The organism is Saliniferula longa, from assembly GCF_050789285.1.
Lineage (GTDB): Bacteria > Pseudomonadota > Alphaproteobacteria > Rhodobacterales > Rhodobacteraceae > CAVPWP01.
The window spans coordinates 55,837-110,670 of record NZ_JBOUVX010000003.1; the positions used below are offsets into that span (position 1 = coordinate 55,837).

Here is a 54,834-nt window from a genome sequence, read left to right on the forward strand (position 1 = left end):
CGGGGGGGACGCTGCTTGCGATCATGGAGACGATCGCCGATTACGGGACCGTGTCCTATTTCGCGGTGCCGACCTTCGCCACCGGCATCTACACCAGTTGGTTCTCGATGGCCGACCGGGCGGCGGCGGCGCAGCTGGCGCTGGGGCTTCTGGCCTTCGCCCTTCTGATCGCCATGCTCGAGCGGATGCAGCGCGGCCGGGCGCGCCACCACATGACCGGCTCGCGGCAGGAGCGGATCGAACCCGCCGCGCTGACCGGTGCGGCGCGCTGGGGCGCGGTGCTGCTGTGCGGGCTGCCGGTTCTTCTGGGCTTCGCGCTGCCGGTCGTGCTGCTTCTGGGCATGGCGATCGGGTCCGGGCAGGACCTGCTTGGCCCGCGCTACCTGGGGTTCCTCAGGAACTCGCTGATCCTTGCCGGAACCGCGGCCGCGGTGACGGTGACGGCCGCGGTGATGATCGGGTTCTACCGGCGGGTCGAACCCGGGCGGCTGTCGCGCGCGGCCGCGCAGGTCGCGCGGATCGGCTATGCCGTTCCGGGCGGCGTGATCGCGGTGGGGCTTCTGGTGCCCTTCGCCGCCTTCGACAACGCGCTTGACGCCGTCATGCGGGCGCGCTTCGGCGTCTCGACCGGGCTGCTGCTGACCGGGTCGATCTGGCTGCTGGTCATGGCCTACATGGTGCGCTTCATGGCCGCGGCCCTGTCGGCCTATGACAGCGGGCAGGAAACGATCCATTCCACCATGGACGCGGTCGCGCGCACGCTGGGCCACAGCCCGGCAGGGATGCTGCGGCGCGTGCACCTGCCGATCCTGCGGCCCTCGGTTCTGACCGCGCTTCTGATCGTTTTCGTCGACGTGATGAAGGAACTGCCCGCGACACTGATCATGCGGCCCTTCAACTTCGACACGCTGGCGGTGCAGGCGCACCGGCTGGCCGCCGACGAGCGGCTGGATGGCGCGGCGGTGCCGAGCCTCGTCATCGTCGCCGTCGGCCTGCTGCCGGTGATCCTGGTCTGCCGGGGCCTCGGGGCCCGGCGATCGCCCGGCGCGGGCTGACGGCCGTGCGCGGGCTTCTTGCCGGCGTCACCGCCCGCGACCTGCGCATCGGGACCGTGGCCCTTGGCCTTGTCGTCGTCGCCTTCTTCGCCATCGGCTATGCCATCGGGGAACTCACAAGCCCCAAGCGCATCACCGCAACCTCGCCCTCGCTTGAATTCGAGCCCGCACGCACCCAGGCGGAAGAACCCGACGTCCTTGGCCGGACCGGCTCCCGCGTGCCGGGCTGGCAGGATCTTTATGTCAACGATTACGACGACCTGCTGACGCCCGAGGCCGAATCCGACCTCCGCGCCGCGCTGGAAGGGGTGTGGCAGCGCACCGGCATCGAGATGACGCTGCTCACGATCCCCGGCATCGACACCTACGGCCACCCCGGCCCGATCGAGCCCTTCGCGACCGAGCTGTTCAACGCCTGGGGCATTGGCGATGCCGACCGCAACGACGGCGTGCTGATCCTGGTCGCGCGCCAGGACCGCGCCATGCGGATCGAGATCGGCGCGGGCTATGGCCCGGAATGGGACGCGGTGATGCAGCGGGTGGTCGACGCCGCGTTCCTGCCCGCCTTCCGCGAGGACCGCTATCAGGACGGCATCCGCGACGGCGTGGACGAGACGATCCATGCCGTCTCGGGCAGCTATCCCGGCGAATGGGACAGCCCGGTCTGGGCGCAGGGCTGGTCGTGGATCGGGCGCAGGCTGGGCGATCTGGGGCTGTGGCTTCTGGGCCTGCTCGCCCTGCCCGTGGCCGGCGTCGCCGTCGCCGTCCGCCGCTACCTGCGCGCCCGTCCCCGCCCCTGCGAACGCTGCGGCACGTTGATGGAACGCGCCGGGGAAGAGGCGGACGACGCCCACCTCGACGGCGGACAGCGGCTTGAGGAATACCTCAGGTCGGTCGACTACGACGTCTGGCACTGCCCGAACCAGAGCTGCGGGCACATGAAGATCATCCGCTATCCATCCTGGATTACCTCGCATTCCGCCTGTCCCGCATGCGGCTACCGGACGCTGTCGACCACCGCGACCGTCCTGACGCAGGCCACGCGCAGCGCGACGGGAACCAAGCGCCTCGACTACGACTGCCAGAACTGCGGCCATCGCGACAGCGAAACGCGGACGATCCCCAAGATCAGCGACAGCGGGTCCGGATCGTCGCGGTCGTCCTTCGGGGGTGGCTCGTCCTCGGGCGGGGGCGCCAGCGGGCGGTGGTAGATTTTCTTGAACTTCCGCTGACAAGGCCCTGACCCAAAATGAAAAGGCCCGGGCGCAAAGGCCCGGGCCAGGTGAAGCCTGGGGATGGTCGTCCCGATGGGCGGCTACTTCCAGCCGACCTCGTTGAAGATCTGCACCGCGGTGTCGAGGTTCGCGGCCACGTCCGACAAGGCGATCGCGTCCGAGCGGAACAGCCCCAGTTCGGCCACCGAGGGCGACAGGCCCACACCGGGCACCGCCGGATATTCGTCGTTGCCGGCCGAGAAGTGTTCCTGCGCGGCGTCGCCGGCCAGATACTCAAGGAAGAGAATCGCGTTGTCGCGATTTGGTGCGTTGGCCGCGACGCCGGCACCCGAAATGTTGACGTGTGTGCCGTTGCCGCCTTGGTCGGGGAAGACCCAGCCGAACATCCCAAGGTGGTCGGACAGACCGTCCACCGAGGTGCGGATCGCGCGGGCGAAGTAATAGGTGTTCGACACCGCGATGTCGCATTCGCCTGAGACGATGGCCTTCAGCTGGTCGGTATCGCCGCCCTGAGGTTCGCGCGCCATGTTGTCCACCACGCCCTGCGCCCAGGCGCGCGCGGCCTCTTCGCCCGCATGTGCGATGATCGAGGCAAGAAGGGTCTGGTTGTAGGTGTTGGTCGACGACCGGATGCAGATCTGGCCCTTGAAGCGCGGATCGGCGAGGTCGGCATAGGTCCGCGGCGGATCGGCAAGCTCGGTCTTGTCGTAGAAGAAGATGCGGGCGCGCTGCGAGAAGCCGAACCACTGGTTGTCGCTGTCCTGCAGATAGGCGGGAATGCGGGCCTCGAGCACGGCCGAATCGACCGGCTGGAAGATCCCGCGATCCTTGGCGCGCACCAGGCGCGAGGTATCGACGGTGATGAACACGTCGACCGGGCTGTTCGCGCCCTCGGCCTCGATCCGGGCGAGAAGCTCGTCGTCGTTGCCCTCGATCCGGTTCACGGTGATGCCGGTGGCAGCGGTGAAGTCCGCGTACAGCGCTTCGTCCGTGTCGTAGTGGCGCGAGGAATACAGGTTGATCTCGCCCTGCGCGAAGGCGGGCGCCGCGATCACGGCGGCCAGTGCGCCAAGCATCAGACGGGCCTTGGAACTGGACATGTCGGTCTCCTCATTCTGTCCGCGGTGTCATTTCCGAGCAGATCACTCGGGTATTTCACCGCCGCCGTCAAGACATTTCCGACTGAAAAAGTCAGGTTATGCCTGGCGCCCCTCGTCTCGGGTCACGTCATGCCCGTATAGCCAGTCGAAGCGCCGAAGCGCCTGCGCCGGCGCAAGCGCCGCGCCAAGGCGCAGGACGCCATGCGCCACGCCGCGCACCAGGGGATTGGACAGGTGGTAGTTGCGCGCATTCGCCGTGGCCGCGTCGATCACGCGGGTGGCGCGGGGACGCCGCGCGGCCTCGTAGGCGGCCAGCGCCTTGGCCTGGGGCATGCGGTCCAGGCAGTCGGCCAGCACCCAGGCGTCCTCGAGCGCCAGGTTGGCCCCCTGCGCGAGGAAAGGCAGCGTCGGGTGCGCGGCGTCGCCCAAAATCGCCCGCGCGCCGTCCTGCCAGCGCGCGGCGACCGGGTGGCGGAACAGCCCCCAGAGGTGCACCTCGTCCACCCGCGCAAGCCAGCCCGGCACCGGCCCGCCGAAGCGCGCGAAGGCGCGCCGCAGATTGTCGGGATCATCGCGGTGATGCCAGCCCTCTTCGGTCCAGTCGCGTCGTTCCTCGACCGCGACGATGTTGCGCAGCCCGCCGGCCAGCGGATAGCTGACCAGATGGCGGCGCGGGCCCATGAAGACCTGCGCCTCACGCGGCGCGGCGGGGCCCTCGGCGATCAGCGCGCGCCAGGCGACCTGCCCGGTGAAGTGTGGAGAGGCGGCGCCGTTCAGGCCCGCGCGCAGACCCGAATGCAGGCCGTCGGCGCCGATCGTCAGGTCGGCGGGCAGCGCGCCGCCGACGATCCGCGCGCCCAGGCGGATGGTCACGCCCGCCTCGCGCGCCCCGGCTGCGAGGATCGCGATCAGGCGGGCGCGGTGAACGAAGAGATAGTCGCCCGCCGCACCCTCGCGCCGCAGATCCAGCCGCAGCACCTGGGCCCCCTTGCGGAAGTCGCGCAGCACCACCGCATCGCCCCCCAGCGCCGCCGAACGCAGCGCCGCGCCGAGGCCAAGCGCGTCGATCACGCGCAGGCCATTGGGACTGACCTGAAGGCCCGCGCCGACCTCGGCGATGGCCGGGGCCTGCTCGAACAGCGTCACCCGCGCGCCCCTGAGCGCCAGCGCCCGCGCGACGGCAAGGCCGGCCACGCCGCCCCCGATCACCCCGATCTGCCGCCCGCCAAGATGTCCGTCCGCCGCCATGCGCACCCCCTGAACGAAAGAAGCGCCGGATCATCGCTGATCCGGCGCCCCTCCTCCTCCCTGGATTTCCAGGCGCGCCGCCGGTTATCCGGCTGGCGCGTAAACGGCGCGGACGCAGGTCGCCCGCGCCGGATTCAGTCGTCCCTGTGAACCTTCTCGCGGCGCTCGTGGCGTTCCTGCGCCTCGAGGCTGAGGGTCGCGATCGGACGCGCGTCGAGGCGCTTGAGCGAAATCGGCTCGCCGGTTTCCTCGCAATAGCCGTATTCGCCCTCTTCGATCCGGCGCAGCGCGGCGTCGATCTTGGCGACAAGCTTGCGCTGGCGGTCGCGGGTGCGCAGCTCAAGCGCGCGGTCGGTTTCCTCGCTGGCGCGGTCTGCGATGTCGGGGATGTTGCGGGTGCTGTCCTGCAGGCCGACGATCGTGGACTTGCTTTCGTCCATCAGGTCGGCCTTCCAGTTGAGCAGCTTTCTGCGAAAGTACTCGAGCTGGCGCTCGTTCATGAAGGGTTCGTCTTCGGCCGGACGGTAGTCGTCGGGAAGGAAAACCTCGGCTTTCATTCGTGTTCCCTTGTCTTGTCCGGATGCTTCGGCGGAAGTCGTTTCATCCATCCGTGCGCTCCTTTTGCCGGGGTCATATCGCAAGCCTGCGGCATTGTCACTATGCGTTGAGCACTTCTTGAAGCCGCGGGCCGCGCGGGCTATCGTAAGTACAATCATCGCAGGCAGGCTGTTGAATTTTCCATGAAATTTACGGGCACCGACTCCTACGTCGCCACCGACGATCTGACTGTTGCCGTGAACGCGACAGTCGCGCTGGAGCGCCCGCTTCTGGTGAAGGGCGAACCCGGCACGGGCAAGACCGAGCTTGCCCGCCAGGTGGCCGAGTCGCTGGGCCTCGAGCTGATCGAGTGGCATGTGAAATCGACCACGCGCGCCGCTCAGGGCCTTTACGAATACGACGCCGTCAGCCGGCTGCGCGACAGCCAGCTTGGCGACGAACGCGTGCATGACGTGCGCAACTACATCCGCAAGGGCAAGCTCTGGCAGGCCTTCGATTCCGACCGAAAGGTCGTCCTGCTGATCGACGAGATCGACAAGGCCGACATCGAGTTTCCCAACGACCTGCTTCAGGAACTCGACCGCATGGAGTTCCACGTCTACGAGACGGGCGAGACGATCCGCGCCCGTCACCGCCCCGTGGTCATCATCACCTCGAACAACGAAAAGGAGCTGCCCGACGCCTTCCTGCGCCGCTGCTTCTTCCACTACATCCGGTTCCCGGACATGGAGACGATGAAACGCATCGTCGACGTGCACTTTCCCGGCATCAAGCCCGCGCTGCTGACCGAGGCGCTGACCCGGTTCTTCGAGCTGCGCGAGACGCCGGGCCTGAAGAAGAAGCCCTCGACCTCGGAAGTGCTCGACTGGCTGAAGCTTCTGCTGGCCGAGGACCTGTCGCCCGAGGACCTGCGGCGCGACGCCAGGGACGCCCTGCCCCGGCTGCACGGCGCGCTTCTGAAGAACGAACAGGACGTGCAGCTATTCGAACGGCTGGCGTTCCTTGCGCGGAGGGAAAGATGAGCCCGGTCATCCGCCCCCTCAGACGCGACGACGCGGCCGACTGGCGCAGGCTGTGGCGGGCCTACCTTGCCTTTTACGAAACCGAATTGCCCGAGGCGATCTACGACACCCAGTTCGAGCGGCTTCTGGGCGACGATCCCCACGACTACCACGGCCTCGTGGCCGAGCTTGACGGGCGGCCCGTGGGGCTGGCGCATTACCTTTTTCACCGCCACGGCTGGAAGGTCGAGAACGTCTGCTACCTGCAGGACCTCTACGCCGACCCCGCGGTGCGCGGGACGGGCGTGGGCCGGGCGCTCATCGAAGGCGTCTATGCCGCCGCCGATGCCGCCGGCGCGCCAGCCGTCTACTGGATGACACAGGAGTTCAACGCCACCGCCCGCCGGCTTTACGACCGGATCGGCGAGGTGACGCCCTTCATCAAATACGCGCGGCCCCTTCCGTGATCCGCGCGCTGGCCTTCGCGCTGATGGCGCTGGCGCTGGCGGCCTGCGCGGCGGCGCCGGCGGTCGAGGTGCCCGAACGGCGCGCCAACCTTCCCACCACGCTGCCGCCGATGCTGACCTTCTCGGGGCCTTATGTCACGCCGCCCCAACGGTCGAACGAGGCGATGGCCCGCGATATCCTCGACCTGACGTTCCAGCTGGAAAGCGGGCGCGCGCTGCCGGTGCTGACCCGCTTCGAGGGGCCGATCACGGTGCGTGTGACGGGGACCGAACCGCCCACGCTCGCGGCCGACCTCGAGCGGCTTCTGGTTCGCTTCCGCACCGAGGCGGGCATCGACATCCGCCGGGTGCCGGCCGAGGCGCCGGCCTCGATCACGGTCGAGGTCATCACCCGGGCGGAGCTGTCGCGCACGGTCCCGCAGGCCGCCTGTTTCGTGGTGCCGCGCGTGTCGTCCTGGGACGAGTTCCGCCGCAACCGCCGCAGCCCCCGGCTCGACTGGGTGTCGCTGGGCACGCGCGAGACGATGGCCGTCTTCCTGCCGGGCGACGTCAGCCCGCAGGAGATCCGCGACTGCCTGCACGAGGAACTGGCGCAGGCCATCGGGCCGCTCAACGACCTTTACCGCCTGCCCGACTCGGTCTTCAACGACGACAATTTCCACACCGTGCTGACCGGGTTCGACATGCTGGTGCTGCGCACGATCTACGATCCCGCGCTGCGCTCGGGCATGACGCGCGAGGCGGTGGCCGACCGGCTGCCGGCGATCCTTGACCGGCTGAACCCGGCCGGCCGCGCGCCACGCGGCGACGTGCTGGGTCCGACCCCACGCGACTGGATCGACGCGATCGAGACCGCGCTGGGGCCGCGGGTGTCGGATTCGCGCCGGATCGAGGCCGCCCGCGCGGCGGTGCGCATCGCACAGGCCGAGGGATGGCGTGACGGGCGCTATGCCTTCAGCCTGTTCGTGCTGGGCCGCCTGACGCTGGGGGTCGAGCCCGAGGTCGCGCTGTCGGCCTTTCTTCAGGCGGGCAGCTTCTATTCCTCGACCCCGGGGATGGAGATCCAGGCGGCGCATGTCGCGATGCAACTTTCGGCCTTCGCCCTTTCGGCCGGGCAGGCCGATGCCGCGATCGACATCGTCAACGCCCATCTGCGCGACGTGGCGCGGGCCGAGAACGCGGCCCTTCTGGCCACGCTTCTGTTCGTGAAGGCCGAGGCGCTGGAGCTTGAGAACCGGCCGGCCGAGGCACGGGAGGTGCTGCTCGACAGTCTGGGCTGGGCCCGGTATGGCTTCGGCCCCGAGGCCGAGGTGCGGCAGCGCGCGGGCGAGATCGCCGCGCTGAGCCCGCGGTCGCGGCAGGTGGCGACGGGACCGACGGTGGTGCCGGTTGAGACGGGGTCGGGATCATGATCGTGCTGGCGGGCTTTCTGGGCGGGGCGCTTTACGGGGCCCTGCTGGCGCGCAAGCGCGAGGGCACGCGCCTTGACATGGCGCAGTACGCAGCCGGCTTCGCGATCGCCTTCGGGCTGCTGGGGCTGTTCCTGACCATCTTCCTCGAGCGCATGGCCTGACGCGGCGGGGTTCAGGGGGCTCTGCCCCCGCCGCGCCTTGGCGGCGCGACCCCCCCGGGATACTTTGACCAAGAAGAACCCCCGTCCGGGAGACCTCCGAAAGGGCCGATCCGTGTTCCTGCCATTCTTCGAAGCCCTGAGGTCCGAGGGCGTGCCGGTGTCGCTGCGCGAGTTCCTCGACTTTCTCGGCGCGCTGCGCGCCAGGGTGGCGAACGACGACACCGAGGGCTTCTATCACCTGGCGCGGGCGGCGATGGTGAAGGACGAGCGCCACCTCGACCGGTTCGACCGCGCCTTCGCGAAAAGCTTCGGCGGGCTCGAGGCGGTGTCGCTGTCCGCGCTGATCGAGGCGGCCGATCTGCCGGCGGATTGGCTGCGCAAACTGGCCGAGCGCCACCTGACCGACGCGGAGAAGGCCGCCGTCGAAGCTGCGGGCGGCTTCGAGGCGCTGATGGAGCGGCTGCGCGCCCGTCTGCGCGAGCAGGAGGGCCGCCACCAGGGCGGGTCGAAATGGATCGGGACCGCCGGCACCTCGCCCTTCGGGGCCTATGGCTACAACCCCGAGGGCGTGCGGATCGGGCAGGACGAAAGCCGCCACCGGCGCGCGGTCAAGGTCTGGGACCGGCGCGAGTTCCGCAACCTTGACGACACGGTCGAGCTGGGCACGCGCAACATCAAGGTGGCGATGAAGCGCCTGCGCCGGTGGGCGCGCGACGGCGCGGTGGAAGAGCTTGACCTTGACGGCACGATCCGGGCGACGGCGCACCAGGGCTGGCTGGACGTCCGGACCCGGCCGGAACGGCGCAACGCGGTCAAGGTGCTGCTGTTTCTCGACGTGGGCGGGTCGATGGACGCCCATGTGAAGGTGGTCGAGGAGCTGTTCTCGGCCGCGCGGGGCGAGTTCCGGCATCTGGAGCATTTCTATTTCCACAACTGCCTTTACGAGGGTGTCTGGCGCGACAACCGCCGCCGCTGGGACCGGCAGACGCCGACCTGGGAGGTGCTGCGCACCTATGGCGCGGACTGGAAGTGCATCTTCGTGGGCGATGCCGCGATGTCGCCTTACGAGATCGCCATGCCCGGGGGCGCGAACGAGCACTGGAACGCCGAGGCGGGCGAGGTCTGGCTGCGGCGCGCGCGCGACCAGTGGCCGGCGCATCTGTGGATCAACCCGGTGCCAGAGGCGACCTGGCGCTGGAGCCAGTCGACGGACATGATCCGCGCGATCTTCGGGCCCGAGCGCATGGTGCCGATGACACTTCAGGGGCTTGACCGGGGCATGCGGGTGCTGGGCCGATGATCGGGCATCTGTGGGCGCGCCACCGCTGGCTGCTTCTGGGCTTTCTGGTCGCGAGCGCGCTTGCGCTGGTCTTCACCGCGCGCGCCCTGGTCCTCGCGGCCTACTGGAGCGAACACCGCGACGAGGCGATCGCCGGCTGGATGACGCCGGGCTATGTCGGACACAGCTGGAACGTGCCGCCCGAGGTGGTGGGCGCGGCGCTTGGGCTGCGCCGCGAAGACGGCGCGCGGCGCCTGACCCTGACCGAGATCGCGGCGGCGCAGGGGGTTCCGGTGGCGGACCTGGCCCGGGACCTCGAGACCGCGATCGCCGCCTTCCGGGGCGCGCCATGACCGAGCTTTTCTTCTCGCTCGTGTCGACCTACGGCGCGCTGGTGATCGGCGTCACGACCTTCCTGTCCTGCCTCGCGCTGCCGATCCCGTCGTCCTTCGTGATGCTGGCCGGCGGGGCCTTCGTCGCCTCGGGCGACCTGACGCTGCTGGCGGTCGTGGGGGCGGCCTATGCCGGGGCGGTGATCGGCGACCAGGCGGGCTATCGCGCGGGGCGCTACGGCGGGCAACGGCTTGAGACGCGGATCGCGCAGGTGCCGGCGCGGGCGGCGCTTGTGGCGCGCGCGCGCGCCTTCGTTGCGCGCTGGGGGGCGGCGGGGGTCTTCTTCTCGACCTGGCTGGTGGCGCCGCTTGGACCGTGGGTCAACGTGGCGGCAGGGGCCACCGGCATGGGCGCGGTGCGCTTCACCTTCTGGGACGCGCTGGGCGAGGCGATCTGGGTCGCGATCTACGTGGGCCTTGGCTATGCCTTCGCGGCCAACATCGACGCGCTGGCGGGGCTTCTGGGCAATGCCGTGGCCGCGATCACGGCGGCGGCCGTGGCGGCGGGTCTGGGCCTCCTGCTGCTGCGCGCGGCGCGGACCCGTCCGTGAGGTCCCTCTCTGCCGCGTCGCCATTGCCGGCGGGCCGGTTCCGCCCCATATCCCGCAGATGCTGAAGTTCACGCCGATCCTTCTTGCGATCCTCTACGCGCTGGCGATGTACCGCCTGTCGGCCTGGCGCACCGCGCGCGAGCTTGACGCGCGCTCGACCGAGCTGGCCGACCCGGTGCTGAAGTCGCTGACCGACCGGATGGCGGCGGCGCTCGACCTCAAGCGGATCAAGGTCCACATCTACGAGGTCGATCCGGTGAACGGGCTGGCCGCGCCGGATGGGCGCATTTTCATCACCCGGGGCTTCTATCGCAAATACCGCAACGGCGAGGTCACGGCCGAGGAACTGGCCAGCGTGATCGCGCATGAACTGGGGCATGTGGCACTGGGCCATTCGCGGCGGCGGATGATCGACTTTTCGGGCCAGAACGCCCTGCGCACCGCGCTGGCGATGGCGCTTGCGAAGGTCCTGCCGGGGTTCGGCATCCTGATCGCCAACTCGATCGCCGCCCTTCTGGCCGCGCGCCTGTCACGCGCGGACGAATACGAGGCCGACGCCTATGCCTCGGCGCTGCTGGTCAAGGCCGGGATCGGGACGGCGCCGCAGAAATCGCTGTTCACCAAGCTCGAGGCGTTGACCCAGACGCGCGCGGGGTCGGTGCCGGCCTGGATGATGAGCCACCCCAAGACCGACGAGCGTATCCGGGCGATCGAGGCGCTTGAAGCGCGCTGGACGCCGGTTCCGAAGACCTAGCCGGCAAGCGCCTTGCCCAAGCGCGGCAGGCGCGCCTTCTTCAAAAGCCGCCGCGTGGGCCAATCCTCGCCCGACAGCCGTTCGGCCTCGAGCCGGACGTCGTCCACGACGCGGGCGACGGTGTCGGGGGCCTCGGACCAGAGCCGCCAGAGAAACGCGTCCGCGTCGGTGCGCGCGAGGCCTTCGAAGGTCAGAAGCCCGCGCGGAAAATCGGCGCGGTTCTGCGTGACGAGGACATCCGCCGACCCGGCAATGGCGGCGGCCAGGACGTGGACGTCGGCCGCGTCGGGCAGGTGCAGGCGCGCCTCGTCGGCGGCCCTGGGCCGGACCAGGGCGCGGGGAAACCGCGCGCCCAGACGCGCGATCTCGCCCTCGGCCAGGGCCAGATCGGCCGGACCGCCGCGCGCGGCGACATGGCGCCATTCGTCCAGGATGCGGGGCGACCAGAGCGGCTGGTAAAGGCCGGCCGCCGCGCAGCCCAGAAGGATCTCGCGCATCACCGTGGGGTAAAGCACGTTGGTGTCGAGAAGCGCCTTCACCCGTCCAGCCGGAACGCCAGCGCCTTGAGATAGCCCGACTCGGCCAGTTGCGGCAGCTGCGGGTGATCGGGGCCGGCGAAGCCCGTGTGCAGAAGTTGCGCCTGGCGCCCTGCCCGACCGATCCCGCGGGTGCAGGCGGTGCGGAACTTCGCAAGGTCGGCGGCGTGCGAACACGAACACAGCACCAGATAGCCCCCGGGCGCGACCAGCGCCGCGGCCAGCCGGGCCACCCGTTCGTAGGCGCGCAGACCTGCGTCAAGCGCCTTGCGCGATGGCGCGAAGGCGGGCGGGTCGCAGACCACAAGATCGAAAAGGGCCGCCTCCTGCCCCAGTGCCTCGAGCGTGGCGAAGGCGTCGCCCGGGCGTGTCTCGAAACGGTCGGACAGGCCCATGCGGCTGGCGCCTTCGCGGGCCAGGGCCAGCGCGGGGTCCGAGGAATCGACCGCCAGCGCGCGATCGGCCCCACCCGCCAATGCGGCCAGCGCGAAGCCGCCCACATGCGAGAAGACGTCCAGAACGCGCGCGCCGCGGGCCAGACCGGCCGCGAAGGCGTGGTTCGGGCGCTGGTCGTAGAAAAGGCCCGTCTTCTGACCGCCCAGAAGGTCGGCCATGTAGATCGCCCCGTTCATCGGAACCGGCACGGGGCCGTCGAGCGCGCCGCACAGGATCTTCGTCTCGGCGTCGAGCCCCTCGAGCGTCCGCGCCCGCCCGCCGGCGTTCTTGACGACCGTGGCGGCGCCGGTCTCGGCCCGCAGCGCCTCGACCAGCGCATCGAGGCGCACCTCGGCCCAGGCGGCGTTCGGCTGCACCACGAGCGCGTCGCCGAAACGGTCGACGACGACGCCGGGAAGACCGTCGGCCTCGGCGTGGATCAGGCGGTAGAAGGGCGCGTCGAAGAGGCGCGCACGCAGGGCCAGCGCGCGGGCGACGCGGGTTCGGAACCAGTCCGCGTCGATCTGCGCGGCGGTGTCGCGGTCGAGCATCCGCGCGAAGAGCTTCGAGGCGGGGTTGACCGCGACAAGGCCCATGTCGTTGCGCGCGTCGTCCTGAAGCACGGCGATCGTGCCCGGCGCAAGCGCCCGGGTCCGCCGGTCGGCGACGACCTCGTTGTCATAGACCCAGGGAAAGCCGTGGCGGATGGCCTGCGCCGCGGCCTTGGGGTTCAGCCGGACGACCGGCAGATCGGATGCTGTCATGGCCGCGCTTTAGCGCGTTGCCCGTGCCGAGGGAAGGGCGGTGGATGCGCCGCCCCCTGCCCTTGCCGGGCGCCTGTGGACTAGCGCCCCGCCGCCGTCGGCGAGGGATCGCGCAGTTCGGCCACGATGACGCGGGCCAGATGATCCACCACCGTGACCCGCTCGGTCTGCCCGGCGCGGTCGGCGGCAAGTGCCTGAGACCCGCCAAGCGCCGGGGCATCGGCGCTGACCAGGCGCGGGCCTTCGATGACCGCGCCGGTGCGGGGGTCGGTCACGGTCAGCACGAAGCGGATCGAATGCACGCCGCCCACGCTGTAGCGCGCCTTCTCGGTCAGCGAATGGAAGCGCCGCACCTCGACCTGTACCCGCACGTCGCGGCTGCCGGTCAGGGTGGCCACGCCGCGCCCCATCCCCTCTTCGAAGATGCGCTGGACCTGCTGGAAGCGGTCGCCGTAGGGCTCGCCCCGCCAGACGATGTCGGCGCGGGGGTAATAGGCGTTCTCCTCCGAGACGGTCAGCGTGCGCGGCACCTCGACCGACAGGGCGACGACGTCATAATCGCGCACGGCCGGCGGCGCGATGCCGCCGATGTCACGGTCCTGAAACGGGGACGCGCAGGCCGCGAGAAGACACGCGGACGACAGGACGATCCCTCGCCGGGTGAACATGGAAAACGCTCCCGCCCCGAAAACCACACATGGCCGCGAAGCATCGGTCACGGAAGGGTCGCTGAAAAGCGAAAACCCGGCGCCGGGCCGGGTTTTCGTCGCGCTATGGCAGGGAAATCACGCCGTGTGGGCGTTCAGTCGGGGCGCACGGCGGCGCAGAAGACGGTCGCGCAGGCCGCGCATGGCCTGGCTGAAGGCCTCGGCGCGCAGGCGGCGCGCTTCGCGTTCGATCGCGTGGATGTCGATCGGCTGGTCGAATTGGTGTTTCATGCTCGTCACTCTCGAATTGGTCAGGGTCATCGTGCTACCCTCCCTTGACCGAGGACCTAGTCGCTGCAGCGCGGCATAACCAGCGCCGCATCGGCAAAGCCGCCATGCGCAGGGCGCAACGGCGCTGGCGGACCATCGGTAGCCTCGCGCCGCCGGGATGTTGTTAGCGCTAACAAACCGTGCTAGAGACGCCGCAACCGCATTTGGGAGATGACCGATGGCTCTGAACCCCACGATCGAACGCGTCACCGAGCGAATCATCGCCCGCAGCCGTGGCCCGCGCCAGCGCTACCTCGACCGCATGTCCGCGCAGGTCGAGGCGGGCGTGAAGCGCGCGCACCTGAGTTGCGGCAACCAGGCCCATGCCTATGCCGCGATGGGCGGCGACAAGGCCACCCTTGCCGGGGACCGCGCGCCGAACCTTGGCATCGTGACCGCCTACAACGACATGCTGTCGGCCCACCAGCCGTTCGAGACCTACCCCCAGCGCATCAAGGCCGCCGCGCGCGCGGTGGGCGCCACGGCGCAGGTCGCGGGCGGGGTTCCGGCGATGTGCGACGGGGTCACGCAGGGCCAGACGGGGATGGAGCTGAGCCTGTGGTCGCGCGACGTGATCGCGCTGGCCGCCGGCGTGGCGCTGTCGCACAACACCTTCGACGCGGCGGTCTATCTGGGCGTCTGCGACAAGATCGTGCCGGGCCTTGTCATCGCGGCGGCGACCTTCGGACATATCCCCTCGGTCTTCCTGCCGGCCGGGCCGATGACCAGCGGGCTGCCGAACGACGAGAAGGCGAAGGTGCGCCAGCAATTCGCCGCGGGCGAAGTGGGCCGCGACCGCCTGATGGAGGCCGAGATGGCGTCCTACCACGGGCCGGGCACCTGCACCTTCTACGGCACCGCGAACACCAACCAGATGCTGATGGAGTTCATGGGCCTCCACCTGCCCGGCGCCTCGTTCGTGAACCCGAACACGCCACTGCGCGACGCGCTGACCGATGCGGGCGCGAAGCGCGCACTGGAAATCACACACATGGGCAATGACTTCCGGCCCGTCTTCGACATTCTGGATGAACGTGCCTTCGTCAACGGGATCGTCGGACTGATGGCCACCGGCGGGTCGACCAACCTTGTCATCCACCTGCCCGCGATGGCGCGGGCGGCAGGGGTGATCCTTGACATCGAGGATTTCGCCGACCTCTCGGAGGCGACGCCGCTGATGGCCAAGGTCTATCCCAACGGGCTTGCGGACGTGAACCATTTCCACGCCGCGGGCGGACTTGGCTTCATGATCGGCGAACTGCTGGAGGCGGGCCTTTTGCATCCCGACACCAAGACCGTGGCGGGCGACGGCCTGGCGCTTTACACCGCCGAGCCACGGCTGAAGGACGGCGCCCTGACGTGGGAGCCCGGCGCGGGCGCCACGCTGAACGACCGCATCCTGCGCCCCGCGCACGACCCCTTCCAACCTTCGGGCGGGCTCAAGCGGCTGCAGGGCAACCTAGGGCTTGGAGTGATGAAGGCCTCGGCCGTGAAGCCCGAGCACCACGTGATCGAGGCGCGGGCCCGCGTCTTCCACGACCAGGACGCCGTGAAGGCCGCGTTCAAGGCGGGCGACTTCACCGAGGACACGGTGGTCGTGGTGCGCTTCCAGGGGCCGAAGGCCAACGGCATGCCCGAGCTTCATTCGCTGACGCCGACGCTGGCGGTGCTTCTTGACCGGGGGCTCAAGGTCGCGCTGGTGACCGACGGGCGCATGTCGGGGGCAAGCGGCAAGGTCCCGGCCGCGATCCACGTCTGCCCCGAGGCCGCCGAGGGCGGGCCGATCGCCCGGATCCGGGATGGCGACCTGGTGCGGGTCGATGCGGTGGCCGGCACGCTTGAGGTGCTCGAGCCCGGCTTCGCCGACCGCGCGCCGGTCACGGCCGACCTGTCGGCCAATGGCTTTGGACTTGGGCGCGAGTTGTTCGAGGTGTTCCGGGCGACCTGCTCGGGCACGGCCGAGGGCGCAAGCGTCGTCGTCAGGTGACGCGCGCCGCCGTCGGATGTATCCCACGCAGGACAGGATCAGGGAGAGACGCGATGACACCACGGGACGCAAGCCGGCAACTGGCCGAGGTCTGCGGACTGGCGCCGGTCATCCCGGTGCTGGTGGTCGAGCGCGCCGACATCGCCCGCGCGCTGGCGCAGGCGCTGGTTTCGGGCGGTCTGCCGGCGCTCGAGGTGACGCTGCGCACCCCGGCTGCCCTTGACGTGATCCGCGAGATGCGCGCCGTCCCCGGCGGCGTGGTGGGCGCGGGCACGCTTCTGACGCCGGGCGACATCGCGGCGGCGAAGGCGGCGGGCGCGCTGTTCGGCGTCTCGCCAGGGGCCACGCAGACGCTGGTGGACGCGGCTGAAGAGATCGGCCTGCCGCTGCTGCCCGGCGCAGCCACCGCCAGCGAGGCGATGTGGCTGCTGGAGCGCGGCTACAGCGTGCAGAAGTTCTTCCCGGCCGAGGCCGCGGGCGGGGCGAAGGCGCTGAAGGCCATCGGCGCGCCGATTCCGCAGGTCCGCTTCTGCCCCACGGGCGGCGTCACGCTGGCCAACGCCCCCGAGTACCTGAGCCTGTCGAACACGCTTTGCGTGGGCGGCAGTTGGGTCGCCCCGAAAGAGCTGGTCGAGGCCGGCGACTGGGACGGGATCGAGGCGCTGGCCGCCGAGGCGGCGCGGCTGGCGCGCTAGGGCGGGCCCGGGCCGCCGACGAACCGCTCCGCCAGATATCGAATCTGATCGACGCCGGCGACCTCAGCGACGCGCGGCTTGCGCCGCGTGTTGCACATCCCGCCGGTGCTGCGGGTCCTCGAGGTCCAGCCAAAGTCGGCCGTCGCGGTATCCGCCGCGCACCAGCACGCCCCGCTCGCGAAGATGCGGGTGCTGATCGACCCAGTCCCGGTAGCGGTCGTTCGTCACGACCCGCGCCTCCATGTCCCGCGAGGCCGCAAGGATGGTGGCGTCCGCCGGCGTTCCCTTGTCCACGACCATGACATGCTTCGCGGGAAGATCGAGCAGCCGCGCGAAATCACGGTCGTGAAGATAGCGGCCGGCAATCAGGTACCCGGCGTTCGCATCGAAAACGACGCCGGGGGCGAAACCCTGCGCGACGAGATACCGGACAACCTCGCGCACGGTTTCGATCCTGGGCGTGTCGTCTGCCCAGTACATGACGTTCGAGCCGTCGACCACGATGGCGTTCGGCGGGACGTCTCGCGCCGACGACGGCCGGGCGCGCCTGGCCCGAACCAGAAGATAGAGGCTTGCCACAAGGGCCGGGCCGGCAATCAGCAGAAGATCCGTCATTCCGGGAAGCACAAGCGCAACCGCCACGGCAGCCAGGGAAAGAAGACAAAGAACAGCCGGGACAATCATCATGCGAACCTGGTGCTGGCAAAGCCGTCCACCACGCTGGCCGGCGGCGACCTCCTTGGGCGGCGGGTGGTTGTGCATCATGCCGAATGGGCGCACCGCCGCAAGACACATCGCGCGCCCACCGGCCCGGCAATGCCGCGACGGCGGCAGGTCGTCGTGCGCGCCAGGTGGTCCTTGCGCCCGCCGACCAGGACGGGATCAAGGCGTTGACCGGCGACGCAGTCCCCGCCTGCCTTCTAGGACGCCGACACGGTCTCGGGGCCGTCCGGCCCGTGCCCGCCGGGCAGGCTTCGGTTCCGTGGCGCAGACCGCAGCACCCGCGACCAGTGCTTGTCGAGCGCGAAGGTCCAGTCGGACGGGGTCGCGCGAAGAAGCTCGGCAAGGCCGTCGACCCATTCCTGCGTCATGTCGACCAGGTCGTCCCGTGGCGGGACGGCCTGATGCAGCAGAAGGCTGATCCTGTCGGGCCCCTGCCCGACCATCGCCGGAAGAACGGGCACGCCCGCGCTGCGCGCAAGGCGTGCGGGCCAGGCCGCGGCGCCGACCGCCTCGCCGAAGGCCACGACCCGCACGAGGTCGGCGGCGGCGTCGACGGGACCTTCCGGCGCGCGGGAAATCCGGTCGACCACGCCCATGACGATCTTGCCGTCCTTCAGCGCGCGAAGGATCAGCCGCGTGACCGCGACCGGCGGCTCGTTCCGGGCGTCGATGATCGGGCAGCCCACCTGTTCGTACATCGCCCTCTGGGCGGCCGCGCGGGCCGGGTTCCGCGGCAACCGCACGATCGCGAGCATGGGATAGTGCTGCGCGAGGCCGCGCGCCATCGGGACCGAGGCATGGGCGTGCGGCAGCGCAAGAAGCACCCCGCCCGTCGCGAGAATCGCGTCGAGCCGCGCCCGGTCAGGGATGTCGAGCAGGCCGTCGATCTCGGCCGTGAAGCCGTGCCGCACCCGTTCGGCGCGATCGACGCCCAGCATCAGGTTCCGGACGAAGGTGCCGAACAGCGTCCCCGGCGCGCCGCACCCGGCCTGGCGTGCCAGCCCCGCGAAGGTCGGACGAACGGTGTTGCCGGGAAGCAGATAGGCGCCCCAGAGGATCGAGCCCATCAGCCGATAGACGACGGCCCGGACCGGCCGCGGCTGCCGCGCCAGCCATCCCGCGCCGCGGTCATAGACGGCGAATGCCCGATCCTTGGTTCTGGAAAACCCCATGCGCGCCCGCCCCCTCATCCCGCCTGTGCCCGGACCAGACACGCGGAAGACCGCCCCCAGATCGGTCCTTCCCCCAATGTGCGCCCGGCGTTCGGCCGCGCGGCACGAAACGCATCATCGGCGCCGTGCGCGGCCCCCGGCCGGCCCTAGTCGGTCACCCTGCCCCGCCGCCCGCCGCGACGCCCCGTGCGATCCCATTGCGCAAGGCCGTCGCGCAGCACGCGCGTCATCGGATGGTCCGGCGCGGCCGGGCCGTAGCGGTCGAGAAGGGTCGCGACGTGGGCGCGGGTATCCTCGCCCTGCGGCACGCCGATCGCCCAGTCGAGGAAGATCGACCGGCATTCGGGCTCGCTGATCCCCTCGATCACATAGGCCTCGCGGATCAGGCCGCGCGGGTCGATCGGGTCCTTGGGCGAAGCGGGCTGGGGCATGGCAGGGTCCAGGCAGGTTTTCCCGCACTTACTCCGGACCGGCCGCGCTGCCAAGCACGGCGTCGAGGATTGCCGCGGCGGCGTGACCCGCGTGCTCCATCCGGGCCGTCAGATCGTCAAGATCCTCGGCCCCCGCCGTCGCGGACAGGAAGCGCCGCGCCCCGTCGCCCAGCGTCTCGGGCGTGTTGGCGCCGGGGCCGATCAGACGCGCGGCCGACTGCACCTGCCAGAACAGCCGGTGCGCCGCCGTCAGCGTCTCGCGCGCGGCGGGGTCGATCCCCAGCGCACCGGCGCCCGCGCGCAGCTGCTCGCGCACCCGCCGCGCGGGACTGCCCGCCAGAAGCGCGCCGGCCTGGGCCAGAAGCGCGATGTCCTGCAGCCGGCCAGGCCCGAACTTGGGATCGAGCGGCCCCTGCGACGGTTTCGCGTTGGCCAGGCGGCGGCGCATGTCGGCCACATCCGCCAGCACCTTCGCGCGGTCGTGCGGGCGCGTCAGGATCTCGGTCCGCACGGCCTCGACCTCGTCGCCCAGGGCGCCATCGCCGGCGATGGCGCGGGCGCATGTCAGGGCCAGATGCTCCCAGGTCCAGGCCTCTTCGCTTTGATAGGTGCGAAAGGCGCTCAGTGCGGTCGCGACCGGGCCCTGCCGTCCCGAGGGGCGCAGCCGCATGTCGACCTCGTAAAGCCGTCCTTCGGGCAGTTGCGCGGTGATCGCGGTGACGAAGGCCTGGGTCAGGCGCGCGTAGTAGGTGCGCGCGGGCAGCGGGCGGCGGCCGTCCGAGGTCTCGACCTCCTGGGGGTCATAGATCGCGATCAGGTCGAGGTCCGAGGTGGCCGTCAGCCGCCCCGCCCCGAGCGAACCAAGGCCAAGGAAGGCCACGCCCCGGCCCGGGGGCGCGCCGTGCTTGCGCGCGAATTCGGCGATCACGGGCCCGGCCAGCGCCGACAGCACCGCCGCGGCCAGGTCGGCGTATTGCGCGCCCGCCGTCTCGGCGTCGATCAGCCCGCGCAGCAGGTGCACGCCCACCCGGAAGTGCCATTCGCGCCGCCAGATCCGTGCGAAGTCGAGCTGACGTTCGTAATCGTCGATCTCGGCCAGACGCCGCGCCAGGTCGGCCGCAAGCGCCGCCTGCCCCGGCCACGCCTCGAAGAAGGTGCCGCCGATGACCGCGTCGAAGACGCCCGAGTTCCGGGCGAGAAAGCGCGCCAGTTCGGGCGAGACATCGGCGATGTCGACGATCAGGTCGACAAGCTGCGGATTCGAATCGAATAGCGCAAAGAGCTGCACCCCGGCGGGCAGCCCGGCGAGGAAGCCGTCGATATGGGCCAGCGCCTCGTCGGGGTTGGTGACCTTGGACAGCCGCGCAAGCAGCGCCGGCCGGACCCGGCTGAACAGGTCGACCGCCCGACGCGACCGCAGCGCGGGATAGCTGGGCCAGCGGGCGACGATGGCCCTGGCGGTCTCGCTCAGTTCGGGCGCGGTCGCGCGCGGCTGGGCGGGCGCGAAGAAATCGTCGGTCAGGTCCGACACCCGCGCCAGCCGCTGGGCGATTTCGCCGCGCAGATCCTCGACCGTGCGGCCCATGAGGCAGGCGATGCGGGCGAAGCCCTCATCGTCCTTTGGCAGGCGCGCGGTCTGCTGGTCGTCGACCATCTGCACGCGATGCTCGACCTCGCGGTGGGCGCGATAGTCGGCGGTCAGCGTCACCGCCGCCTCGCCCTCGACCCAGCCCTTTTCGGCCAGTTTCGCCAGCGCCCCGACCGTGTCGCGCAGGCGCAACTCGGGGTCGCGCCCCCCGGCGATGAGCTGGCGGGTCTGGGTGAAGAACTCGATCTCGCGGATGCCGCCGGGACCAAGCTTCATGTCATAGCCGGGCAGGCCCGCTTTTCCCGACAGGCCCTTGTGCTCGCGAATGCGCATCCGCATGTCCTGCGTGTCCTGGATCGCCGCATAGTCGAGGTGCCGGCGCCAGACGAAGGGCGCGATTCGTTCGAGGTAGGCCTCGCCCCGCGCAACGTCGCCGGCGGCCGGCCGCGCCTTGATATGCGCCGCCCGTTCCCAGGTGCGCCCCATGCTTTCGTAATAGCGCTCGGCCGCCTCCATCGGCAGGCAGACCGGCGTCACCGAGGCGTCGGGACGCAGCCGCAGGTCGGTGCGGAAGACATAGCCGTCGGCCGTCAGGTCCGACAGCACCTGCGCCATGGTGCGGGTGGCGCGCACGAAGCCGGCGCGCGCGTCGAGATAGTCGGCCCGCGCATAGAGATCGGCGTCGAACAGGCAGATCAGGTCGATGTCCGACGAATAGTTCAGCTCGAACGCGCCCATCTTGCCCATGGCGATGGCTACCATGCCGCCCGCCCGCAGCCCGTCGCCGTTCTTCGGCGCGGGGATCTTCCCGCGCCGGATCAGCCCGCCCACAAGCGCGGTGATCGTGCGGTCGACGGCGGCATCGGCGAACGCGGTCAGCGCGCCCGTGACTTCTTCCAGCGACCAGACGCCCCCCAGATCGGCAAGCGCGGTCAGAAGCGCCAGACGCCGCCGCGCCAGGCGAAGCCCGGGCTTCAGGTCGCCTTCCTCGAGGGCCGCCACATCGGCCAGGATGCCCGCGCGCGCGGCCTCGGGGCTGGCGGCCAGCATGGGCGCCGCCCAGTCCCGCTCGCGCTGGAGCAGCCCCTTCAGGAAGGGGCTCGATCCCCCTGCCCCGGTCACAAGGTCCACAAGCCCCGGCGCCAGATCGCCATAGCCCTCGGCCGCCTCGCGGCCACGCGCGGCGTCGAACGCCACGGGCCCGCGCGTCAGTCGACCATCGAAGGAACCGGGGTCTTGCGTCATGGGCCAGGCTTCGTCATGTCAGAGTGAAGGCTAGAAAGGGCAAGGGCGATGAGCAAGAGCCTCAGACGAGTCGAGGCGGCACTGGCAGAGGCGGGCCTTGCGGCGCGCGTCCTCGAGATGGCCGAAGGAACCCGCACCGCCGAGGACGCGGCGCGCGCGGCGGGCTGCGCCCTCGACCAGATCGCGAAGTCGATCATCTTTCGCGGCGACGCCTCTGGGCATGTGGTGCTGTTCCTGACCGCAGGCGGCAACCGCGTCGACGCCGCGAAGGCCGCCGCCGCCGCAGGGCAGCCACTGGGGCGGGCCGACGCCGACTTCGTGCGCGCCGAGACCGGCTTCGCCATCGGCGGCGTGGCGCCGGTCGGGCACCTGACCGCGCCCGCCACTTTCTTCGATCCCCGGCTGCTGGACTTCGACGTGGTCTGGGCGGCCGCCGGAACGCCGCGCCATGTCTTTGCCGTGGATCCCCGTGATCTTTTGCGGGTGACGGGCGCGCAAGTCGCTGATTTCACGACCTGATCGAGAAAATGTAAATTTCCTTCACATCAGCCCTTGAACCGGCGGGGCGGCGTCCTGATATCTGCGATGTGAAAAGGCTTCACATCGAGACGCAACATTCGACCGGGAGAGTCCCATGACCACAGCTACCGCCGAGTACCCGGCCCGCCCGAACTGGTTCGCGCGCGCCGAGGCCTGGCTTGACGACAAGGGCAAGGCGGCGTGGATCGCCGTCATGGTCCTTGGTTTCATCTTCTTCTGGCCCGTGGGCCTTGCCCTTCTGGCCTACATGATCTGGAGCAAACGCATGTTCAACGGAAGCTGCGCCAAAGGCGGCTACGGCCGCGCCCGCCACGCCCATACCGCCTTCCGGTCCTCGGGCAACACGGCCTTCGACGCCTACAAGTCCGAAACGCTGCGCCGGCTTGAGGAAGAGCAAAGCGCCTTCGAGGACTTCCTCAAGCGCCTGCGCGAGGCCAAGGACAAGGCCGAGTTCGACCAGTTCATGGACGACCGCACCCGCAAGATGCGCGAAGCGCGCGACGCGTCCACCGACCGCCCGGTCGAGGCCTGAGCGCCTTGAGTGACGGCAGGACAGGCAGACCCACCGTCCCCCCGGGGCTGCCGCGTCCGCCCCTGCCCCGCCCGGACCCTCGTCCGGACGGGGCGAAACGCCCCTGACCCCTGTTGACCCCCCGCGAAAGCCCACAGACCATGACCATGACCCACGACCCCTTCCCCGCCTCGGGCCTGCCCGACCCCATCGTCCAGGCCGAGTTCTATCAGGACGTGCCCGTCAAGCGCCTGATCGCCTGGGTGGCCGACACCGTCGCGATCGTGGCCCTGACCGCGGTGGTCGTGCTGTTTACCGCCTTCACCGCGCTGTTCTTCCTGCCGCTTGCCTTCCTCGCGGTGGGCTTTCTCTACCGCTGGGTGACGCTGGCCAATCGCTCGGCCACGCCGGGGATGCGGCTTGTCGCGATCGAGATTCGCGCCGGCGACGGCGGGCGGCTGGATCCGACGCTCGCGGGGCTGCACACGCTGGGCTACACGGTGTCGATGGCGATCTTCCCGCTTCAGCTGATCTCGATCGCGCTGATGCTGATGACCGAGCGCCGGCAGGGCCTGACCGACCACGTGCTGGGCACCGCCGCGCTGAACCGCGCCGCGGGGACCTGACCCCCCGATTTTGGGGGATTGGCGTGACGTCAAGGGCTTGTTAACGTCACGCCGACCAGACGCCAGGCTGCCCCATGCGCCATACGCTGCCAATCGCGCCGCAGTTTTACGTGACGGCCCCTCAACCCTGCCCCTATCTTCAGGGGCGGATGGAGCGCAAGTTGTTCACCGCGCTGCAGGGCGAATACGCCGAACGCCTGAACGACAGCCTTTCGAAGCAGGGCTTCCGCCGCAGCCAGAACGTGCTTTACCGCCCCTCATGCGCGGAATGCTCGGCTTGTTTATCGGCGCGAATCCGGGTCGCCGACTTCGCGCCGTCGCGGTCGCAGAAGCGCACGCTCAAGCGCAACGCGCGCCTGCGGCGCGAGGCGACCTCGCCCTGGGCCACCGAAGAACAGTATGCGCTGTTCCGCGCCTACCTTGACAGCCGGCACGCCGACGGCGGCATGGCCGACATGGACATCTTCGAATTCGCCGCGATGATCGAAGAGACGCCGATCCGAAGCCGGGTCGTCGAATACAAGGACGACACCGACGACGGCCGCCTTGCCGCCGTATGCCTGACCGACGTGCTCGATGACGGGCTGAGCATGGTCTATTCGTTCTACGACCCCGCGCTGGTGGCCGACAGCCTTGGCACCTACGTCATCCTCGACCACGTCGAGATCGCGCGCGAGGCGGGTCTGCCCTATGTCTATCTCGGCTACTGGGTGCCCGGCAGCCCGAAGATGGGCTACAAGGCCAAGTTCTCGGCGCTCGAGATCTACAGCGGGGGCGAATGGCGCGATCTGGGCAGCCCGTCGCAATATTCCTCGGACACGCATCCGCTGTCGACCGACCCGATCGCCGAACAGGTGGCGCGGATCAGCCTGCCCGACACCCGGCCCACGGGCGGGTGAGGCGCCGCGTCTCGGAAATCGCGCTGTTGGTGCCGGACTACGAGGCGGCCATCGCCTTCTATGTCGGCGTGCTGGGGTTCGACCTGCGCAGCGACATCGACCTTGGGGCCGGAAAGCGATGGGTGACCGTCGCGCCCGAGGGCGCCGAAACGGCACTGCTTCTGGCGCGCGCCGCCGATGACCGTCAGCGCGCCGCCATTGGCGCGCAGGCGGGCGGGCGCGTCGCCTTCTTCCTCGAGACCGACGACTTCCCCCGTGACCACCGGCAGATGACGGATCGCGGCGTGATCTTTGAAGAGGCGCCGCGACACGAGGACTACGGCATCGTCGCCGTCTGGCGCGACCCGTTCGGCAACCGCTGGGACCTGTTGCAGAGGCGGTAGGCCCGGGCCTATCCGCCCAGCAGGTTGGGCACGATCGTCACGATGTCGGGGAACAGCCACAGGATGCCCAGCCCCACGATCTGGATCAGCACGAAGGGCACGATGCCGCGATAGATGTGGCCCGTGGTGATTCCCGCAGGCGCCACGCCGCGCAGGTAGAACAGCGCGAATCCGAAGGGCGGCGTCAGGAAGCTGGTCTGCAGGTTCACCGCGATCATGATCGTCACCCATTTCGGATCGAGCGTGCCTCCATAGATGACCGGCCCAACGATCGGGACGACGATGTAGATGATCTCGAGGAAATCCAGCACGAAGCCCAGGATGAAGAGCACCAGCATCACCAGCAGGAACACCACCAGTTCGTTGTCGAAGCTGCGCAGGAATTCCTGGATGTAATGCTCGCCCCCGAAGGAGATCACGACCAGGTTCAGAAGCTGCGATCCGATCAGGATCGTGAAGACCATCGAGGTGACCTTGGCGGTCTCGCGCACCACGGGCGCGAGGACCCCGGTGCGCAACAACACCCAGCAGGAATAGAGGATGCCGAACATCGCCGCGTGATAGGCCAGGTTCGCCACGATGATCGCGATCCAGTCGGCGAAGGTGATGCCCGTGCGCTCGGTCCGCAGGTCGAAGTTCACGCCGAGGATGATCATGATCACGATGCCGAAGCTTGCCCAGATGATCAGCTTCGAGGCGCGCTGATCGTCCTTCAGCTTGCGGTAGGCCGCCAGCATGATCGCCCCGCCCGCGCCAAGCGCGGCCGCCGGCGTCGGGTTCGTGACCCCGCCCAGGATCGAGCCCAGAACCGCCACGATCAGCACAAGCGGCGGGAAGACCACGCGCACAAGCTCGTTCCGGCCAAGCGCCACGGCTGCGTGGCGCGCGCCATAAAGCGTCATCGCGAAGGGCACGGCCAGCCAGGCGAAGGTCGCGCCGGGGCTGCTGAGCGGCGTGATGAAGGCGGCATCCACGACGAAGGCCAGCGCGATGCCCGCCGCGCCCACCAGAAGCGGCCGCGGGTCGGACGACGGGGACACGCCGCGCGCGGTGGTGAACATCAGCGCGAACAGCACGAACACCGTCGCGATGCCGGACCCCAGCGGCGCGATCGACAGAAGTTTCGCGGCGCGGGCGGCCTCGATTTCCTCGGGGGTGAGGTTGCGCGCCTCCATCGATCCGCCCGACGCCTCGATGGCGGCCCGCTGTTCGACCGCGCGGTCCCACTTCTCCTGGCCGTGCAGGTCGATCATCGCCTCCTGGCACTGGGGCGAGACGTTGGTGCGCAGCTCGGCCGCCTGCCCGTCCTGCGTGACGGTCGACACGACAAGCGACTGACTGCCCAGGACGCCAAGGTTCGAGGCGAAGAGAAGCCCGGCAAGGATCACGACCGGGGCCGCCAGGAACCAGGTGAAGGCCTCGTTGCGGGTCACGGCCTCGGCGCCCGTGCCGCCGCCAAGCTCGACCGGGGGGGCCTTCGAGGGGTTGAGAAGCGCGAAGCCGAAGGCATAGACGCCGTAAAGCACCGCCAGCATGATGCCCGGCAGAAGCGCGGCCTGGAACAGCGTGCCGACCGACACCACCGCCGGTTCGCCCAGAAGCGTCAGCGCGTCGCGGCAGCCCACAAGCTGCGCGCGCGCTTCCTGCGCCGTGGAATAGAGGTCCCCCGCGAGCGTGCCCAGAAGCACGATCACGATCGAGGGCGGAATGATCTGCCCCAGCGTGCCCGAAGCCGCGATCACGCCGGTGGCAAGTTCGGGGCTGTAGCCGTTGCGCAGCATGGTGGGCAGCGCCAGAAGCCCCATCGTCACCACGGTCGCGCCGACGATCCCGGTCGAGGCGGCAAGGAAGGCGCCCACCACCACGATCGACACCGCAAGCCCCCCGGGCAAGGGACCGAAGACCCGCGCCATGGTGGTCAGCAGGTCATTGGCGATCTTCGAGCGCTCCAGCGTGATGCCCATCATCACGAACATCAGGACCGCCAGAAGCGTCTCGATCGACTGGCCGGCGATGACGCGCTCGTTCATCCGGTTCACGATGAACGAGATGTTGCGGTTCATCGCCTGTTCCCAGCCGCCCACGAACAGCGGCTGTTCGATGCGCGGCAACTCGGGGTATCGGAAGACCGAGATCGCCTCGCGCGCGACGCCTTCGGCGACAAGCGCCGCGTAGTCCGCCGACGACGGGTCGATCGCCTGGTGGATCAGAAGCCCCGCGCTGTCGAGCGCGGCGATGATCGCGAACGAGATGACGGCCGAGCCGCCGATGGCGAAGGCCACGGGGAAGCCCGTCATGATCCCCGCGAAAAGGGTCAGGAACACGATGATCAGCCCGATCTCGATTCCGTCCAGTCCGAACAGCACTATCCCGCCCCTTTCAGTGGATCTGGGCCACGAGCTCGGCGTCGTCGTCGCCCAGCTTGTCCTTGTCGAGGTACTTGCCCGCGCTCGACTCGCCTTCGACGTATTCGAGGTAGGAGCGGTAGAAGAAGGCGATGGCCTGCACCAATACCATCGCGCAGAAGATCAGGATCAGCACCTTGAACAGGAAGTAGGCGTTGAAGCCGTTGGGGCTGAAACCGGTCGTTTCGATGTTCCAGCGCACCGCACGGGCCTTGGCCAGCGTCCGGTCCAGCGTGTCCGAGGCGTTCACCGGCGGCGTGATCAGGTGCCGCCAGAGGAAGTACCAGGCGTAATACCAGGTCAGCGCGGTCGCCGGGATCATGAAGAAGAGCGAACCGAACATGTCGACCACGCGCTTCGCGCGGTGCGAGAAGCTGGCATAGAACAGGTCGACCCGCACATGGCCGCCCTGCACGAAGGTGTAGGAGACGCACATGCAGACGATGATCGCGTTGTAGAACTTCAGGCTGTCGGAATACCACGCGACGGTCTGCGTGAGATCGACGCCCACCGGCCCGACCGAGATGTCGGAGGCGCGGAAGATCGACTGCAGGAAGATCACCATGATCTGCTGCAGCACCATCAGAAGCCCCGCCCAGGCGGCCGTGCGGCCGACCACGTTGGCAAAGCCCTCAAGCCCGCGCACCACGCCCCACAGGAACTCGCGCCGCCAGAGGCCGACAAGAAAGACGACGACCGCGACGTTGAAGAAGAAGAAAAAGATCTGGGCCGAGGCGCCATAGTAGATGACGCGCATCAGGTTTTCGGGGTCCGAGAAATCGAACACCGTGCCCAGGTTCATCAACACGTGCACGGGCCCGGCGATGCCGGACCAGATGCCGTTCAAAAGCCAGAGAATCGCGTCCAACCTGTCCCCCTGCCGTCGGCCTGACCGGCAGCGCGGACCCGCCGCGCTGCCGCAAGGTTCATGCCGTCCCGATCACATGTCCTGAAGGACGCGGGTCCGCTGGGCCACGTAGGGCGTGTCGGCCAGCGACAGCCAGCCGGTGGTGTCGCGCATGGACGCCATCGCGCTGTCGTAGACCTTGTCGTAGATCGGATCGCCGCGATAGCCGCCCAGCACTTCCTTGGCGCCGGTCGCGAACGCGTCCCAGACATCGTCGGGGAAGACGTTCGTCGACACGCCCGCGCTGAGCAGACGCTGAAGCGCCGGGCCGTTGTTGGCGGTGAACAGCGCATAGTTGTGCTGGTGCGCATCGGCGCAGGCGATTTCGATGGCCTTCTGGTGCGACGGGCTGAGCGCGTTGAAGCGCTCGAGGTTGGTGCCCACCGACAGCGCCGCGCCGGGCTCGTGGAAGCCGGCGGGATAGTAGTACTTGCAGACTTCCTGCAGGCCCAGACGCTCGTCCGACCAGGGGCCGATCCACTCGGTGCCGTCCAGCGCCCCCGTCGACAGGGCCTGGTAGATCTCGCCGCCGGGAAGCACCTGCACCGAAACGCCCACCTTGGTCAGCGCCTCGCCGCCAAGGCCCGGCATGCGGAACTTGAGGCCCTGAAGATCGCCCGCCGAGGTGATCGGGTTGCGGAACCAGCCGCCGCCCTGCGCGCCGGTCTGGCCGGCGATGAAGGGACGCACGTTGAAGATCTCGCCGATCTCGTGGTGCAGCGCCATGCCCTGACCGCCGTAGTACCAGGTCATGATCTCGGGCACGGTCATGCCGAAGGGCACGGCGGTGAAGAAGGCCCAGGCGGGGTTCTGGTTGATCCAGTAGTAATCCGCGCCGTGATACATGTCGGCCTGTCCCGACGAGGTGGCGTCGAAGCTTTCGAACGCGCCCACAAGCTCGCCCGCGGCCTTTGCGTCGATGGTCAGGGTGCCGTCGGTCAGCGCGGCGACGTTGTTCACCACACGCTCGACCGAATCCCAGACGCCCGCCAGCCCGCGCGGCCACGTGGTGACCATCGTGAGCTGCTCCCGGCCCTGGCTGATCGCCGGAGCCGCAAGCGTGGTCGCGGCCGCGGCGCCGCCCGCAAGGGCAGACGTCTTCAGAAAGGAACGACGATCCATAAAGTACCTCCCGTGGTTCAGCCCACCCTGTTTCAAGCGGGCGGATCGTTAAGTGAACGGAACTTACACAGAGGCCCGGGACGAGGGAACCCGGTTTTTTGCATGGGTTTGCACAAATAGACGCCGTTTCCTGAATGGAAACGACGAACGCGGCCGCCGCGGCCGGCCCGGCCCGAAAATATCCTTGCCGGCCCCCATTGAAGCCGCCGCCCTATCACGCCATCTGCCCGGCTTGTGACCTGACGGGGGACCAGATGACTGCGCTTTTCTTCGCCCTTGGACTTGGGGCTCTGTTCCTGGGCGGAAGCTGGCTTGTGCGCGGCGCGGTAGCCATCGCGCTGGCCTTCCGAATCCCCGCCTTCGTGGTGGGCGCGACGGTCGTGGGCTTCGGCACCTCGACGCCCGAGCTTCTGGTGTCGGTGCAGGCGGCGCTTGCTGGCGTTCCCGCCGTGGCGATCGGAAACGTCGTGGGATCGAACACCGCCAACATCCTGCTCATCCTCGGTCTCACGGCCCTGTTCGGGGCGATCGCCGCGCCCTGGCGCGCGTTACGTCCCGACATGCTGTGGATGCTGGCGGCCGCGCTGGCGACGGTGCCCGCGATGATCGACGGGCAGGTGACGCGCCTCGACGGCGCGCTTCTGGCCGCAGCGCTGGTGGTCTATCTGGTCCTGTCGCTGCGCCGGGGCGGAGACGACGCGCTGGAGCTGCCGGTGCAGGATCCGATCTGGCGCGCGGCCCTGTTCGTGGTTATCGGGCTTGCCCTTCTGATGATCGGCGCCCGGTTTCTGGTCGACAGCGCCACCACGTTCGCACGCGCCTTCGGCGTGTCCGAGGCGGTGATCGGGCTGACCATCGTCGCTGTCGGCACCTCACTGCCCGAGCTTGCCGCCTCGGTCGCCTCGGCGATCAAGGGCCAGCGCGACATGGCCCTTGGCAACATCGTGGGCTCGAACATCTTCAACATCCTCGCGATTCTCGGGATCACGGCGCTGATCACGCCGATCCCGGTCGAGGGGCGGTTCCTGCAGATCGACATCCCCGTGATGGTCGCCACGACGCTTGCGCTTCTGGGCCTGTCGCTGTGGCGCGGCGCCGTCACCCGGGCGGGCGGCATCGGACTTCTGGCGGGATACGGCGCCTATCTGGGGTTGCTCGGCACGGGCCTTTGAGGGGGAACGGCGCCTCGACGGCCAGCCGCGGGCGCTGGCCGTTCTGGCCTGCGTTACGCACCAAGGCCCGTTTGCGCAACAAAAGGTCGCGGAAATTCGCCCCAGCGACATAAAATTCACGCCGTTCGCGGTTGACGCCCCCCGGCCGCACTCCTAATGTCCCGCGCACAACGATGGAGCCTTGGGCGATGACGGGTCTTGTAATCCTTGTAGGACAGTGGCGCATGGGCCGGTAACGGACACCCTTACGGACCCCCATGCGCCCCCGACTGACCCCCGGGGGCTTTTTATTGCGCGGCGAAGCGGAGCGGACGATGAGCAAGACAGACACCATGACCGGTGCGAAGATGGTGGTGCAGGCGCTGAAGGATCAGGGCGTCGAGGTGGTCTTCGGCTATCCCGGCGGCGCCGTGCTTCCGATCTATGACGAGATTTTCCTGCAAAACGACATCCGCCACGTGCTTGTGCGTCACGAACAGGGCGCGGTCCACGCCGCCGAAGGCTATGCCCGCTCGACCGGGAAGCCGGGCGTCGTGCTGGTCACCAGCGGACCGGGCGCCACCAACGCGGTCACGGGCCTGACCGACGCGCTGATGGATTCGATCCCGATCGTCGTGCTGACCGGGCAGGTCCCGACCTTCATGGTCGGCACCGACGCCTTCCAGGAGGCCGACACCGTGGGCATCACGCGGCCCTGCACCAAGCACAACTGGCTGGTGAAGGACACCGACCGGCTGGCCGACATCATCCACCAGGGCTTTCACGTCGCGACCCATGGCCGGCCCGGCCCGGTGTTGATCGACATCCCCAAGGACGTGCAGTTCGCCACCGGCACCTACACGCCGCCCGCCAAGGCGCGGGTGTCGCATTACCAGCCCAAGGTGAAGGGCGACATCGCCACGATCACCGCGCTGGTCGAGGCGATGGAAACCGCCGAGCGGCCGATCTTCTATACCGGCGGCGGCGTCATCAACTCGGGCACGGCGGCCAGCCAGCTTCTGCGCGAACTGGTCGAGGCGACGGGCTTTCCGATCACCTCGACCCTGATGGGCCTCGGCGCCTATCCGGCGTCGGGCAAGAACTGGCTGGGCATGCTGGGCATGCACGGGCTTTACGAGGCCAACCTCGCGATGCACGGCTGCGACCTGATGATCAACATCGGCGCGCGCTTCGACGACCGCATCACCGGGCGCATCGCCGACTTCAGCCCGACAAGCCGCAAGGCCCATGTCGACATCGACCCCTCGTCGATCAACAAGGTGATCCGCGTCGACTGGCCCGTCGTTGGCGACGTGGCGCATGTGCTGGAGGACATGCTGCGCATCTGGAAGTCGCGCGGGCGCAAGACCAACGCGGCGGCCGTCAAGAAGTGGTGGGCGAAGATCGAGGAGTGGCGCAAGGTCGACTGCCTTGCCTTCACCCAGGCCAAGGGCGCCAAGACCATCAAGCCACAACACGCGCTGGCCCGTCTGGAGGCGCTGACCAAGGACCACCCCGACCGCTACATCTGCACCGAGGTCGGCCAGCACCAGATGTGGGCCGCGCAGTACATGGGCTTCGAGGATCCGCACCGCTGGATGACGAGCGGCGGGCTTGGCACCATGGGCTATGGCTTCCCGGCCTCGATCGGGGTGCAGATGGCGCACCCGGACGCGCTGGTCATAAACGTGGCGGGCGAGGCGTCGTGGCTGATGAACATGCAGGAGATGGGCACCGCGATCCAGTATCGCCTGCCGGTCAAGCAGTTCATCCTGAACAACGAACGCCTCGGGATGGTGCGCCAGTGGCAGGAGTTGCTGCACGGCGAGCGCTATTCCCATTCCTGGTCCGAGGCCCTGCCCGACTTCGTGAAGCTGGCCGAAGCCTTCGGCGCCAAGGGCATCCGGTGTTCCGACCCCGCCGATCTGGACGACGCGATCCACGAGATGCTGGCCTACGACGGGCCGGTGATCTTCGATTGCCTCGTCGAAAAGCACGAGAACTGCTTCCCCATGATCCCCTCGGGCAAGGCGCACAACGAGATGCTTCTGGGCGAGGCCGAGACCCAGGGCGTGATCGACGCCAAGGGCTCGGTCCTGGTCTGAGCGCGGGCCAAAGGGGGGCGCGGCCCCCCCCCTCGCCCCCCGGAGTATTTGAAAAGAGAAGAAGAACATGTCCCCTCTCAACATCAAGAAAGGCTCGTCGCGGCATTCGGCCTACGACCTGCGCGACCCCCACGCCGAAGGCATCGAGAGGCACACGCTGGCGGTGCTGGTCGAGAACGAGCCCGGCGTGCTGGCGCGGGTCATCGGCCTTTTTTCGGGACGCGGCTACAACATCGAAAGCCTGACGGTGGCCGAGGTCGATCACACCGGGCACCGGTCGCGGATCACCATCGTGACCACCGGCACCCCCAGCGTGATCGAACAGATCAAGGCCCAGCTTGGCCGGATCGTGCCGGTGCACGAGGTGCACGACCTGACCGTCGAGGGCCCCGCCGTCGAGCGCGAGCTGGCGCTGTTCAAGGTGGCCGGTACCGGGGAGAAGCGGATCGAGGCGCTGCGGCTGGCCGAGATCTTTCGCGCCAACGTGGTCGATTCGACGCTGCAGAGCTTCGTCTTCGAGATCACCGGCACCTCCGAGAAGATCGACGCCTTCGCCGAACTGATGCGGCCGCTGGGCCTGCGCGAGGTCGCGCGCACCGGCATCGCGGCGCTGTCGCGGGGCAGCGAGGCCTGAGCCCGCCGGTCCGGGCGCCTACAGTGAAAGGGCCGCCGGAGCGATCCGGCGGCCCTTCTCTTTCGTGTTTGCCGCAAGGCCGGGGGTTACGAGCCCGAGCGGCCGAGGACGACGCCGGTGTCGAGCGTGTAGAGCTCGGTCGCACCCAGGCGGTTGTCCCCGTTGAGGTCGAGCGCGCGGAAGTCCGAGGCGCTGAGACCCGGGAAGGCGGCCTGAAGCTCGCCGAAGTCCGCGAAGCCGTCGCCGTCGGCGTCGATCGCCGCCAGATCCGCGATCGTCGTGGGCGTGGCCGCGCCGCGGGCCAGGGCGACCTGCGCATCGAGGGTATAAAGCTCGGAGAAGCTCACGCGGTTGTCCCGGTTGGTGTCGATCAGGCGATAGTCGGTGGCGCTCAGATTCGGGTATGCCACTGCCAGTTCGTCAAACGAGGCGAACCCGTTTCCGTCGGTGTCGAGGGCGGCCAGTCCTTCGACCATACGCCCGGAGGCCTCGTAGCGTCCGATGACGGCGCGGATGTCGGGGTTCTGAAGCTCGACGGCGCTGATCCGGTTGTCGCTGTTATTGTCGACGGTGCGAAAGTCGGACCGGGTGAAGTCGGGGAAGACCGTCTCGATCTCGCTTTGCGAGACGAAGCCGTCGCCGTTGGTGTCGAAGTCGGCCAGGCTGGTCGAGGCGACGGCGGCGGTGGTCGACAGGATCGCCGCGGCGAGGGTCAGGGTGAAGGCTTTCATGGTGTCTCTCCTTGAGGGTCGTGGTTCAATTTCGATCAGGCAGGCTGTGCTGCCGATGGCCGAGAGATGTCACTGCCCGGCCCGTTCCGCATCCCCGGAAAGCCGCAGGTCGCCTGTGCATTTCTGTAATTTCCATAATAATAACAGATACTTCACAGAATCGCGAGGGCGCCTTGACACCCCCTTCCCCTGGCTGCGCGATTGCCCTGCGGGCGCGGCGCGAGGGCGTCCGGGGTTTGCCAGACGTCACCGGAAGGACAGTCCGACCCGCATCGTGATCGCCCTCACCCGCACTCACGAAAGCGTGGTGGGCCCGGCCGGGCGGGGGGCTTGACGGTCTGCGCGCGTGCCGCCTGTTCAGCTGTCACATCGGTGCCGCAAATCCCTGCCAGATTCCGCGCCATGACACGGGACGGCACGGTCTTTGCCAATCGCATGGCGGTTTTCGCCTGGGGGTTCACTTGCGTCTGGATCGGGATGCTGGTGATCTTCACCGCTGTTCTGCTGCGCGACGGCCCCCCGGACGGTCAGCCGCCCCAGATCGTCCTTCTGGCCATGGCCGTCTTCTGGATCGGCGCGGCGGGACTGCTTGGCTTCGCGCTGAGCCGGCCGGTCGTCCGTGTCGCGGTCGGACCGGACGGCAGGGTCGAGGTCGTCTTGCGCTATCCGCATCGCGTGGTCCGCAAGCAGTTTGCGGCCGGGGCCCTGCCGATGCCGGCCCTCGTGGCGGGTGAGGACGACGAGGGAAGTCCCTACTTTCGCGCGCGCCTGTCGCTTCCGGACGGCAGCGTCGCGGACCTTGCCGAGGGCCATGACCGCGACCGTTGCCTCGCCGCATGTACGCGCTTTTTGCAGGTAGCGGGGGGTCGGGCGGACTGAGGTTCGAAAGGAAAACCGAGGCGTGAAAAGAAAACGGGGTCCCCGAAGGGACCCCAGTCTTGCTGATCAGGCTCGTCGTTTGTACCGCCCGGTTTCTGCCTGCGGCCTGATCCGCATCAAGGGCGAGCGCACCCGCCCCGTGAGAGAGTGGGAAGGGCTAAAGCGCCGCCCCACCCTGTTTCGTCAGCTGCACCCGCTGGTTCCGCCGCAGGTGTTGCACTTCATGCATGTCCCGTTGCGGACCAGCGTGTAGTTGCCGCATTCGCCGCAGGGATCGCCCTCGTAGCCCTGCATCCGGGCCTTGGTGGCGGCGTCGATCGCGGTCGAGGACGCGACCACGGTCGCGACGCCGGCCGTTTCGGCGACGATGGTCTGCAACGCCCCCGAGGGGTCGGAGGGGCCGGCGAAGGCCACCGACTGCATCGCGCCGCCCTGCAAGACCACCAGTTCCTGCGGCAGGCGTCCGCGGGTATAGCCGGCCGAGGCCACGCGCTTGAGAACCTCGACGGCCGAGGACCCCGCGCTTTCGGGCACTTCGCGGAAGTTGCGCTTGCCCTCTTCCTCGCCGCGGCCGATGTCGTCGAAGGTCATGCCTTCGGGTTTGACATGGGCAAGGTCGGTGCGGTCGAGGTAGCTGACCGCGAGTTCGCGGAAGATGTAGTCGAGGATCGAGGTCGCGTTCTTGATCGCCTCGTTGCCCTGCACCATGCCGGCCGGTTCGAACCGGGTGAAGGTGAAGGCCTCTACGAATTCCTCCAGCGGCACGCCGTACTGCAGGCCCACCGACACGGCGATGGCGAAGTTGTTCATCATCGCCCGGAAGCCCGCGCCTTCCTTGTGCATATCGATGAAGATCTCGCCCAGGGAGCCGTCGGCGTATTCGCCGGTCCGCAGATAGACCTTGTGCCCGCCCACGATCGCCTTCTGGGTATAGCCCCGGCGGCGTTCGGGCAGCTTCTCGCGGTGGCGCTTGACGATTTCCTTGATGACGATCTTCTCGACGATCTTCTCGGCCAGGACCTGCGCCTTCTCGGCCGGCGTGCCGGTGGCGAGCGTTTCCTCGGCCTCTTCGTCGTCCTCGACCAGCGCGGCCGCCAGCGGCTGCGACAGCTTCGAGCCGTCGCGGTAAAGCGCGTTGGCCTTGATGCCCAGGCTCCACGACAGTTCGTAGGCGCGCTGGCAATCCTCGATGGTGGCGTCGTTGGGCATGTTGATCGTCTTCGAGATCGCGCCCGAGATGAAGGACTGCGCCGCCGCCATCATGTGGATGTGGCTGTCGACCGACAGGAAGCGCTTGCCCTTCTTGCCGCAGGGGTTGGCGCAGTCGAAGACATGGTAGTGCGCCGGGTCCAGATGCGGCGCGCCTTCCAGCGTCATCGTCCCGCAGACGTGGTCGTTGGCCCGCTCGATGTCCTTCTTCGAGAAGCCGAGGTGCTGCAGCAGGTCGAACGAGGGATCGTTCAGCCTGACCGCCGGGATGCCCAGGACGTCGGTGCAGAAGGCCTCGCCCAGGGTCCACTGGTTGAAGACGAAGCGGATGTCGAAGGCCTGCGGCAACGCCGCCTCGATCCGGTCGATCTCGTCCTTGCCGAAGCCGTGGCCGATCAGCGCGGTGTGGTTGATGCCGGGCGCATTGCCCAGCGTCCCGTGACCCACGGCGTAGGACACGATCTCCTCGATCTGGGCCGGGCCGTAGCCCAGCGTCTCGAGCGCGGCCGGCACCGAGTGGTTGATGATCTTGAAGTAGCCGCCGCCGGCCAGCTTCTTGAACTTCACCAGCGCGAAGTCGGGCTCGATCCCGGTGGTGTCGCAGTCCATGACAAGGCCGATCGTGCCGGTGGGCGCGATCACCGTGGCCTGGGCGTTGCGATAGCCGTGCTTCTCGCCCAGGGTCAGCGCCTCGTCCCAGGCGGCCTTGGCCAGCGCCACAAGGCGGGCGTCGGGGCAGTTCGCGGCGTCAAGCGGCACCGGGGCGACGTTCATCGCCTCATAGCCGGACGCCTCGCCATAAGCGGCGCGGCGATGGTTGCGGATGACCCGCAGCATGTGCTGCGCGTTGCGCTGGTAGCCCGGGAAGGTGCCCAGTTCCTTGGCGATCTCGGCCGAGGTGGCATAGGCCACGCCGGTCATGATCGCGGTCAGCGCGCCGCACAGCGCCCGGCCTTCCTTCGAGTCGTAGCCCAGACCCATGTTCATCAGAAGCCCGCCGATGTTGGCGTAGCCCAGGCCAAGGGTGCGGAAGTCGTAGGACAGCTGCGCGATCTCCTTCGAGGGGAACTGCGCCATCATCACCGAGATTTCCAGCGTCAGCGTCCAAAGGCGCGTGGCGTGGACATAGTCCTCGGCCTGGAAGGCGCCGTCCTTGTGGAACGTCAGCAGGTTCATCGACGCCAGGTTGCAGGCCGTGTCGTCGAGGAACATGTATTCCGAGCAGGGGTTCGAGCCGCGGATCGGGCCGTCTTCCGGGCAGGTGTGCCAGGCGTTCACCGTGTCGTGGTACTGGATGCCCGGATCGGCGCAGGCCCAGGCCGCCTGCCCCACCTGCTGCCACAGATCGCGCGCCTTGATGGTCTTCGCGACCTTGCCGTCGGTCCGGCGCAGAAGCTCCCAGTCGGCGTCCTCGCGCACCGCCGTCAGGAAGGCGTCGGTCACGCGGACCGAGTTGTTCGAGTTCTGGCCCGAAACGCTGGCGTAGGCCTCGCTGTCCCAGTCGGTGTCGTAGGTCGGGAACTCGATCGAGGCGTAGCCCTGCCGCGCATACTGAAGAACGCGGTTGATGTAGGTCTCGGGGATGGCCGAGCGCTTGGCGGCGCGGATCGCAGCCTTGAGCCCGGCGTTCTTCGTCGGGTCATAGGCGTCGGCTTCGGCGCCGTCCCATTCGCGGATCGCCGCGAAGATCTCGTTGAGGTGCCGCTCGTGCATCTTCGAGCCGGCGACGAGGCTGGCCACCTTCTGTTCTTCGATCACCTTCCAGTTGATGAAGGCCTCGATATCGGGGTGATCCATGTCGCAGATCACCATCTTGGCCGCCCGCCGCGTGGTGCCGCCCGACTTGATCGCGCCCGCCGCGCGGTCGCCGATCTTGAGGAACCCCATCAGCCCCGACGACTTGCCGCCGCCCGACAGCTTTTCGCCCTCGCCGCGCAGGCTCGAGAAGTTGGTGCCGGTGCCCGATCCGTACTTGAACAGGCGCGCCTCGCGGACCCACAGGTCCATGATGCCGCCTTCGTTCACCAGATCGTCGGCGACGGACTGGATGAAGCAGGCATGCGGCTGCGGGTGCTCATAGGCCGACGCCGACTTGGTCAGCTTGCCGGTCTTGTGGTCGACGTAGAAGTGTCCCTGGCTCGGGCCGTCGATGCCATAGGCCCAGTGCAGCCCGGTGTTGAACCACTGCGGCGAGTTCGGCGCCGCGCGCTGGGTGGCCAGCATGAAGCGCATTTCGTCGAAATAGGCGCGCGCATCGTCTTCCGACGTGAAATAGCCGCCCTTCCAGCCCCAATAGGTCCAGGCGCCCGCCATCCGGTCGAAGACCTGCCGCGACGAGGTTTCGCCGCCATAGCGCGCGTCCTCGGGCAGCTCGGCCAGCGCCGCCTCGTCGGCGACCGAGCGCCACAGGAACTCGGGCACGCCCTTCTCGCGCACCCGCTTCAGCCGCGCCGGCACGCCCGCCTTGCGGAAGTACTTCTGCGCGATCACGTCCGAGGCCACCTGGCTCCAGCCCTCGGGGACCTCGACCTTGTCGAGCCGGAAGACGACCTTGCCGTCCGGATTGCGAATCTCCGACACCGTCGTGGTGAAGGTCAGCGCCGCATAGGCGTCCTTGCCTGCTTCGGTGAATTTGCGTTCGATCTTCATTCCGTGCCCCGTTCTTTTCGCCGTGATGTCGCCCGGGTCTTGAAGCCCGGATCCCCTGTTCCGTGCGCTGCCCCCGGATGCGGATCAGACGAAAAGACACCCCCGCCGCGCCCTTCAGCTGCGCCGCGCCCGTCCCCGGCGCCGAAGCGGCGGGTTCTGTGGTGGCAGTCCCTTCGTCTGACCCAATCCACTAAATCTTGTGGTGTCCCGGGTCAGCCCACACAAGGTGACGTAGATGTGAGCATCCCGTCAACGGGAAAAAGTTACCTTGTTGTTACTTTTTGTCGTTGACGTGACCGGCATCCCGCGTTCCGGAAAATTAACCTTTTGATTCATCCACAACGGGTTTCTTCCCGGCGGTCACGCCGCCGCTGCGCGGGACGACGGCAATTTCCGGTTTACGCAGGGGAAGATAGCCACCGAAGGTGACAGCACGCGTCAAGCCCGTGGGCCGCTTGGGCGGCGAACGCCACGCCGCCGGGCCCGCGCAGGGCCGGACGCGGACACGACCCGACCCCGCCCAGGGGGCGTCCGACCGATGGCTGTCCGGTGGATGGTCGGGGCGGAGAGATTCGAACTCCCGACCCTCTGTTCCCAAAACAGATGCGCTACCAGGCTGCGCTACGCCCCGACGACGTTGGTCTTACCCCGCCTCGGCGGCGCTGAAAAGCCCCGCCGGTCGCTGCGGGGATCGCAGGGGCGATTGCAAGGGGAGTGGCAGGGTCAGTCGCAGGGCCAGGCGGCGACGGCGGGATCGAAGGCGGGGTGGCGCAGCTCGCTGCCCACGTCCAGTCCGAACTGGCGGGACAGACCGCCGTTGATCTCGAGCACCGCGACAACCCCCGGACCGCCGTCGATCCCGGTCTCGTCCAGCGGCACCGCGTTCTCGTGGATATGGGTCACGGTCCCGGTCTGATCGAGAAAGATCATGTCGAGCGGGATCAGTGTGTTCTTCATCCAGAAGACGGCCCGCTGCGGGGCCTCGTAGACAAAGAGCATGCCCGCCGAACGCGGCAGGCTTTCGCGGTTCATCAGACCCTGCGCGCGTTCACCCGGGTCGTCGGCGATCTCGACTGAGAACCGCGCCTGCCCCCAGTCGCCGCGCAGATCGACCTTCGCGGGATCGCATTGGCCAAAGGCAAAGGCCGGCCACGCGGCCAGAACGGCCGCCGTCACGACGCGGGCAATCACGCGTCGTCCCGAAGCGCGGCCTCCCAGGTGGTGACCTGCGTCGCCATGCGCCCGCGCTTGCCGTCGACCACGCGCAGCGCAACGGCCTCGCCCGGCTGAAGGTCGGCCAGACCCGACCGGCGCAGCACCTCGACATGAAGGAAGACGTCCTCGGGCCGGCCAAAGACATTGGCAAAGCCGAATCCCTTGGCCTTGTCGAACCACTTGACCCGCGCCGGTTCGAGCGGAAGGGACATGTCCACGGGTTCGTCAAGTCCGCCGGGTTCCCGTGCGATGCCTTCGGTGACGTCGACCGTCTTCGGCGGATCGATCCGCAGAACCTCGACCGCCTGCATCCCGCGCGCGGTCTTTTGCACGATGATCTCGATGCCGGCCGAATCCGCCACGGAACTCTGTCCGAAATTCCGCAGGACGTTGGCGTGCAAAAGAATGTCGGGGCCACCTTCTTCGGCCACGACGAATCCGAACCCCTTTGCGGGATCGAACCACTTCACGATACCCACAACGCGGGTATCACCTTCATTCGCGTCTCGCATCGCGATCACTTCATCCCCATGAGCCTTGCGCTCTTTTTCTTGCAACTCTGACAGAAAAGCCTCGTCTATCAAAGTGGATCCGCCCCCAAGTCTACACTAGCACCAATTCCTCGCGACGTCAGGGGCTAAGTCGCTGAATTTCCCAAGGTGCGTCCGGATCAGCACGCCGCCACCGGAAACGGTCGTGAAGGCGGAACGCGCCATCGGCCCAGAACTCGATTTCAAGGGGCCGCAGGCGGAAACCGCCCCAGTACGGCGGGCGCGCCGGCGCGGTGCCGTGGGTCAATCCCATGCGCGCCACCTCGGCCATCAGCGCCTCGCGCGAGGCCAGCGGCCGCGACTGCTGCGAGGCCCAGGCCCCAAGCCGGCTTTGCAGCGCGCGCGAGGCGTAATAGGCATCGGCGCGGGCGCCCTCTTCGCGGCTTACAAGGCCGCGCACCCGAACCTGCCGGGCGATGGATTTCCAGTGCAGGACGAAGGCCGCGCGGGGGTTTTCCGTCAGTTCCCGGCCCTTGGCACTGTCGTAATTGGTGTAGAAGACGAAGGCGTCGTCCTCGATCTCTTTCAGCAGGACCATGCGCACGTTGGGCAGCCCGTCGTCGCCGCAGGTCGCCAGCGCGATCGCGTTGGGGTCGGCGGGCTCGTGCAGGGTGGCCTCGGCCATCCAGTCCCGTGCCAGCTGAAACGGGTCGTCCCCCGCGAAGATGCCGCTGCGCTCTGCCATCGGTCTGTCCGTGAGATTTCGAAACGCCCCCCTACGCGGTCGGTTCGGGCGCGACAAGCCCCCATCAGCGGAAAACCGCGCACTTGATGGTTACGTTACAATCGCTTACCAGACGTCACTGACAAGATGACGCGGGGATTGGCGGATGACCAAGGGGCTCATGGAGGGCAAGCGCGGGCTGATCATGGGCCTTGCCAACGACAAGTCGATCGCCTGGGGCATCGCCAAGGCGGTCGCGGCGCAGGGCGCGGAGCTGGCGTTTTCCTATCAGGGCGAGCAGCTCAAGAAGCGGGTCGACCCGCTTGCGGCTGAACTGGGATCGGACATCGTGCTGCCCTGCGACGTGGGCGACGAGGCTTCGATCGACGCGCTTTTCAGCGAACTGAAGGCGCGTTGGGGCAAGCTCGACTTCCTGGTCCACGCCATTGGCTTTTCCGACAAGAACGAATTGCGCGGCCGCTACGTCGACACCAGCCGCGCCAACTTCACGATGTCGATGGACATCTCGGTCTATTCCTTCACGGCGGTGGTCCAGCGGGCCGAAAAGATGATGCCCGACGGCGGATCCTGCCTGACGCTGACCTACTACGGCGCCGAAAAGGTGATGCCGCACTACAACGTCATGGGCGTGGCGAAGGCCGCGCTCGAGGCCAGCGTGCGCTACATGGCCGAGGATCTGGGCCGGCAGGGCATCCGAGTCAACGCGATCTCGGCCGGCACGATCAAGACGCTGGCCGCCAGCGGCATCGGCGATTTCCGCTATATCCTGAAGTGGAACGAATACAATTCGCCCCTGCGCCGCAACGTGTCGATTGACGATGTGGGCGGCTCGGCCCTTTATCTGCTGAGCGACCTGAGTTCGGGCGTCACCGGCGAGGTCGTGCACGTGGATTCGGGCTATCACGTGGTGGGCATGAAGGCCCTCGACGCGCCCGACATGACCTACGAGAAGAAAGAATGACCGACCGGCTTCCCCACGAAAAGGGCTTCCACGTCAGCTGGGACCAGATCCACCGCGACAGCCGGGCGCTGGCGTGGCGGCTTGACAAGCAGGGACCGCTCGAGGGCGGCGCCTGGCGCGGGGTGGTGGCGATCACCCGTGGAGGCATGGCGCCCGCGATGATCGTCAGCCGCGAGCTTGGCATCCGCACGGTCGATACGATCAGCGTGAAAAGCTACAACCACCAGGCCCAGACCGAACCGCAGGTCATCAAGGCCCCGAACCCCGAGATGATGGGCACCGACGGCGAAGGCATCCTTGTGGTCGACGACCTTGTCGACACCGGCAAGACGCTGGAACTGGTGCGCAAGCTCTATCCCAAGGCCCATTTCGCCACGGTCTATGCCAAGCCCAAGGGCCGGCCGCTGGTCGACACCTTCATCACCGAAGTCAGCCAGGACACCTGGATCTTCTTCCCCTGGGACATGGCGCTTCAATACGTCGAGCCCTACCGGGGCAAGGACTAGGGCGCGATGGCGGGCGCGCGCTTGAAGGGCGCGCGGGTTCTGCACGACGCCTTCGAAGCCAGTCTTCTGCTGAAGGGGGCCTTCGCCGCGTCCGAGGCGCTGCTTGGACTGGCGCTTTACCTTGTGCCGGGGGCCGCGATCACCGGGGCGGTGCGCTGGCTTACCACGCATGAACTGACCGAGGACCCGAACGACCTGATCGCGCGGCACCTCATGGACGCCGCGCAGTCGATGTCGATCTCGACGCAGGATTTCTATGCCGTCTACCTTCTTGGGCATGGCCTGCTGAAACTGGCGGTGGTGCTGCTGCTGGTGCGCGGCTATCTCTGGGCCTACCCGCTGGCGGTGGCGGTCCTGTCGGGCTTCATCCTGTATCAGGTGCACCGTTTTCTCCTGGCGCCGTCCTGGGCGCTTGTGGCGCTGACCGTCCTCGACGCGGTCGTGATCGCCCTGACGCTTGTCGAATACCGCGCGCGCCGGACGGCCGCGCAGGGTGGGCTTGCGCCGGCCGGGGAATCGGGGTCCGACTGAGGTCGCCCTGCCCCCTGCGACAAGGACGCGCCGATGAGCCTGACCCTGAACCGCGCGATGACCGCGACCGACGCGCCCCCGGTGATGGAGGCACGGCGCTGGCTTGACGGCGTGAGCTTCCCGCCCGAGCGGCCGCTCATCAACGTTAGCCAGGCCGCGCCGGTGGCGCCGCCGCCCGAGCCCCTGCGCGAGGCGATGGCCGATCTGGTGCGGCGCGACCCGAACGTGCATCTTTACGGCCCCGTCCTGGGCCTGCCCGAGCTGCGCGCCGAAGTGGCCGCGCAGTGGTGCGCAGCCTACGAAGGTCAGGTGACGCCTGAACAGGTCGCCATAACCTCCGGATGCAACGAGGCTTTCGCCGCCGCAATCAGCGTCGTTGCCAGCCACGGCGACGAGGTGATCCTGCCCACCCCCTGGTATTTCAACCACCACATGTGGCTGACGATGGCCGGGCTCAAGACCGTGCCCCTGCCCACCGGCGACGGCCTGGTCCCCGACCCCGATCGGGCGCGGGCGCTGGTCACGCCGCGCACCCGCGCCATCGTCCTTGTCAGCCCGAACAATCCCGCCGGCGTCGAATACCCCGCCGCGACGCTGGCCGCCTTCCGCGACCTGGCGCGCGCGCACGGGCTGGCCCTGATCGTGGACGAGACCTACCGCGACTTCGACAGCCGGACGGGTGCGCCGCACGACCTGTTCGCAGATCCCGCCTGGGACGACACGCTGATCCAGCTTTATTCCTTTTCGAAGGCCTATCGCCTGACCGGTCACCGCGTCGGCGCCATGGTCGCCGCGCCGCGCGTCCTGGCCGAGGTCGAGAAGTTCCTCGACACCGTCACCATCTGCCCCGCACAGCTGGGCCAGCACGCAGCACTCTGGGGGATGCGCAATCTCAAGGACTGGCTGGCCGGCGAACGGCACGAGATCCTGGCCCGCCGCGCCGCCATGCAGAGCGGGTTCGCCGCCCTCGACGGCTGGCGGCTTCTGGGGATCGGGGCCTATTTCGCCTACGCCGAACACCCCTTCGCCGAGCGGTCGGACGCGCTGGCAAGGCGGCTTGTGCGTGACGCGGGCGTGCTGCTTCTGCCGGGCACCATGTTCGTGCCGCCGGACGATCCGGCCGGGGCGCGGCAGTTGCGCATCGCCTTCGCCAACATCGATGGCGCGGGCATCGCCGAGTTCCTGTCGCGCCTTGGCGCCGTGACGGGGCCGCGCCGGACCTGACGCCCGAAGGGCACGCGCCGGCCCAAGACTTGTGCCGGCCCGACGCCTCGCATAGACAGGCGCGGAACGCGAAAAGGGGACCGCAGACCCATGGCAAAGGCCAAGACCTCGAACATCTTTGTCTGGATCCTCCTGGGTCTTCTGATCGTGGGCCTCGCCGGGTTCGGCGCCACCAATTTCGGCGGTTCGGTCCGGTCGGTCGGCAGCGTCGGCGACACCGAGATCGACGTGAACGCCTATGCCCGCGCGCTGGATCAGGAACTGCGCGCGCTGGGTGCGCAGCGCGGCAGCGCCGTGACCCTGTCAGAGGCGCGCGACGCCGGCATCGACCAGATGGTGCTGCAGCGCCTCGTCGCGCAGGCGGCCCTGGAAAACGAGGCAGCCCTTCTGGGTCTGTCCGTCGGCGACGAGCGGGTCAGCCGCGAGATTCTGGCGATCCCGGCCTTCGGCGGCATCGACGGCCAGTTCGACCGCGAGGCCTATGCCTTCACGCTGGAACGCGCGGGCCTGTCGGTCGCCGAATTCGAGGACCGCGTGCGCGCGGAAACCGCCGCTTCGCTGGTCCAGGCCGGTGTGGTCGGCGCCGTCGCGCCGCCGCAGACCTATGTCGACACGGTTCTGGGCTATCTCCAGGAACAGCGCGACGTCACCTGGGCGCGGGTGACGCCGGATGTCCTGACCGACCCCCTGCCCGAACCGACCGAGGCCGATCTGCAGGCCTTCTACGAGGCGAACGCCGCCGCCTTCACCCTGCCCGAAACCAAGGTCATCACCTACGCCTGGCTGACCCCTGACATGATCCGCGACACGGTCGAGATCGACCGCGCCGCGCTTGAAGCCCGCTACCAGGAGCGGATCGCCGATTTCGTCCGCCCCGAGCGGCGGCTTGTCGAGCGGCTGGTCTTCGGCACCGAGGACGAGGCCACCGCCGCCGCCGCCGCGATCGAGGCGGGCGAGACCAGCTTCGACGATCTCGTCGCCGCGCGTGGCCTGACGCTTGAGGATGTCGATCTGGGCGAGACGACGCCGGCCGATCTGGGCGACGCGGGCGCGGCCGTCTTCGCGCTGACCGAACCCGGCGTCGCGGGCCCCCTGCCGTCGCCGCTGGGGCCGGCGCTGTTCCGGATGAACGCGATTCTCTCGGCGCAGGAGACCACGCTCGACGAGGCCGAGGAGGAGTTGCGCGCCGAACTGGCCGCTGACCGCGCCCGCCGCGTCATCGACGACGGCATCTCGGAGATCGACGACCTTCTGGCCGGCGGCGCGACACTGGAAGAGATCGCCGCCGAGACCGAGATGGAGCTGGGCCAGATCGACTGGCGCGCGACCACCGACGACGGCATCGCCGCCTATGCCGACTTCCGCGAGGCCGCGGCGGCCGTGACGACCGACGACTTCCCCGAGGTCCTGACGCTCGAGGACGGGGGCATCTTCGCCCTGCGCCTCGACGCGGTGCGTGCCCCCGCGTTGCAGCCGCTCGACGACGTGCGCGACGCGGTGATCGCGGGCTGGGAAATGCAGGAGCTGACCCGCCGCGTGACCGAGCGCGCGCAGGCCGTCGCCGACGAGATCGCCGCGGGCCGCGAAATGGCCGCGATCCGCCTCCCGATCGAGATGGAGCGCGGCCTGACGCGCGACACCGAGCTTCTGACCACGCCACGCACCTTCGTGACCCAGGCCTTCGAGATGGCGCCGGGCGAACTGCGCGTAATCGAAGGCGACGGCGCGGCCTTCGTGCTGCGCCTTGACGCGGTGCGCGCGGCCGATCCCGCCGATCCGCAGAACGCCATGCTGCGGGGCCTTTTCAACCAGCAGGCCGCGCAGGACATCGCCGGCGACATCCTTGCCGCCTTCACCAACGGCGTGATCGCGCAGTCGGGCGTCCAGATCGACCAGACCGCCATCAACGCGGTCCATGCGCAGTTCCCCTGATCCCATGACGTTGACCCCGTCCTTCGAGGAATTCCGCGCCGGCTTCGAGGCGGGCGCCAACCAGGTGGTCTACACCCGGCTGGCCGCCGATCTCGACACGCCGGTCTCGCTGATGCTCAAGCTCACGGGCGCGCGCGCCGACGCCTTCATGCTGGAATCGGTCACCGGCGGCGAGGTGCGCGGGCGCTATTCGATCATCGGAATGAAGCCCGACCTGGTCTGGGAATGCCGCGGCGACACCTCGCGCGTGAACCGCGCCGCGCGCTTCGACCGCGATGCCTGGGACGACATGGACGGCAACCCGCTCGACGCGATCCGGGCGCTGATCGCCGAAAGCCGGATCGACCTGCCCGCGGGGCTTCCCGCGGCCTCGGCCGGGCTTTTCGGCTATCTCGGCTATGACATGATCCGGCTTGTGGAACACCTGCCCGACGTCAACCCCGACCCCCTTGGCCTGCCCGACGCGGTGCTCCTGCGGCCCTCGGTCGTGGCGGTGCTCGACGGGGTGAAGGGCGAGGTCACGGTGGTCTCGCCGGTCTGGGCGGCCTCGGGCCTGTCGGCGCGCGCGGCCTATGCGCAGGCGGCCGAACGGGTGATGGACGCGGTGAGCGATCTCGAACGCGCGCTCCCGCGCGAAGACCGCGCCCTGGGCGATGCGGCGCAGCCGCCCGAGCCGGTGTCGAACTTCACCCACGCGGGCTATCTCGCGGCGGTCGAACGCGCCAAGGACTATATCCGCGCGGGCGACATCTTCCAGGTCGTGCCCAGCCAGCGCTGGTCGCAGCCCTTCACCCTGCCGCCGTTCGCGCTTTATCGAAGCCTCAGAAGGACGAACCCCTCGCCCTTCATGTTCTTCTTCAACTTCGGCGGCTTCCAGGTGATCGGCGCCAGCCCCGAGATCCTCGTCCGCGTCTTCGGCGGCCAGGTCACCATCCGGCCCATCGCCGGCACGCGGCCGCGCGGCAAGACGCCCGAGGAAGACCGCGCGAACGAGGCCGACCTGCTGTCGGACGAAAAGGAACTGGCCGAACACCTGATGCTTCTCGACCTCGGCCGCAACGACGTGGGGCGTGTGGCGAAGATCGGCACCGTGCGCCCGACCGAGGAATTCGTGATCGAGCGCTACAGCCACGTCATGCACATCGTCTCGAACGTGGTGGGCGAACTCGCGCCCGAGCACGACGCGCTTTCGGCCCTGCTCGCCGGCCTGCCCGCCGGCACCGTCTCGGGCGCACCCAAGGTCCGCGCGATGGAGATCATCGACGAACTCGAGCCCGAGAAACGCGGCGTCTATGGCGGCGGCCTGGGCTATTTCGGCGCGGGCGGCGACATGGACATGTGCATCGCCCTGCGCACCGCGGTGCTGAAGGACGAAACGCTCTACATCCAGGCCGGCGGCGGCGTCGTCTACGACAGCGACCCCGAGGCCGAGTTCCAGGAAACCGTCAACAAGGCCCGCGCGATCCGCACCGCCGCGGCCGAGGCCGGGGCCTTCGCGGGCGACGGCAACCGCTGAAGGAACGGCGCCCAACCCCTTCTTCTTGGGACAAATATCCCCGCCGGAGGCATCGCGGGCCGGGACGGCCCGCGATTCACTGATCCGCCAGCACCACCAGCGCGTGGCGCTTGCGGCCCGCACTCAGCTTCACCGGCTCGGCCAGCGCCGCGGCATCCAGCATCAGTCCCGGATCGGTCAGCGGCGCATCGTTCAGACGCGCGCCCTGGTCGGCGATCAGGCGCTTGGCCTCCTTGCCCGAGGCCGCCAGACCCGACCGCACGATCAGCTGCACCACCGAGATGCCGTCCCCCACCTCGGCCGCCGACAAGGCCAGCGTCGGAAGATCCTCGCCCACGCCCCCCTTCTCGAAAACCTCGCGCGCGGTGGCCTCGGCCGCCGCCGCGGCCTCGGGCCCGTGCAAAAGCCCGGTCACTTCGTTGGCCAGCACGATCTTCGCTTCGTTGATCCCGGCCCCGTCAAGCCGCCCCAGCCGGTCGCATTCGGCCACCGGCAGTTCGGTGTAAAGCTTCAGGAAGCGCCCCACGTCGGCATCGGTGGTGTTGCGCCAGAACTGCCAGAACTCGTAGGGGCTCAGCATCGCGGCATCCAGCCAGACCGCGCCCGAGGCCGACTTGCCCATCTTGCGCCCGTCCGAGGTGGTCAGAAGCGGCGTCGTCAGGCCGAAGATCTCGCGCTCCAGCACCCGGCGCGTCAGGTCGATGCCGTTGACGATGTTGCCCCACTGATCCGACCCGCCCATCTGCAGCAGGCAGCCGTAACGGCGGTAAAGCTCCAGGAAATCATAGGCCTGCAGGATCATGTAGTTGAATTCGAGGAACGACAGCGACTGCTCGCGGTCGAGCCGCGACTTCACGCTTTCGAAGGACAGCATCCGGTTGACCGAGAAATGCCGCCCGATGTCGCGCAGGAAGTCGAGGTAGTTGAGCCCGTCAAGCCACTCGGCGTTGTTGAGCATGAGCGCCCCGGTCGCCCCCTCACCGTAGTCGAGGTAGCGCGCGAAGACGCGCTGCATCGAGGCGATGTTGTCGTCGATGGCCTGCGGCGTCAGAAGCGGGCGCTCCTCGCTGCGGAACGACGGATCGCCCACCTTGGTCGTGCCGCCGCCCATCAGCGTGATCGGCTTGCCGCCGGTCTTCTGGAACCAGCGCAGCAGCATCACGTTCAGAAGGTGGCCCACGTGCAGCGACTTCGCGGTGGCGTCATAGCCGATGTAGGCCGGAACGACGCCCGCCAGCAGCGCCTCGTCGAGGCCCTGCAGGTCGGTGCAGTCGGCAAGGAACCCCCGCTCGACCACGACGGAGAGGAAATCGGATTTCACGCGATAGGTCATCTGGCTTGCATCCCTTCGGGGCTTCGCGCTCTATAGCCGGGGGCAGAGGCAAGGAAAAGGCATGAGCGGGACAGCTCCCCTCTGGGCGCTCGGGGCGATGTCGGGCACCTCGCTCGACGGGGTCGACGCGGCGATGATCCTGACCGACGGCGAGCGTATCCTCGACTTCGGGCCGACCGGCTATCGCCCCTATTCCGACGCCGAACGCGCCATCCTGCGCGCGGCGCTGGGACAGTGGGACGGGGCCGAGGACGCCGCCGAGGTGGTCGAAACCGTCCACGCCGAACTTCTTGCGCGCTTCGCCGGGGCCGACCTCGTGGGGTTTCACGGCCAGACCGTGGCGCATGACCCCGGCGGGCGCGGCACACGGCAGATCGGCGACGGCGCGATCCTGGCCGAGGCGCTGGGACTTCCGGTGGTCTGGGATTTCCGCAGCGCCGACGTGCAGATGGGCGGACAGGGCGCGCCGCTTGCGCCCTTCTACCACTTCGCGCTGGCCCGCCACATCGGCGCCGAGCGGCCGCTGGCCATGCTGAACCTCGGCGGTGTCGGCAACCTGACATGGATCGACCCGCGCGCGAAGGTGCCCGAGGCGCCGGGCGCCCTTCTGGCCTTCGACACCGGCCCGGCCAACGCGCCCATCGACGATCTGGTGGCCGCGCGGCTAGGGCGGGCCTTCGACGCGGGCGGCGCGCTTGCGGCGCAGGGCACGGTCGACGCGGGCCTCCTCGAGGCGGCGATGGCCCTGCCCTGGTTCTACAAGATGCCCCCCAAATCGCTGGACCGGAACGATTTTCACGATCTCCTCGACCGCGTGGCCCCGCTGCCCGACGCCGATGCCGCGGCCACGCTGACCGCGATCGCGGCGGCCAGCGTCATGCGGGGGGTGGAACATTGCCCGGTCGCGCCGGCCGAGATCCTCGTCACCGGCGGCGGCCGCCGCAACCCCGTACTGATGGAGATGCTCGCGGCCGGCCTTGGCTGCCCCGTGCGCCCGATCGAGGCGGTCGGGCTTGACGGCGACATGCTGGAAGCCCAGGCCTTCGCCTTCCTCGCCGTGCGCGTGCAGCGCGGCCTGCCGACCTCGGCCCCCGGCACGACCGGCGTGCCCGCGGCGATCGGCGGCGGCCGGATCAGCCGGCCTTGACGGCAAGACTTGGCAGGCCGCTTGCCCTATCCTTTCGGGGAACGACTGGGAGATTTGCATGAAGATCGCAGTGATGGGGGCCGGTGGCATCGGCGGCTATGTCGGGGGACGCCTGGCCGAGGCCGGCGCCGAGGTCACGCTGATCGCGCGGGGCGCGCATCTCGACGCCCTGCGCCGCAACGGCCTGACGATCGAGACGCCGCAAGGCACCGTCCGCCTGCCCGAGGTCCGCGCGGTGGGCGCCCCGGCCGAGGTTGGTCCGGTCGACCTTGTGCTCTTCACGGTCAAGCTTGCCGACGCCGAGGGCGCGGCCGGCGCCCTGGCCCCGCTGCTTGGACCGCAGACGCGGATCCTGACGCTTCAGAACGGCATCGACAGCAAGGCCATCCTCGAGCGGCAGGTCGGCGCCGGGCGGGTGGCCGAAGGCATCATCTATCTTGCCGCCTATATCCGCGAACCGGGCGTGATCTGGCATCCGGGCGGGGTGCACCTGGCCCGCGCCGACGCCTCGCCCGGCGATCCGGTCATGGCGGCGCTCTTCGCGCTGAACGACCGCCTGACCGACCTCGACATCCTGCCGGACGCCGACGCCCGGCAGATGGTCTGGGGCAAGTTCGTGAACCTCGCCGCCTTCGCCGGGGTGACGTCGATCGCCCGCAGCCCGATCGGGCGGGTCTATGAGACACCCGCGACCCTTGGCCTCTTCCGCGACCTTCTGCGCGAAAACCTTGCCGTGGCCCGCGCCGAAGGGCTGCGCTTTCCCGACGCCCACGTGGAAACCACGATCGCGCTGTTTCGCGATCAACCTTACGAACAGAAATCCTCGATGCTGGTCGACCTCGAGGCGGGCAAGCCGATCGAGATGCCCTGGCTCAGCGGGCGCGTGGTCGAACTTGCGCAGTCGCACGGCCTTGCCGTGCCCGCGAACCGGGCGGTGGTGGCCGCCCTGGCCCCCTTCGTGACCGGAACGCCCGCGCGATAGCGGGCCGTCGCGTCCGATCAGGCGCGCGGACGCCGCAGCATCGACCCGCTGAACAGCACCAGCGCCGCCCAGATCATCGGAAAGGCGATCATCCGCCCCCGACCCATCGGCTCGTCGAAGACGAAGACGGCGATCAGGAAGATCATGGTGGGCGCGATGTACTGCATCATGGCGATCGTGGTCAGCCGCAGGCGCTTCGCGCCGTTGGCATAGACCATCAGCGGCACCGCCGTGACCAGCCCGCAGGACAGAAGCAACGCGGTATCGGTGGCGCTGGCCTGAAGAAAGTGCCCCTCGCCCCGCGCCAGCAGCCAAACCATGTATCCCAGCGCCGGCCCCAGCAGAAGCAGCACCTCAAGCGTGAAGCCCTGGTTTGGCCCGATCGGAAGCGAGCGTTTGAAATAGGCGTAAAGCCCCCAGCTCAGCGTCAGGCCAAGGGCCACCACCGGCAGGCGGCCGGCCTCGACCGTCAGGATCAGCACCGCGGCCGAGGCCAGCGCGATCGCCGCCCATTGCGCCGGCAACAGCCGTTCGCGCAGCAGGACCGCGCCCAGGAACACGCTGAAAAGCGGATTGATGTAATAGCCAAGCGCGGCGTCCAGCGCGTGCCCGGTGCCGATCGCCCAGACATAGATCCCCCAGTTGACCGAGATCAGCGCCGCCGTCACCGCCCCCATCGCCAGCACCCGGGGCGTGGTCAGCGCCGCCCGCAGATCGGCCGTGCGACCCAGCGCCAGCAGCACGGCAAGCGCGATCGGCACCGACCAGACCACGCGATGCGCCAGCACCTCGACCGGCGGGATATGGGCCACCGCCTTCATGAACAGCGGCAGGACCCCCCACATCAGATAGGCGGCCAGCGCGTATAGGAACCCGCCAAGGCTGTCGCCGCCATCCGTGGCGGGGCTGTTGGTGCTGGCCATGCCGTGTCTCCCGTTCCCCGCGCCCTCTGCCAGAGCCGGCGCGCCAGGTCCAATCACGGTTTCAGCGGTGGACCATCACGGAATGTGACGCGCGCTCAGCCGCGCTCTTCGAGGGCGGGAATGTCGAAGTCGGGCGCCGCCAGCTCGAACCCCTCGAAGCGGAACCCGGGGATGACGGCGCAGCTGACCAGCGTCCAGTCGCCCAGGCTTCGCGCCGCCTGCCAGTGGCCCGCCGGCACCAGCACCTGGGGCGCCTCGCCCGTCAGGACGTCCGGACCAAGCCTGTGGGCCGCCGCCGGCGCCTCGGCCCGATCCGCGATCCGCAACTCGATCGGCGCGCCCGCGTGGAACAGCCAGATCTCGTCGGCGTCCACCCGGTGCCAATGGCTGCGCTCGCCCGCCTTCAGCAGGAAATGGATGCAGGTGCCCGCCGGCCGCTCGCCCGGACCGGCCGCCGCGACCCAGGTCTGGCGGTACCAGCCGCCCTCGGGATGCGGCTGAAGGCCCAGGCGGGCGATGATGCGGTCGGCTTCGGCCATGCGCGCGTCCCGGTGTCTTCTCTTGCCAAATACTCCCGCCGGAGGCGCCGCCGGGTTAGGGGCCCGGCGGTTTCCGCCCTCAGCCGCGCAGGATCGAGCGTCCGGCGTAGCGCGCGCTGTCGCCCAGCATCTCCTCGATCCGGATCAGCTGGTTGTACTTCGCCAGCCGGTCCGAGCGCGCAAGGCTGCCGGTCTTGATCTGTCCACAGTTCGTGGCCACCGCCAGATCGGCGATGGTGGCGTCCTCGGTCTCGCCCGAGCGGTGCGACATGACCGAGGTGAAGCGCGCCCGATGCGCCATGTCGACCGCTTCAAGAGTTTCCGACAAGGTCCCGATCTGGTTGACTTTCACCAAAAGCGCATTCGCCGCGCCCTCGGCGATGCCGCGGGCCAGCCGCACCGGGTTCGTCACGAACAGATCGTCACCCACAAGCTGCACCCGGTCGCCCAGTGCGTCGGTCAGCACCTGCCAGCCGTCCCAGTCGTCCTCGGCGCAGCCGTCCTCGATCGACAGGATCGGATAGTCGTTCACCAGCGCCTCGAGATAGGCGACGTTCTCGTCCGAGGTCAGGCTTTTCCCCTCCCCGGAAAGCACATACATGCCGTCCTTGAAGTATTCGGTCGCCGCGCAGTCGAGCGCCAGCATGATGTCCTCGCCCGGGACATAGCCGGTCTTCTCGACCGCCTTGAGGATGAAGTCCAGCGCGTCACGCGTCGACGACAGGTTCGGAGCGAAGCCGCCCTCGTCACCGATGCCGGTCGACAGTCCGGCCGAGGACAGTTCTTTCTTCAGCGTATGGAAGATCTCCGACCCCATCCGCACGGCCTCGCGGATGTTCTCGGCGCTGACCGGCATGATCATGAATTCCTGGATGTCGATCGGGTTGTCGGCATGTTCGCCGCCGTTGATGATGTTCATCATCGGCACCGGCAGAACCCGCGCCGCGGTGCCGCCGACATAGCGGTAAAGCGGCTGCGTGACATAGTCGGCCGCCGCCTTCGCGGTTGCCAGCGACACGCCGAGGATCGCGTTCGCGCCCAGCCGGCCCTTGTTGGGGGTGCCGTCAAGCTCGATCATCAGGGCGTCGATGGCTTCCTGTTCGGTCGCGTCGAAGCCGACGAGGTTCTCGGCGATCTCGCCGTTCACGGCCGCCACCGCCTCGAGCACGCCCTTGCCCATATAGCGCCCGGCATCGCCGTCGCGCCGTTCGACCGCCTCGTGCGCGCCGGTCGAGGCGCCCGAGGGCACCGCCGCGCGGCCCAGCGTGCCATCCTCGAGGATCACGTCGACCTCGACCGTGGGATTGCCACGGCTGTCGAGGATCTCGCGGGCGTGGATGTCGATGATGGTGCTCATGGGGTGGTTCCCTTGTCTCTTGGGTGATCCTTCGGGGCTGTTTACCCGCCCGGGGCCTCTGGCGGAAGGGGCCTTGGGCCGCGCGCAAGGCGCGCCTCGCGCACGAAGGTGTAAAGCCCCGAGACAATGATGATCGCCGCGCCCGTCAGCATCAGCGCGTCGGGGCGTTCGTCGAAGACCAGACCGCCCACGACCAGCGCGAAAAGAAGCCGGGTATAGCGGAAGGGGGTGACGACGACGATGTCGCCCACCCGCACGGAGGCGATGATCGCGTAATAGGCCACCGGCCCCACCGCCAGCGCCCCCAGAAGCGCGAGCCAGGCGCCGCGGTCGGGCATCACCGCCCCGCCAGAGAAGACCAGAAGGATCGCGCCGGCGGGAATCACCGTGGCGAAGCCGTAGGTCGCCAGCACCATCGACGAGATCCGCCCCGGCACGACCCGCGTCGCCAGATCGCGCGCCGCCAGCATGAAGACCGCGAAGACCGCCAGCAGCGCGCCAAGGTCGAAGGCCGCCCCGCCCGGACGCACGATCAGCAGCACGCCCGCGAAACCCACCAGGATCGCCGTCCAGCGCCGCCAGCCGACGGTGGCCCCAAGAAACAGGGCCGCGCCCAGCGTCACCGCCAGCGGCGTGGCCTGGATGATCGCCGAGACGGTCGAAAGCGGCGTGACCGCGATGGCCGAGATGAAGGCCATCGTCCCCAGCATCTCGGCCAGGTTGCGGATCATGACGGGCCGCGTCAGCAGCACCGGCGTGATCAGCCGCGCCCCGCCCGCCCGCGCCAGCGCCGCGAAGATCGCGGTTCCGCCGACCCCGATGATCAGAAGGATCTGGCCCACCGGAAGCGTCGCGGCCGCCATCTTAACGAAGGCGTCCTCAAGCGTGAAGCCCGCCATCGCGACGATCATCAGC

General features: G+C 68.7%; 53 protein-coding genes and 1 tRNA gene (2 of these 54 cut by a window edge). 29 read left to right on the top strand and 25 right to left on the bottom strand.

The genetic code is table 11. The features are described 5' to 3' along the window. Positions 1–1,055, top strand: the 3' portion of a protein-coding gene (locus ACRDNQ_RS13270; RefSeq protein ID WP_431829790.1) for an ABC transporter permease. 628 nt of this gene lie to the left of the window's left edge; 1,055 of the gene's 1,683 nt are visible here — the last part of the coding sequence; its start codon lies off the left edge, out of view; its stop codon occupies positions 1,053–1,055. Positions 1,056–1,060: 5 nt separating this feature from the next. Continuing rightward, entirely contained in the window at positions 1,061–2,266 is a 1,206-nt protein-coding gene (locus ACRDNQ_RS13275; protein WP_431829173.1) for a TPM domain-containing protein, read from the top strand. Between the two features lie 104 nt (positions 2,267–2,370). On the opposite strand, the gene ACRDNQ_RS13280 is transcribed toward ACRDNQ_RS13275, so the two are convergent. From ACRDNQ_RS13280 to dksA, 3 genes are all read right to left on the bottom strand, one after another. Then, entirely contained in the window at positions 2,371–3,390 is a 1,020-nt protein-coding gene (locus tag ACRDNQ_RS13280; RefSeq protein WP_431829174.1) for a Fe(3+) ABC transporter substrate-binding protein, read from the bottom strand. A gap of 96 nt (positions 3,391–3,486) precedes the next feature. Then, positions 3,487–4,638 carry an FAD-dependent oxidoreductase gene (locus ACRDNQ_RS13285; RefSeq protein WP_431829175.1) on the bottom strand — a complete coding sequence of 384 codons (1,152 nt, stop codon included), beginning with the start codon at positions 4,636–4,638 and terminating at the stop codon, positions 3,487–3,489. A gap of 134 nt (positions 4,639–4,772) precedes the next feature. Further along, positions 4,773–5,195, bottom strand: a complete 423-nt coding sequence (gene dksA / locus ACRDNQ_RS13290; RefSeq protein ID WP_431829176.1) for an RNA polymerase-binding protein DksA — start codon at positions 5,193–5,195, stop codon at positions 4,773–4,775. Between the two features lie 183 nt (positions 5,196–5,378). Here dksA and ACRDNQ_RS13295 point away from each other — a divergent pair, with 183 nt between their 5' ends. From ACRDNQ_RS13295 to ACRDNQ_RS13330, 8 genes are all read left to right on the top strand, one after another. Then, positions 5,379–6,218 carry an AAA family ATPase gene (locus ACRDNQ_RS13295; RefSeq protein WP_431829177.1) on the top strand — a complete coding sequence of 280 codons (840 nt, stop codon included), beginning with the start codon at positions 5,379–5,381 and terminating at the stop codon, positions 6,216–6,218. Next, on the top strand, positions 6,215–6,664 hold the full coding sequence (locus ACRDNQ_RS13300; RefSeq protein ID WP_431829178.1) for a GNAT family N-acetyltransferase: 450 nt from the start codon (positions 6,215–6,217) through the stop codon (positions 6,662–6,664). The genes ACRDNQ_RS13295 and ACRDNQ_RS13300 overlap by 4 nt, the downstream gene beginning before the upstream one ends. Beyond that, positions 6,664–8,076, top strand: coding sequence for a DUF2927 domain-containing protein (locus tag ACRDNQ_RS13305; protein ID WP_431829791.1), 1,413 nt, complete (start codon positions 6,664–6,666; stop codon positions 8,074–8,076). The genes ACRDNQ_RS13300 and ACRDNQ_RS13305 overlap by 1 nt, the downstream gene beginning before the upstream one ends. After that, positions 8,073–8,237 (top strand): hypothetical protein, encoded by a 165-nt coding sequence (locus ACRDNQ_RS13310; protein ID WP_431829179.1) that lies wholly within the window; start codon positions 8,073–8,075, stop codon positions 8,235–8,237. Before ACRDNQ_RS13305 ends, ACRDNQ_RS13310 begins: the two co-directional genes overlap by 4 nt. 112 nt (positions 8,238–8,349) lie before the next feature. Further along, positions 8,350–9,537: a vWA domain-containing protein gene (locus ACRDNQ_RS13315; RefSeq protein ID WP_431829180.1), complete on the top strand. Its 1,188-nt coding sequence runs from the start codon at positions 8,350–8,352 to the stop codon at positions 9,535–9,537. Then, positions 9,534–9,869: a hypothetical protein gene (locus ACRDNQ_RS13320; protein WP_431829181.1), complete on the top strand. Its 336-nt coding sequence runs from the start codon at positions 9,534–9,536 to the stop codon at positions 9,867–9,869. Before ACRDNQ_RS13315 ends, ACRDNQ_RS13320 begins: the two co-directional genes overlap by 4 nt. Beyond that, positions 9,866–10,459, top strand: a complete 594-nt coding sequence (locus tag ACRDNQ_RS13325) for a DedA family protein (RefSeq protein WP_431829182.1) — start codon at positions 9,866–9,868, stop codon at positions 10,457–10,459. The genes ACRDNQ_RS13320 and ACRDNQ_RS13325 overlap by 4 nt, the downstream gene beginning before the upstream one ends. A 58-nt stretch (positions 10,460–10,517) precedes the next feature. Beyond that, positions 10,518–11,213, top strand: a complete 696-nt coding sequence (locus ACRDNQ_RS13330; RefSeq protein ID WP_431829183.1) for a M48 family metallopeptidase — start codon at positions 10,518–10,520, stop codon at positions 11,211–11,213. On the opposite strand, the gene ACRDNQ_RS13335 is transcribed toward ACRDNQ_RS13330, so the two are convergent. From ACRDNQ_RS13335 to ACRDNQ_RS13350, 4 genes are all read right to left on the bottom strand, one after another. Then, positions 11,210–11,752, bottom strand: a complete 543-nt coding sequence (locus tag ACRDNQ_RS13335; protein WP_431829184.1) for an RSP_2648 family PIN domain-containing protein — start codon at positions 11,750–11,752, stop codon at positions 11,210–11,212. The two genes, ACRDNQ_RS13330 and ACRDNQ_RS13335, sit on opposite strands and share 4 nt — an antisense overlap. Further along, positions 11,749–12,948 carry an RSP_2647 family RNA methyltransferase gene (locus ACRDNQ_RS13340; protein ID WP_431829185.1) on the bottom strand — a complete coding sequence of 400 codons (1,200 nt, stop codon included), beginning with the start codon at positions 12,946–12,948 and terminating at the stop codon, positions 11,749–11,751. The genes ACRDNQ_RS13335 and ACRDNQ_RS13340 overlap by 4 nt, the downstream gene beginning before the upstream one ends. Before the next feature lie 80 nt (positions 12,949–13,028). Then, positions 13,029–13,616 (bottom strand): DUF6778 family protein, encoded by a 588-nt coding sequence (locus tag ACRDNQ_RS13345; RefSeq protein WP_431829186.1) that lies wholly within the window; start codon positions 13,614–13,616, stop codon positions 13,029–13,031. A 117-nt stretch (positions 13,617–13,733) separates the two neighbouring features. After that, on the bottom strand, positions 13,734–13,886 hold the full coding sequence (locus tag ACRDNQ_RS13350; RefSeq protein ID WP_431829187.1) for an RSP_7527 family protein: 153 nt from the start codon (positions 13,884–13,886) through the stop codon (positions 13,734–13,736). Between the two features lie 217 nt (positions 13,887–14,103). Between ACRDNQ_RS13350 and edd the strand changes: the two genes are divergently transcribed. After that, positions 14,104–15,912: a phosphogluconate dehydratase gene (edd, locus tag ACRDNQ_RS13355; protein ID WP_431829188.1), complete on the top strand. Its 1,809-nt coding sequence runs from the start codon at positions 14,104–14,106 to the stop codon at positions 15,910–15,912. 53 nt (positions 15,913–15,965) lie between these two features. Beyond that, positions 15,966–16,607, top strand: a complete 642-nt coding sequence (gene eda / locus ACRDNQ_RS13360) for a bifunctional 4-hydroxy-2-oxoglutarate aldolase/2-dehydro-3-deoxy-phosphogluconate aldolase (protein WP_431829189.1) — start codon at positions 15,966–15,968, stop codon at positions 16,605–16,607. Positions 16,608–16,670: 63 nt separating this feature from the next. Here eda and ACRDNQ_RS13365 read toward each other — a convergent pair whose 3' ends face one another. The 4 genes from ACRDNQ_RS13365 to ACRDNQ_RS13380 all read right to left on the bottom strand — a co-directional run bounded on the left by ACRDNQ_RS13365 (position 16,671) and on the right by ACRDNQ_RS13380 (position 21,766). Then, complete coding sequence (locus ACRDNQ_RS13365) at positions 16,671–17,222, bottom strand: NYN domain-containing protein (RefSeq protein WP_431829190.1); 552 nt, start codon at positions 17,220–17,222, stop codon at positions 16,671–16,673. A 305-nt stretch (positions 17,223–17,527) separates the two neighbouring features. Then, positions 17,528–18,502, bottom strand: coding sequence for a hypothetical protein (locus ACRDNQ_RS13370; RefSeq protein WP_431829191.1), 975 nt, complete (start codon positions 18,500–18,502; stop codon positions 17,528–17,530). 146 nt (positions 18,503–18,648) lie between these two features. Further along, positions 18,649–18,933, bottom strand: a complete 285-nt coding sequence (locus tag ACRDNQ_RS13375) for a hypothetical protein (RefSeq protein WP_431829192.1) — start codon at positions 18,931–18,933, stop codon at positions 18,649–18,651. Between the two features lie 28 nt (positions 18,934–18,961). Beyond that, on the bottom strand, positions 18,962–21,766 hold the full coding sequence (locus tag ACRDNQ_RS13380; protein ID WP_431829193.1) for a bifunctional [glutamine synthetase] adenylyltransferase/[glutamine synthetase]-adenylyl-L-tyrosine phosphorylase: 2,805 nt from the start codon (positions 21,764–21,766) through the stop codon (positions 18,962–18,964). A gap of 48 nt (positions 21,767–21,814) precedes the next feature. On the opposite strand from ACRDNQ_RS13380, the gene ACRDNQ_RS13385 reads away from it, so the two are divergent. The 5 genes from ACRDNQ_RS13385 to ACRDNQ_RS13405 all read left to right on the top strand — a co-directional run bounded on the left by ACRDNQ_RS13385 (position 21,815) and on the right by ACRDNQ_RS13405 (position 24,725). Beyond that, a complete protein-coding gene (locus ACRDNQ_RS13385; protein WP_431829194.1) occupies positions 21,815–22,285 on the top strand; it encodes a YbaK/EbsC family protein in 471 nt (156 codons plus the stop codon). 115 nt (positions 22,286–22,400) lie between these two features. Then, complete coding sequence (locus ACRDNQ_RS13390) at positions 22,401–22,838, top strand: DUF2852 domain-containing protein (protein ID WP_431829195.1); 438 nt, start codon at positions 22,401–22,403, stop codon at positions 22,836–22,838. Positions 22,839–22,978: 140 nt separating this feature from the next. Further along, the gene (locus ACRDNQ_RS13395) at positions 22,979–23,443 is read left to right on the top strand and encodes an RDD family protein (protein ID WP_431829196.1); all 465 of its coding nucleotides are present in this window, start codon (positions 22,979–22,981) and stop codon (positions 23,441–23,443) included. 74 nt (positions 23,444–23,517) lie between these two features. After that, positions 23,518–24,342 carry an arginyltransferase gene (locus ACRDNQ_RS13400; protein WP_431829197.1) on the top strand — a complete coding sequence of 275 codons (825 nt, stop codon included), beginning with the start codon at positions 23,518–23,520 and terminating at the stop codon, positions 24,340–24,342. Beyond that, positions 24,339–24,725 carry a VOC family protein gene (locus ACRDNQ_RS13405; protein ID WP_431829198.1) on the top strand — a complete coding sequence of 129 codons (387 nt, stop codon included), beginning with the start codon at positions 24,339–24,341 and terminating at the stop codon, positions 24,723–24,725. Before ACRDNQ_RS13400 ends, ACRDNQ_RS13405 begins: the two co-directional genes overlap by 4 nt. An 8-nt stretch (positions 24,726–24,733) precedes the next feature. Here the strand turns inward: ACRDNQ_RS13405 and ACRDNQ_RS13410 are convergent, their stop codons facing one another. The 3 genes from ACRDNQ_RS13410 to ACRDNQ_RS13420 all read right to left on the bottom strand — a co-directional run bounded on the left by ACRDNQ_RS13410 (position 24,734) and on the right by ACRDNQ_RS13420 (position 29,159). Next, the gene (locus ACRDNQ_RS13410) at positions 24,734–27,091 is read right to left on the bottom strand and encodes a TRAP transporter large permease (protein ID WP_431829199.1); all 2,358 of its coding nucleotides are present in this window, start codon (positions 27,089–27,091) and stop codon (positions 24,734–24,736) included. A 13-nt stretch (positions 27,092–27,104) separates the two neighbouring features. Further along, complete coding sequence (locus ACRDNQ_RS13415) at positions 27,105–27,998, bottom strand: TRAP transporter small permease subunit (RefSeq protein ID WP_431829200.1); 894 nt, start codon at positions 27,996–27,998, stop codon at positions 27,105–27,107. A 72-nt stretch (positions 27,999–28,070) separates the two neighbouring features. Continuing rightward, complete coding sequence (locus ACRDNQ_RS13420) at positions 28,071–29,159, bottom strand: TRAP transporter substrate-binding protein (protein ID WP_431829201.1); 1,089 nt, start codon at positions 29,157–29,159, stop codon at positions 28,071–28,073. 254 nt (positions 29,160–29,413) lie between these two features. Between ACRDNQ_RS13420 and ACRDNQ_RS13425 the strand changes: the two genes are divergently transcribed. From ACRDNQ_RS13425 to ilvN, 3 genes are all read left to right on the top strand, one after another. Then, on the top strand, positions 29,414–30,331 hold the full coding sequence (locus ACRDNQ_RS13425) for a calcium/sodium antiporter (RefSeq protein ID WP_431829202.1): 918 nt from the start codon (positions 29,414–29,416) through the stop codon (positions 30,329–30,331). A 314-nt stretch (positions 30,332–30,645) separates the two neighbouring features. Continuing rightward, entirely contained in the window at positions 30,646–32,415 is a 1,770-nt protein-coding gene (locus ACRDNQ_RS13430) for an acetolactate synthase 3 large subunit (protein WP_431829203.1), read from the top strand. A gap of 67 nt (positions 32,416–32,482) precedes the next feature. After that, on the top strand, positions 32,483–33,049 hold the full coding sequence (gene ilvN / locus ACRDNQ_RS13435) for an acetolactate synthase small subunit (RefSeq protein WP_431829204.1): 567 nt from the start codon (positions 32,483–32,485) through the stop codon (positions 33,047–33,049). A gap of 86 nt (positions 33,050–33,135) precedes the next feature. Here the strand turns inward: ilvN and ACRDNQ_RS13440 are convergent, their stop codons facing one another. Beyond that, on the bottom strand, positions 33,136–33,780 hold the full coding sequence (locus ACRDNQ_RS13440) for an EF-hand domain-containing protein (protein ID WP_431829205.1): 645 nt from the start codon (positions 33,778–33,780) through the stop codon (positions 33,136–33,138). A gap of 402 nt (positions 33,781–34,182) precedes the next feature. Between ACRDNQ_RS13440 and ACRDNQ_RS13445 the strand changes: the two genes are divergently transcribed. Next, on the top strand, positions 34,183–34,659 hold the full coding sequence (locus tag ACRDNQ_RS13445) for a hypothetical protein (RefSeq protein ID WP_431829206.1): 477 nt from the start codon (positions 34,183–34,185) through the stop codon (positions 34,657–34,659). A gap of 183 nt (positions 34,660–34,842) precedes the next feature. Here the strand turns inward: ACRDNQ_RS13445 and ACRDNQ_RS13450 are convergent, their stop codons facing one another. The 5 genes from ACRDNQ_RS13450 to pdxH all read right to left on the bottom strand — a co-directional run bounded on the left by ACRDNQ_RS13450 (position 34,843) and on the right by pdxH (position 40,968). Next, complete coding sequence (locus ACRDNQ_RS13450) at positions 34,843–38,517, bottom strand: vitamin B12-dependent ribonucleotide reductase (protein WP_431829207.1); 3,675 nt, start codon at positions 38,515–38,517, stop codon at positions 34,843–34,845. A 554-nt stretch (positions 38,518–39,071) separates the two neighbouring features. Continuing rightward, a tRNA-Pro gene (locus ACRDNQ_RS13455) sits at positions 39,072–39,148 on the bottom strand. A gap of 92 nt (positions 39,149–39,240) precedes the next feature. Continuing rightward, positions 39,241–39,693, bottom strand: coding sequence for a DUF192 domain-containing protein (locus tag ACRDNQ_RS13460; RefSeq protein WP_431829208.1), 453 nt, complete (start codon positions 39,691–39,693; stop codon positions 39,241–39,243). A gap of 11 nt (positions 39,694–39,704) precedes the next feature. After that, positions 39,705–40,244 (bottom strand): cold-shock protein, encoded by a 540-nt coding sequence (locus ACRDNQ_RS13465; protein WP_431829209.1) that lies wholly within the window; start codon positions 40,242–40,244, stop codon positions 39,705–39,707. A gap of 118 nt (positions 40,245–40,362) precedes the next feature. Continuing rightward, entirely contained in the window at positions 40,363–40,968 is a 606-nt protein-coding gene (gene pdxH, locus ACRDNQ_RS13470; protein WP_431829210.1) for a pyridoxamine 5'-phosphate oxidase, read from the bottom strand. Between the two features lie 145 nt (positions 40,969–41,113). Here pdxH and fabI point away from each other — a divergent pair, with 145 nt between their 5' ends. The 6 genes from fabI (at position 41,114) to trpE (ending at position 47,638) form a co-directional block, all read left to right on the top strand. Next, a complete protein-coding gene (gene fabI, locus ACRDNQ_RS13475) occupies positions 41,114–41,929 on the top strand; it encodes an enoyl-ACP reductase FabI (RefSeq protein WP_431829211.1) in 816 nt (271 codons plus the stop codon). Beyond that, positions 41,926–42,435, top strand: a complete 510-nt coding sequence (gpt, locus tag ACRDNQ_RS13480; protein ID WP_431829212.1) for a xanthine phosphoribosyltransferase — start codon at positions 41,926–41,928, stop codon at positions 42,433–42,435. The genes fabI and gpt overlap by 4 nt, the downstream gene beginning before the upstream one ends. Before the next feature lie 6 nt (positions 42,436–42,441). After that, positions 42,442–42,966, top strand: a complete 525-nt coding sequence (locus ACRDNQ_RS13485; protein ID WP_431829213.1) for a DUF2127 domain-containing protein — start codon at positions 42,442–42,444, stop codon at positions 42,964–42,966. A gap of 33 nt (positions 42,967–42,999) precedes the next feature. Then, positions 43,000–44,190, top strand: a complete 1,191-nt coding sequence (locus tag ACRDNQ_RS13490; RefSeq protein ID WP_431829214.1) for an aminotransferase — start codon at positions 43,000–43,002, stop codon at positions 44,188–44,190. A 90-nt stretch (positions 44,191–44,280) separates the two neighbouring features. After that, positions 44,281–46,122, top strand: coding sequence for a peptidylprolyl isomerase (locus ACRDNQ_RS13495; RefSeq protein WP_431829215.1), 1,842 nt, complete (start codon positions 44,281–44,283; stop codon positions 46,120–46,122). Positions 46,123–46,126: 4 nt separating this feature from the next. Then, complete coding sequence (gene trpE / locus ACRDNQ_RS13500) at positions 46,127–47,638, top strand: anthranilate synthase component I (RefSeq protein ID WP_431829792.1); 1,512 nt, start codon at positions 46,127–46,129, stop codon at positions 47,636–47,638. A 76-nt stretch (positions 47,639–47,714) separates the two neighbouring features. Here trpE and tyrS read toward each other — a convergent pair whose 3' ends face one another. After that, a complete protein-coding gene (tyrS, locus tag ACRDNQ_RS13505) occupies positions 47,715–48,971 on the bottom strand; it encodes a tyrosine--tRNA ligase (protein WP_431829216.1) in 1,257 nt (418 codons plus the stop codon). 61 nt (positions 48,972–49,032) lie between these two features. Between tyrS and ACRDNQ_RS13510 the strand changes: the two genes are divergently transcribed. Both ACRDNQ_RS13510 and ACRDNQ_RS13515 read left to right on the top strand, forming a co-directional pair. After that, entirely contained in the window at positions 49,033–50,118 is a 1,086-nt protein-coding gene (locus ACRDNQ_RS13510; RefSeq protein ID WP_431829217.1) for an anhydro-N-acetylmuramic acid kinase, read from the top strand. A gap of 58 nt (positions 50,119–50,176) precedes the next feature. Then, positions 50,177–51,100, top strand: coding sequence for a ketopantoate reductase family protein (locus ACRDNQ_RS13515; RefSeq protein ID WP_431829218.1), 924 nt, complete (start codon positions 50,177–50,179; stop codon positions 51,098–51,100). A gap of 17 nt (positions 51,101–51,117) precedes the next feature. Here the strand turns inward: ACRDNQ_RS13515 and rarD are convergent, their stop codons facing one another. The 4 genes from rarD to ACRDNQ_RS13535 all read right to left on the bottom strand — a co-directional run. Further along, positions 51,118–52,023 (bottom strand): EamA family transporter RarD, encoded by a 906-nt coding sequence (rarD, locus tag ACRDNQ_RS13520; protein WP_431829219.1) that lies wholly within the window; start codon positions 52,021–52,023, stop codon positions 51,118–51,120. A gap of 95 nt (positions 52,024–52,118) precedes the next feature. After that, entirely contained in the window at positions 52,119–52,562 is a 444-nt protein-coding gene (locus ACRDNQ_RS13525) for a cupin domain-containing protein (protein WP_431829220.1), read from the bottom strand. A 79-nt stretch (positions 52,563–52,641) separates the two neighbouring features. After that, the gene (gene eno / locus ACRDNQ_RS13530) at positions 52,642–53,919 is read right to left on the bottom strand and encodes a phosphopyruvate hydratase (RefSeq protein WP_431829221.1); all 1,278 of its coding nucleotides are present in this window, start codon (positions 53,917–53,919) and stop codon (positions 52,642–52,644) included. Between the two features lie 41 nt (positions 53,920–53,960). Next, positions 53,961–54,834, bottom strand: the 3' portion of a protein-coding gene (locus ACRDNQ_RS13535; protein ID WP_431829222.1) for a DMT family transporter. Its footprint extends 23 nt past the window's final position; the window shows 874 of its 897 coding nt (coding positions 24–897); its start codon lies beyond the right edge, outside the window; the stop codon is at positions 53,961–53,963.

Excerpts from the sequence above, each read along its gene's own strand:
- ACRDNQ_RS13280 (WP_431829174.1), bottom strand. The coding sequence starts at position 3,390 with ATGTCCAGTTCCAAGGCCCGTCTGATGCTTGGCGCACTGGCCGCCGTG.
- ACRDNQ_RS13285 (WP_431829175.1), bottom strand. The coding sequence starts at position 4,638 with ATGGCGGCGGACGGACATCTTGGCGGGCGGCAGATCGGGGTGATCGGG.
- dksA (WP_431829176.1), bottom strand. The coding sequence starts at position 5,195 with ATGAAAGCCGAGGTTTTCCTTCCCGACGACTACCGTCCGGCCGAAGAC.
- ACRDNQ_RS13295 (WP_431829177.1), top strand. The coding sequence starts at position 5,379 with ATGAAATTTACGGGCACCGACTCCTACGTCGCCACCGACGATCTGACT.
- ACRDNQ_RS13300 (WP_431829178.1), top strand. The coding sequence starts at position 6,215 with ATGAGCCCGGTCATCCGCCCCCTCAGACGCGACGACGCGGCCGACTGG.
- ACRDNQ_RS13310 (WP_431829179.1), top strand. The coding sequence starts at position 8,073 with ATGATCGTGCTGGCGGGCTTTCTGGGCGGGGCGCTTTACGGGGCCCTG.
- ACRDNQ_RS13320 (WP_431829181.1), top strand. The coding sequence starts at position 9,534 with ATGATCGGGCATCTGTGGGCGCGCCACCGCTGGCTGCTTCTGGGCTTT.
- ACRDNQ_RS13325 (WP_431829182.1), top strand. The coding sequence starts at position 9,866 with ATGACCGAGCTTTTCTTCTCGCTCGTGTCGACCTACGGCGCGCTGGTG.
- ACRDNQ_RS13330 (WP_431829183.1), top strand. The coding sequence starts at position 10,518 with ATGCTGAAGTTCACGCCGATCCTTCTTGCGATCCTCTACGCGCTGGCG.
- ACRDNQ_RS13340 (WP_431829185.1), bottom strand. The coding sequence starts at position 12,948 with ATGACAGCATCCGATCTGCCGGTCGTCCGGCTGAACCCCAAGGCCGCG.
- ACRDNQ_RS13345 (WP_431829186.1), bottom strand. The coding sequence starts at position 13,616 with ATGTTCACCCGGCGAGGGATCGTCCTGTCGTCCGCGTGTCTTCTCGCG.
- ACRDNQ_RS13350 (WP_431829187.1), bottom strand. The coding sequence starts at position 13,886 with ATGAAACACCAATTCGACCAGCCGATCGACATCCACGCGATCGAACGC.
- edd (WP_431829188.1), top strand. The coding sequence starts at position 14,104 with ATGGCTCTGAACCCCACGATCGAACGCGTCACCGAGCGAATCATCGCC.
- eda (WP_431829189.1), top strand. The coding sequence starts at position 15,966 with ATGACACCACGGGACGCAAGCCGGCAACTGGCCGAGGTCTGCGGACTG.
- ACRDNQ_RS13365 (WP_431829190.1), bottom strand. The coding sequence starts at position 17,222 with ATGACGGATCTTCTGCTGATTGCCGGCCCGGCCCTTGTGGCAAGCCTC.
- ACRDNQ_RS13370 (WP_431829191.1), bottom strand. The coding sequence starts at position 18,502 with ATGGGGTTTTCCAGAACCAAGGATCGGGCATTCGCCGTCTATGACCGC.
- ACRDNQ_RS13375 (WP_431829192.1), bottom strand. The coding sequence starts at position 18,933 with ATGCCCCAGCCCGCTTCGCCCAAGGACCCGATCGACCCGCGCGGCCTG.
- ACRDNQ_RS13380 (WP_431829193.1), bottom strand. The coding sequence starts at position 21,766 with ATGACGCAAGACCCCGGTTCCTTCGATGGTCGACTGACGCGCGGGCCC.
- ACRDNQ_RS13385 (WP_431829194.1), top strand. The coding sequence starts at position 21,815 with ATGAGCAAGAGCCTCAGACGAGTCGAGGCGGCACTGGCAGAGGCGGGC.
- ACRDNQ_RS13390 (WP_431829195.1), top strand. The coding sequence starts at position 22,401 with ATGACCACAGCTACCGCCGAGTACCCGGCCCGCCCGAACTGGTTCGCG.
- ACRDNQ_RS13395 (WP_431829196.1), top strand. The coding sequence starts at position 22,979 with ATGACCATGACCCACGACCCCTTCCCCGCCTCGGGCCTGCCCGACCCC.
- ACRDNQ_RS13400 (WP_431829197.1), top strand. The coding sequence starts at position 23,518 with ATGCGCCATACGCTGCCAATCGCGCCGCAGTTTTACGTGACGGCCCCT.
- ACRDNQ_RS13420 (WP_431829201.1), bottom strand. The coding sequence starts at position 29,159 with ATGGATCGTCGTTCCTTTCTGAAGACGTCTGCCCTTGCGGGCGGCGCC.
- ACRDNQ_RS13425 (WP_431829202.1), top strand. The coding sequence starts at position 29,414 with ATGACTGCGCTTTTCTTCGCCCTTGGACTTGGGGCTCTGTTCCTGGGC.
- ACRDNQ_RS13430 (WP_431829203.1), top strand. The coding sequence starts at position 30,646 with ATGAGCAAGACAGACACCATGACCGGTGCGAAGATGGTGGTGCAGGCG.
- ilvN (WP_431829204.1), top strand. The coding sequence starts at position 32,483 with ATGTCCCCTCTCAACATCAAGAAAGGCTCGTCGCGGCATTCGGCCTAC.
- ACRDNQ_RS13440 (WP_431829205.1), bottom strand. The coding sequence starts at position 33,780 with ATGAAAGCCTTCACCCTGACCCTCGCCGCGGCGATCCTGTCGACCACC.
- ACRDNQ_RS13445 (WP_431829206.1), top strand. The coding sequence starts at position 34,183 with ATGACACGGGACGGCACGGTCTTTGCCAATCGCATGGCGGTTTTCGCC.
- ACRDNQ_RS13450 (WP_431829207.1), bottom strand. The coding sequence starts at position 38,517 with ATGAAGATCGAACGCAAATTCACCGAAGCAGGCAAGGACGCCTATGCG.
- ACRDNQ_RS13465 (WP_431829209.1), bottom strand. The coding sequence starts at position 40,244 with ATGCGAGACGCGAATGAAGGTGATACCCGCGTTGTGGGTATCGTGAAG.
- pdxH (WP_431829210.1), bottom strand. The coding sequence starts at position 40,968 with ATGGCAGAGCGCAGCGGCATCTTCGCGGGGGACGACCCGTTTCAGCTG.
- fabI (WP_431829211.1), top strand. The coding sequence starts at position 41,114 with ATGACCAAGGGGCTCATGGAGGGCAAGCGCGGGCTGATCATGGGCCTT.
- gpt (WP_431829212.1), top strand. The coding sequence starts at position 41,926 with ATGACCGACCGGCTTCCCCACGAAAAGGGCTTCCACGTCAGCTGGGAC.
- ACRDNQ_RS13485 (WP_431829213.1), top strand. The coding sequence starts at position 42,442 with ATGGCGGGCGCGCGCTTGAAGGGCGCGCGGGTTCTGCACGACGCCTTC.
- ACRDNQ_RS13490 (WP_431829214.1), top strand. The coding sequence starts at position 43,000 with ATGAGCCTGACCCTGAACCGCGCGATGACCGCGACCGACGCGCCCCCG.
- ACRDNQ_RS13495 (WP_431829215.1), top strand. The coding sequence starts at position 44,281 with ATGGCAAAGGCCAAGACCTCGAACATCTTTGTCTGGATCCTCCTGGGT.
- trpE (WP_431829792.1), top strand. The coding sequence starts at position 46,127 with ATGACGTTGACCCCGTCCTTCGAGGAATTCCGCGCCGGCTTCGAGGCG.
- tyrS (WP_431829216.1), bottom strand. The coding sequence starts at position 48,971 with ATGACCTATCGCGTGAAATCCGATTTCCTCTCCGTCGTGGTCGAGCGG.
- ACRDNQ_RS13510 (WP_431829217.1), top strand. The coding sequence starts at position 49,033 with ATGAGCGGGACAGCTCCCCTCTGGGCGCTCGGGGCGATGTCGGGCACC.
- ACRDNQ_RS13515 (WP_431829218.1), top strand. The coding sequence starts at position 50,177 with ATGAAGATCGCAGTGATGGGGGCCGGTGGCATCGGCGGCTATGTCGGG.
- rarD (WP_431829219.1), bottom strand. The coding sequence starts at position 52,023 with ATGGCCAGCACCAACAGCCCCGCCACGGATGGCGGCGACAGCCTTGGC.
- ACRDNQ_RS13525 (WP_431829220.1), bottom strand. The coding sequence starts at position 52,562 with ATGGCCGAAGCCGACCGCATCATCGCCCGCCTGGGCCTTCAGCCGCAT.
- eno (WP_431829221.1), bottom strand. The coding sequence starts at position 53,919 with ATGAGCACCATCATCGACATCCACGCCCGCGAGATCCTCGACAGCCGT.